Genomic DNA, 46418 nt, shown 5'->3' on the forward strand with positions numbered 1-46418 from the left:
GCTTAAGGGGGGCCGCCCGGCGTCGTTCTTTATGGGTGCAGGCAGGGCAGGCGCAACGAAAACCGGGCGGCCCCGGAAGGGGCCGCCCGGCGTCGAGCTTTAGCCGCTGAGCGGCTGCACGGGTCCGATTAGGCAGGAAGCTGCAGAACCTGGCCCACGAACACGAGGTTCGGGTTGCTGATGGTGTCAGCGTTGGCATCGGCGAGGTGCTGCCAGCCGCCGTGGATGCCGAGCTTGTCGGCAATCTTGCTCAGGGTGTCGCCTTCCTGGACCGTGTAGGTCTCGCCGCTCACCGCGATGGCGGCAGCGTGGCGGGCCTGGACCGGGGCCTCGGCTGCGGCAGTCTGGGCTACCGGAGCCTGGGCGACGGGAGCGGTCTGGACCGGGGCCTGGGCGGGGGCTGCCTGGACGGGTGCGCTCTGCGGCAGGATCTGCGGTGCCGGAGCGCCGCCGCCGCCGGTCAGGCCGAGCTTGGCGGAGCAGGCGGGCCATGCGCCCCAGCCCTGGCTGGCCTGGACCTTTTCGGCCACGGCGATTTGCTGGGCACGGGAAGCGTCCTGCGGCGCGCCGGTTCCACCGAAAGCCGCCCAGGTCTGCGGGGTGAACTGCAGGCCGCCGGAGAAGCCGTTGCCGGTGTTGGTGGACCAGTTGCCGCCGCTCTCGCACTGGGCGAGGGCGTCCCAGGTGGAAGCGCTCGTGGCGGTGGGCGTTGCAGCGTTGGCCGCAGTGGCGGAGAGGGCCAGGGTTGCGGCGGAAACAGCGGCCAGGGTGACACCACGGCGCGCGGCAGTGCTGAGGGTTGCTTTCTTCATTTGGGATGCTCCTGAGGCCACCCGCGCTCGGCCCGTCCCCGGACGTTGTCGCGCTACTGCCCGCCCCTGACGAACTAGAGGTCATTTCGGTATCCGCCGGCCGGGCAGTAACTGGTGGTGGCGGCACCGGGCATTCATGGGCCCGCATCGCGCGGGCATGTGCCCCAGCCTAGAGGGGTTGCGCGCCGTTATCAAATCGAGATCTTTATTGACAGTAAAGCTCTTTAATGGGCGTCCCCGCCGAGCGAAGCAGCGAGGTACCGGGCGGTCCGGCTGTCGGGCGAAACCGCAACGTCTGCGGGCGTTCCGGAGGCCACGATCTGTCCGCCCGCGTCTCCACCGGATGGTCCGAGGTCGATCACCCAGTCGGCTTCGGCCACCACGTCCATCTCGTGTTCCACCACAACCACGGTGTTGCCCGCGTCCACAAGGCGCTGCAGCTGCGCCATGAGGAGCCGCACATCGGAGGGGTGGAGCCCGGTGGTGGGCTCGTCCAGCAGGTAGAGCGTGTGGCCGCGGCGCGCCCGCTGCAGTTCGGTGGCGAGCTTGATGCGCTGGGCCTCGCCGCCGGACAGTTCAGTGGCGGGCTGGCCAAGCCGCAGGTAGCCCAGCCCCACGTCCCGGAGCGTCTCCAGGCTGCGGGCCGCCGCGGGAACGTCGGCCAGGAACTCGGCTGCGGCGTCCACGGTCATGCCCAGGACCTCGGCCACGTTCTTGCCGCGGTAGGTGACTTCCAGCGTTTCGGTGTTATAGCGCGACCCGTCGCATTCCGGGCAGGGGCCGTAGCTGCCGGGCAGGAACAGCAGCTCGACGGCGACAAACCCCTCGCCCTGGCAGGTCTCGCAGCGCCCGCCGGCCACGTTGAAGGAGAATCGCCCGGCCCCATAGCCCCGGCCCCGGGCTTCGTCCGTGGCCGCGAACTCCTTGCGCACGGCGTCGAAGAGCCCGGTGTAGGTGGCCAGGTTGGACCGCGGCGTGCGGCCGATCGGCTTCTGGTCCACCGTCACCAGCCGGTCCACGTGATCCAGTCCGGTCACGGTTCCCACGCTCAGCGGCGTGCCAGGGTCGACGGCGTCCGCGGGCTGGTCCTCGTCGATGCCGGCGGCTCCTGTGACCGCGGCATCAGTGCCCGCGTCTCCGTGCAGCTCTGATCCAACCACCTCGGCCAGGACGTGGCTGACCAGAGTCGACTTGCCCGAGCCCGATACTCCGGTGACCGCTGTCAGCACCTGCAGCGGGAAGGAGGCGTCAAGGCCGCGGAGGTTGTGGCGGGTGATGTCGTTCAGTTCCAGCCACGCAGCAGGCTCCCGACGGCGGGTGGTCCGGGCGCTGCTGTCGGGCTCGCCGCCGGCCGGCGAACGGCTGTCGGGGGCACCGCCGTCGGAAGGGCCGCCCGCAACGAGGAACGGGCGCGTCACGGAGGCCGCTACGTCGGCGAGGCCCGCCACGGGCCCGCTGTACAGGACCTCACCGCCGGCCTCGCCAGCGCGCGGACCCACGTCCACGAGCCAGTCGGCGCGGCGCACAATGTCCATGTTGTGCTCCACCACGAACACGGAGTTGCCCGACGACTTGAGCTGTTCCAGCACCGCCAGGAGGGGCTCGGCGTCGGCGGGGTGCAGCCCGGCGGACGGCTCGTCCAGCACATAGACCACGCCGAACAGTCCCGAGCGGAGCTGGGTGGCGATCCGGAGGCGCTGCATCTCTCCCGGGGAGAGGGTGGGCGTCGGCCGGCCCAGGGCAAGGTAACCGAGCCCCAGATCCAGCAGGACGGTGATCCGCTGGAGGAGGTCGCGGGTTATGGCTACGGCCACCTCGTTGGTTTCAGCGGAGGACTGCATGCCCGCGGGCAGTTTGCGGGAAGCGGTTCCGGCGTCCGTCAGCTCGGTGGTCGGGCGGATGATGTCCGCAAGCTCGGCCATCGGGACTGCGTTGAGCTCGGCGATGGTCCTGCCGGCGAACGTGACCGCCAGCGCCTCGGGCGTGAGTCCGCTGCCGCTGCACCGCCGGCAGGGCCCGGTTTCCATGAAGCGCAGGACCCGCTCGCGCATGGTGTTGCTCTTTGAATCGGCGAGGGTGTGGAGCACGTGGCTCTTGGCGCTCCAGAATTTGCCCTTGTACGGCTTGGCCACGCGGTCGCGCTGGGGCGTGATTTCCACGACCGGCTGCTCGTCCGTGAACAGGATCCAGTCGCGGTCCTTCCGTGGCAGGTCCTGCCAGGGGGTGTCGACGTCGTAGCCCAGGTGCGTGAGGATGTCCCGCAGGTTTTTGCCCTGCCATGCGGTGGGCCACGCTGCGATGGCCCCCTCCCGGATGGTCAGTGAGGGGTCGGGGACCATGGACGCCTCGGTCACTGTGTGCGCAACGCCCAGTCCGTGGCAGTCGGGGCATGCGCCTGCGGCCGTGTTGGGCGAGAAGGCATCCGAGTCCAGCGGGCTGGCGCCGGCCGGGTAGCTGCCCGCGCGTGAGAACAGCATGCGCAGCGAGTTGGACAGCGTGGTCACCGTTCCCACCGTGGAACGGCTGCTCGGCGTTCCCCGCCGCTGTTGAAGCGCGACGGCGGGCGGCAGCCCGGTGATCATCTCCACCTTGGGATTGTGCCCCTGCTGGATCAGGCGGCGGGCGTAGGGCGCGACAGATTCGAAGTACCGGCGCTGGGCCTCCGCGTAGATTGTCCCGAACGCCAGGGATGACTTGCCCGAGCCGGAGACGCCCGTGAAGGCAACGATGGCGTCCCGCGGAACGGCGACGTCCACATTGCGGAGGTTGTTCTCGCGGGCACCGCGCACCCGGACGAAGCCGTCGATGGAGTGGTCGGCACTGCCTTGGTCGCTCCTCGTGCCGGCATCCACCTGCCAGTCCAGATCGGCCAAGGGGTCAGCATACTCTTCAGTCCGCATCTGATCGACTCTAGCGGTTGTGCCCGTTCCGGGGACTATTCTGTCGGGGTGAATACTTACGACGGCGCCGCCGAACCGACCGATCCCACTGCACTTTCTGCCGGAACCCCGCCCTCGGAGGGAACCGCGGCTGCGACGGAAACTGCGCCATCGGACGAAGCCGCGCTGGCGGTGCCACCGGCGCCGATGCCCTTGGCTGAGCTGCATCTGCACATCGAAGGGACGCTGGAACCGGAGCTGATTTTCGCGCTCGCGGAGCGGAACGGGATCGAGCTGCCATATGCCAGCCTGGACGAGCTGAGGAGCCGTTACGAGTTCACCGATCTGCAGTCGTTCCTCGACCTGTACTACGCGAACATGGCGGTCCTCAGGACGGAGCAGGACTTCGCGGACATGACCCGGGCGTACCTGGCACGGGCAGCGGACGCCGGGGTGCGGCACGCGGAAATCATGATGGACCCGCAGGCGCACCTTTCACGGGGCGTTTCCCTGGAAACCTGCGTGAACGGCGTGGCCTCTGTCCTCGCCACCTCAGAAGAAGAATTCGGCATCTCCACGCTGCTGATTGCCGCCTTCCTCCGGGACCTCTCAGAGGACTCGGCGCTGGAGGTCCTGGACGGGCTGCTCGCGATGAACGCACCGATCGCCGGAATCGGCCTGGACTCCGCAGAGGTGGGCAATCCGCCGTCGAAATTCACGCGGCTGTTTGCCCGGGCCGGCGAAGCCGGCCTGCGGAAGATTGCGCACGCCGGCGAGGAGGGCCCGCCGTCGTACATTCTGGAGGCGCTGGACGTGCTGGGCGTGGAGCGGATTGACCACGGGATCCGGTGCATAGAGGACCCGGATCTGGTGGAGCGGCTGGTCACCGAGCGGGTGCCGCTGACGGTATGTCCGTTGTCGAACGTCCGGCTGCGTGCCGTGGACATGCTGGCCGCCCACCCGCTGCCGGCGATGCTGGCCGCCGGCCTCAACGTCAGTGTGAACTCGGATGATCCGGCGTACTTCGGCGGATACGTGGACACCAACTTTGCCCAGCTGGAGTCGGTTCTCGGGCTCTCGGAATTCGACCGGATCAGGCTCGCGGCGAACTCCATCAGGTCCTCGTTTGCAAGCGAGGAACGGAAGCAGGAACTGCTGGCCGAGCTGTCCGGGTGACGCCGCGGACCGGCGGAGGCCCGGGAAATCCGCTGATCGACGCGGATTTCCCGGGCGCCCGCGATGGAGCCCGCTCCCGAAGTGGAACGTGAATGCGGTGCCGGCCGGCGTTTCCGGGCTGCGCCGGCCGGCGGAAGCCGCAGCTACGGCGTCGGGCTGCCGCCGTTGACGTTCAGGGTCTCGCCAACCACAAAGCTCGACTCCGCCGACGCCAGGAACACGTACGCCGGGGCGAGCTCTGCGGGCTGGCCCGCGCGGCCCAGGGGAGTGTCCTTGCCGAACTCCGGCAGGGCCTCCTTGGGCTGGCCGCTGCTGACCTGCAGGGGCGTCCAGATCGGCCCCGGAGCCACCGCGTTCACCCGGATGCCCTTTGGTGCCAGCTGCTGTGCCAGTCCCTTGGTGAAGTTGTTGATGCTTGCCTTCGTGGTGGCGTAATCCAGCAGCGTCGGTGACGGGTTGTACGCCTGGATGGATGTGGTGTTGATGATCGTGGAGCCGGCAGGGAGATGCGGCACTGCCGCCCTGGTGAGCCAGAACATGGCGTACACGTTGGTCTTCTGGGTGTGGTCGAACTGCTCGTCGGTGATCTGGCCGATGTCCTCCTGCGCCACCTGCTTGCCGGCGTTGTTCACGAGGATGTCCAGGCCGCCGAGTTCCTGCAGCGCGGTGTCCACCAGCTTCTGGCAGGTCGCGGCGTCCTTGAGGTCGCCGGGCACCTTGACGGCTTTGCGGCCGGCTTTCTCGATCAGGTTGGCAATCCTCGCCGCATCCTCTTCCTCCTCGGGGAGGTAGGAAAGCACGACGTCGGCCCCCTCCCGGGCGAAAGCGATCGCCGTCGCTGCACCGATGCCGGAGTCCGCGCCGGTGACAATAGCCTTCCGGCCATCGAGGCGTCCGGTGCCGCGGTACGTGTCCTCGCCCAGGTCGGCCTTGGGTTCCAGCTTCGCGTCCAGGCCGGGTTCGGGCTGGTGCTGCTTGGGCGGCTCGATGTGCTCGTAAGCGGTAACGGGATTCTTAAAGGTGTACTGGTCGGTCATGGTTCTCCTCCGTTGCGGTGTTGAACGCGGACAGGAACGTCGGGCTCCGTGCAGGGCCTGACATTGAGGCAATGCTAAGCATGCTTATCGTCTACCCTAGCGAGAGTACGGCGGTGCCGCCAGTGCCGGCGCATCCGGATTGCGGGCGGTGGACCTTGGGGCCGAACGGTGACGGCAACCCCCTTTCCCTGGCCGCGGCCCAAAGTTAGGCTGGCAGTCCCGGGCAGGCGGGCCACCGTTGCCGGCGGCTGCTTTTCGAAGATGATCCGGCACGCGCTAACCAAGGAGTGAAGGCGATGGACAACCAGGACATTCTGCAGCGCATCCAGGCGCTGGTTGACGAGGAGCATCAGCTCCGCGAGCCAGCGGGGGCAGGCTCGGCCGGTTCAGAGGACGTCGGCGGCGGCGAGGCGGGTAATCAGGAGGAGCGCCTGGCCCGGTTGGCCCAGGTGGAGGCGGCCCTGGACCAGTGCTGGGACCTGTTGCGTCAGCGCCGGGCGAAGGCAAAGGCCGGTGAGGATCCCGATGCGGCGGACGTCCGGCCCCCAAGTGAAGTAGAGGGCTACGCCCAATAGGTTGGCGTAGGAGCCTCGTCATGTCACCGGCGCGCAAGGGCGGCCCCGGGGGGGCCGCCCTTGCCGTTAAGGCGTTTCTTGAGAGGCTACTGTTCCTGGCCGCTGTGCAGGCCGTCGTCGCTGCTGTCTCCGGCTGCCGCGTCGCGAGCGTCGTCGGAAAGGTCCATGTTGCCGCGGGCTTCCTCCATGGTGGGGCCGCCCGAGGGAACGCTGTAGCGCTCCGGGCGGATGCCGTGCGACTGTTCCTCGATCAGGGCCTGCTCCTCGCTGAAGCGGATGGCGTTGGCGTCGTCGCCCGCGTCGCCGGGAACATCGTCACGGAGCTTCGAAGGGTCCGGAACGATAAAGCCGTCTGCGTTGCTGCTGTGTTCACTCACTGAATTCATCCCTTCGTTTTGGTGCCTCGCTCTATATGGTAAGCCTACTTTCTATCGTTGCCCGCGGGAAATGAACCCCGCATCTGGTGGGGAAGTGAAGGCGGGAAGGGCTCGCGGCGGCGCCAAAGAACCGAGATCCCCGGCTCAGTTCGGGTGTAATCCCCGTCATAGTCGGTCACGACACACAATGTTTACCTACTAAAGTCGCCAGATTCGCCCAGCGCTTGGCAAACTACTGTGGGAACAATCGCTCTGTAAGGGGAACCATGCGCAAGACTGCCGCCGAAAACACCAACATCCGCCTTAAGGCCGTGCTGGACGTTCTGGCAGAGGGGGTGTTGTCGGGTGAGTCGCAGAACGCCGGCGCCGTGCTGGCTGAAGCCCTCGTCCGGGTTCCGCTGAACGCCTACGAAGCTGAACTGCTCAGCGGCGGCATTCCCCGTGGCCACAAGTCGCTGACCACGGCCACGGCCAAGCTGGTCAAGGCCGGCTGGCTGGTTAAGGGACGCTCCGGCTGGACCATCACCGAGGACGGCCAGCGCGCCACCGTCGCTTTCCCGGACGCTGCCAGCTTCTCGGCAGCGCTCGAGGCCGGCACCCCGGTCCCTGCCGATACTCCGCTTCCGGTGGCCGCACCGGCCAAGGCGGCGCCCGCCAAGGCCGCGGCCAAGGCAGAGAAGGCTCCGTCCAAGGCCGCGAAGGTGGCGGACAAGGCAGCCAAGCTGATTGAAAACGCAGTGGCTCCCGTGGCAAAGGCTGTGCAGAAGAAGACCGAGGCCGACGCCGAAGCCCAGGCTCCCGCTGTCGAAAACTCCGTGGAAACCATCGACCAGCCCGGTGCTGTGGCAGTGGCCGGCGACTTCAACACCCTTCTGGGTGCCCCGGAGAACTGGGCACCGCAGTACGACGAAGCACAGATGAAGCTCGACGAACTGGACCAGCTGTGGAAGCTCTCGGCAGAAATCCCGGCCGGGTACTACAACTTCAAGATCGCCCTCAACCGGTCCTGGGATGAGAACTACGGCGCGTTCGGCGCATTCGATGGCGCCAACCACGAACTGCACCACGCCGGCGGCCAGCTCACCATCCGTTACGACCACCGGACGCGGGACATCACCGTCAACTGATTTCCTCCGGTCCGAAGCCCCGCTGCAGCATGCTGCAGCGGGGCTTCGCCGTTCCCGGTCCGCTGGTCGAGCCGGTCGGGACCAACCGAATCTCACTGCTTTTCAAGCGGCGAGGCTTTCAGACACAGGGTCCGTTCGTTACCGATGGCAACACTTTGGCGGCGATAGTCTCCGATCACTTCCCGGGCCGAGGAATGCAAGCCCAGAATGGGGAGCACACTCGCAACCGAAGGAGGGGCTTTGCGCTATTCAGGGACTTTGTCCGGGGCGGCCATCTTCGCCGCCGTCGTTGCCCTCAGCGCGTGCGGGGCTCCGGCCGCGCCGGGCGGGGGTGGGTCTGCGGCGCCGGCAACCTCAGCCTCCCCGGAGACGGCCCCACCGACGGCAAGCGGAACTCCAACGGCAACCGGAACAGCCACGGCTACCGACAACCCGGCGTCGGCCACCGCCACGCCGTCCGCTACCTTGCCGGAAGGCTGGAAAACGTTCACGACGTCGGACGGCAAGCTGGCGTTCGATCTCCCGGCCGGGTGGGTCATCAAGGATCCCGCCGGAGAGCCGGCGCAAGACGGCGTGTTCGTGGAGGTCCGGAACCCTGCGGGCAAGTCGATGGCTACCCTGCGGACCAACATGGTGGTCGGCGCGGAATGCACCAGGAAGCAGCCCTATGCCATGTACGATTCGGAACCGCTTCCGGCGCTGAAGCAGCCAGGCGGCACACCGCGCTTCACGTTTGAGTCGCGGCAGGACGACACCGCGACCGACCCTGCGAAGATGACGATCCTCGCCTACGGCATCACCTCGGCACCCGAGCCGGCCGGTTCCATGGCTTGCCCCATAGCCCACTTCTTCAGCTGGCCGCCAAGCGGCGCAATGTTCGGCGGCATCTACGACCCGTTCGACACGACCCCGGGGAACCCGCCGAACGTGGACACGCCCCAGGCCTACATGGAGACCCCTGAATACAAGAACATCCGGGCCATGATCACCTCGCTCCGCCCTGCCGGATAGGTTTCCTGCCCGGACGTCCGCCGCCTGGCAGAACCTGTCGGGACCGTGACCGCCGGGGCTACATTGGTTCCATGACTGACTCGAAGGCAGCAGATCCGGACAGCGTCCGCCTCACCGCACGGGTTACCGGGATGGTCCAGGGTGTCGGCTTCCGGTACTGGACCGCGCGCAAAGCTGACGAGCTGGGGCTGACAGGTTCGGTCAGGAACGACGACGACGGTTCGGTTGCCGTCGTCGCGGAGGGCCCGCAGCCGGACATCGTTGAGTTCAGACGCTGGCTTGGCTCATCCCGCGCTCCGGGCAGGGTGGCACACGTCGACGAGAAAGTCTCCCCGGCCGAGGGCGGATTCAGCAGCTTTCAGGTGGTCAGCTGAGCTCACGGCTGCCACCGCCCGGGCTGAGGCCCAGGAAGGCCCCGAGTTCCTCCAGCGCAGACGGCCGGGACGGCATATAGTTCGTGAGCTCGGGGGAGCGGACGATCACAGCCCGCCACTGCCCGCGGGACACCGCGACGTTGATGCGGTTGCGGTTGAGGAGGAACTCGGCTCCGCGCGGTGCCTCGGCAATCGCCGAGCACGCCATGGACACGAGCACCACGGGAGCCTCCTGGCCCTGGAACTTGTCCACCGTTCCCACCCGCACGTCGGGCAGGCCCGCCCGGTCCAGGGCGTGCCGGACGGCCTGCACCTGGGCGTTGTAGGCAGCCACCACCAGGATGTCCTTGGCTTCCAGCCGCCGGACGGGCTCGTCCTTTCCCGGCGTCCATTTGATCCCGATATGTTCATGGGCCAGCCCGACCACCACTGCCGCCTCCTCCGGAGAGCTCGTGGTGTTGCCGGAATGCCGCACCAGGACGGTCTCCACGCCCGGGGGCACGCCGTCGAGTTGGCGCCGGGACGCCGCAGGTGCGGACTCCAGCCTGCCGTCGTAGCTGAGGACCGAGACCTTGCGGCACAGCTCGGGGTGCATCCGCCAGGAATCGGCGAGGAAGTAGCCGAGCTCGGCAGGCATGGTGGCATGTCCGGCGGACAGCCAGCCGAGGGCGGACTCGTCGACGGGCTCCGGATGGGAGCCCTGGGTGACCTGCGGAAGCTGCTGTGGGTCACCGAGTAGAAGGAGCCGCTTGGCGGACCTGGCCACGGCCAGGGTGTTGGCCAGCGAATACTGGCCGGCCTCGTCGATGACCAGCAGGTCCAGAGACGCGGCGGGAACATGTCTGCCGGTCATGGTCCAGGCAGTTCCGCCGATCAGGCACCCGCCTGGCCTATCCAGGAGCCGGGCGACGTCCTCGTCGGCGACGCAGGTCCAGGGCACGTCGTGGGGCTGGGACAGTTTTTTGGCCACCACTGCGCGGTCCACGCCTGCCTTTTCGATGGCGGTGCAGAGCATGTTCTCGACGACGGCGTGGGACTGGGCGACCACGCCCACTTTCCAGCCCGCTTCCACGAGCCGGGCGACGACGTGGGAGCCGACGAACGTTTTGCCGGTTCCCGGAGGCCCCTGCACCGCAAGGTAGGACCGGTCCAGGTGCTGCAGCGCGGCGGTTATGGCCGACACGTAGTCGGCGTTGCCATTGGCATCGTTGCCGACGTCGGGCAGGCCCGGGAGCCCGGCCAGCCGAGGTGCCGACCGGCGGAGGATGTCCACGCCGGGATGCCCAGGAAGCTCCGGCAGGGAGGAGCCGACCTGCTGCGCGAGTTCTGCCAGCGCGGCCTCGATGCTTGTGGTGGGAATGGGGCGGTCGTCCGTCAGGGCCATGGGCAGCTGGAAGTACGGGGGCACCTTTCCCGTGGACTTCTCCGTGATGGTGATGACGGTGCGGCCAGGCTGCTGGGGGTGGTCCTCGACGGCTTCCACCAGTGTGCCGAAGATGCCGTCCCGGGAGGGCGGCGTGGCCACTTCAACAGCGCCTCCGGCGGTGCCTGCCTGCCGGCCCGCCGGGCGGTGCGGGGTCCGGCTGCCGTCGACCTCGCCGAGCCCGTCCGGCAGCGGATCCTCAAACATCCGGAACCAGGTGGATCCGGGCTTGAATTCCGAGCCTTCACTCATGATTCCGGTGAGCCGCAGGGTGCGGGACTCGGTCCGTGCCCGGGCGGTGGGCGGCGCCCAGTCGGAGACCACCTCCGCCGCTTCGACGATGAACACGTTCCGCTGGTCCCGCCACGCGTCGAGCTCGGCTTCGAGGCGGTCGAAGTGCTCCCACCAGAACTGTTTGCGCTCCCGGCGGTGATAGCCGGTTGCCGCCGCAACCATGGCCACTGCCTGCTCGTCGGGCGTCAGTTCCCGGTGGTCCGGAATGGCGTCCAGGAAAGCGCGCAGGCCTTCTTCCTCGGGTGAGGGTTCCCCGTCCGTTACGGCGTCTGACGGCGTTGGGGAACCGTCCGCGGTCGGGGAACCGTCCGCCGCCGCCGCACTGTCCGGCGTCGCCGCACTGTCCGGCGTCGCCGCACTGTCCGCCGTCGTCCCGCCTTCCGTTGCCGTGACCGGGCCAGCGGGGTCAGGGGCGGCAGGCACACCGCCACGCAGCTGCAGCAGCCAGTCCCGGAGGCGGAGCGTGGAGAGGCAGTCGTACTGGTTGTAGTCGGAAATGGAGGCCAGGATGGCGGCAGCCTCGGCTTGCGTTTCCGGGCCGCCATCCCGGGCTTCGCAGTAGGCGGCGTAGGCCACCACGGAAGCGCCGGCGTCCTTGACGTCCCCGGACCGCAGGTGGTCACCCATGTACAGGGGCTCGAGTTTCTTGATGGAGTACGAGGCTTCGGAAATCCGGAGTGAGTGCCGGACAGTGGCGTAGAGGTCCACCAGGAGCCCGTCGCGCAGCCACGAGTCCACCACATCCTCGCCGGCCACATGGTTGAGCGACAGGTTGCGCAGTGCTGTCTTTTCGTAGGGCGCGTAGTGGTAGACGTGCATGTCCGGATACCGGGCCCTGCGTTCCTCCACGTAGGCGAGGAAGTCCAGGAAGGCCTGCCGTTCGCCGGCGCGGGAGTGGGCCCAGAACGGCCGAAAGACCGGTTCCTGGCCCGGCGGATCAGCGGCCCGGGGTGCCTCGATCACGCCGAAGAGATATTCCAGGCCCCACTGGCCCGATGGGTCCTGCCAGAGGGGATCGCCTTCGAAATCGAAGAAGATGTCGCCCTCGCTGGGTACGGGGATGCTGCCCAGCGCGTTGTCTGCCAGCACCTTATACGTCACGGTGTGCTGCCGGCCGTCCTTCACGAAGGTCCTTGAACCGTCAGCAGGCTCCAGCCCTGTCTGCATCCTGGCCTGGTCGCGCAGGCGCCGGCGTGAGCCGGTGGCCAGGTGGAGCGGCAATTCGGCGAGGGCATCGATGGTGGTGATGCCGTCTGCGACGAGCTTCTTGCGCTGGATGGACCTCATGCCGGCCACCATCAGAAGGTCGCGGTGCAGGGCCACCTGTTCGGCGCAGTAGTCGCACCTGCCGCAGTAGGCGACGCCCGGCTGTTGCCACGCGACGGCGGCATCCGAGTCCCGGTGGGCCACGGTGAGCTCACGGAACCTCGCGCGGCGCTCGCGGTACACGGGCAGAAGATCGGTCAGCGAGTGGGAGCTTCGCTCCAGGTTGCCGAGGACCAACGTGACGCGCGGGGCAGGGTCGAGTCCGAGCGCGATCAGCTGATCGCCGTAAGCCGCAAGCTGCAGCAGGGCACCCACTTTGGCGTGCCGCGCCAGCTTGGTGTCCCAGACCGCGTACCTCTGGGCAGGGTTTCCGGAAACATGTTCCTCTTTCACCAGGAAGTCCGCGTAGCCGAGGAATTCGCCGTCAAAGAACGTTGCCTGGAAGACGACGTCGGCGCCGGCGCGAAGGGCAGCTTCTGTTTCCCGGGCCTTCTCCGCGAGGTCGGCACGGTCCGTGGTTCCACGGTCGACGCAGTAAACCCCTTTGCCGAACGAGTCATCCCAGGTGCCGTGCGTGCCGATCAGGGCGGCAAGCACCTTGTGCTCGTGGAGGTCGCCGAGCTTGCCGGCCCGTGCCTGCATCTCATCGGCGGGGAAACCGGCCTTGGGGGAGCGGCCCAGCTTCTCGTCAAGGGTCCTGAGCGTGCGGTATTCGCACTCGCTCGCGGCCACGAGGTCACTGGCTGAGAACACCAGGTCAGCGGGTGCTCCCGGCGTGGTTGGGTCGAGCAGGAACATGGGGCCTCCCCATTGGCAGCCTCGCTCCGGGACGGTTCCCGGTGCACTGATTTGAATCTAGCAAGAGGCTGTGACATCCAAGGCTGCACCGCCCCCAACCCGGTCAGTGCCGGAGCGGCGCCAATGGGGGACCCTATCTGCCTGCGCGGATTAGTGGGTGACTTTCCGTCCGTTGTGGGAGTAGGTGAGGCAGTCGGCGTTGTCCGGGCCGGGGCCGACGTGGACTTCCGGCGCCTTGCACATCAGGTGGTCGTTGTGGATGCATTCTGCCCGCTGGCAGGCTCCGACGCCGGCGAGGACCTTGGGCAGGCCGCCGTGCGTGCCGGTGTCGATGAACGTGGCGCACGACGCGTGGTCTGTGGTTCCGGCGACCGTGATGGCCTCGGCGTTGCATTCGGAATGGTCGTTGAAGGAGCAGTTGGTCACACTGCAATCAGCTACATGCGTGCTCATGGGATTCCTCCAGGTTCCGGACGCCCCGGCTGGGCGACTCGCTGTTCCCAACGTAGGCCCGACCGGCCGGATCAAAAAGACCCAAATGTGTTGCGTAATTACCCTGAGTGTCTGCTCTCAAATTCCGGCCGGGGACCCATGGACCCTTGGGCGGGACCGTCCTAGACTGGCGTCACCCTCCACCTTTTCAGGCCCGACGGCGTCGTCCGGCCTGTCAGCGGAATGCCCTGGAGGGTGCATCACAACACTCATGAATTCACCGCCGACCTTTCAAGGGGAAGGGTCTGTGACGCCAGGAGGAAAGAGATGGAAGGGAACAAAGCCGTTGCCTACAAGGGACCCGGCAAGGTGGAAGTCATCGATATCGACTACCCCACCTTTGAACTTAAGGACGGTCCGGGCGTAAATCCGGCCAACGTGGGGCGCCAGGTTCCCCACGGCGCCATCATCAGGACAGTAGCCACCAACATTTGCGGGTCGGACCAGCACATGGTGAGGGGGCGGACCACAGCGCCGCCGGACCTGGTGCTGGGCCACGAAATTACCGGCGAGGTGGTGGAGGTGGGGCCCGGCGTCGAATTCATTAAGGTCGGCGACATCTGCTCGGTGCCGTTCAATATCTCCTGCGGCCGCTGCCGGAACTGCAAGGAACGCAAGACCGGCATCTGCCTGAACGTAAACCCGGACCGGCCGGGCAGCGCGTACGGCTACGTGGACATGGGCGGCTGGGTGGGCGGCCAGGCCAACTACGTGCTGGTGCCGTACGCCGATTGGAACCTGCTCAAGTTCCCGGACAAGGACAGGGCCATGGAGAAGATCCTGGACCTGGCCATGCTCTCTGACATCTTCCCCACGGGTTTCCACGGTGCGGTGACGGCTGGGGTCGGAGTGGGCTCCACCGTATACGTCGCGGGAGCGGGTCCTGTTGGCCTGGCAGCGGCGACGAGCGCACATCTGCTGGGTGCCGCCGTCGTAATAGTTGGCGACATGAACAGTGACCGGCTGGCCCAGGCGAGCAGCTTCGGCTGCGAGACCGTTGACCTGACCAAGGGCGGGCCGGTGGAGCAGATTGAACAGATCCTGGGTGTGCCGGAGGTGGACTGCGCGGTGGACGCCGTCGGCTTCGAGGCGAAGGGCCACGGCCAGGGTGCGAAGGAGGCACCGGCCACCGTGCTGAATTCGCTGATGGACATCACTGCCGCGGGCGGCGCACTGGGTATTCCCGGCCTGTATGTGACGGGGGACCCGGGCGGCATTGACGAGGCTGCCAAGAAGGGTGCGCTGAGCCTGAGCCTCGGTACGGGCTGGGCGAAGTCGCTGAGCTTCACCACGGGCCAGTGTCCGGTGATGAGGTACAACCGGCAGCTGATGATGGCCATCCTGAACGACCGCGTGAGCATCGCCAAGAACGTCAACGCCAAGCCGATTCCGCTGGAGGAGGCACCGAAGGGGTACGCCGAGTTCGACGCCGGTGCAGCCACCAAGTACGTGCTGAACCCGAACGGGTACCTCAGCTGACACGGAGAGGGAGCTGACACGGGGAAGGGGCTGATGCAGGGCCAAAACTGACGGGGGAAGCGGCGCGGGGCCGCCGGTGGTTCCGGCCTGCTGGCCGGGCAGCAGGCGGCCCCCATTGCCGTCGCCGCAGAGTAGGGCCAGACTCGTGGAACGACCCATGCAGCCGCAGGAGGAGATCCATGAACAGCCAGCCTGACGAAACACCGCTCGAAGTGCCGGACGTTGATGCGTTCGAACAGCGCCAGGCAGCGGGCGGGGAGTTCGGGGACGAGGAACAGCGGCCCCTGCCGGAAGACGTTCCCGAAGCCGACGCCCTGGAACAGCGGACTCCGCTGACGTCCGATGGCCCAGCCGCCGCCCCCGATCTCTCGGCGGAGGAGGCAGCCGAGGCGGACGCGATCGAGCAGGCAGCCGGGACGCCCGGCAGCGACGATGATGACTACCCGTTCGCTGGCCAGGAGCCGGAGCAGGACTGAGCGGAGCCGGCCGGCCGCTTACCTGCTGGCGGGCTGGCTCCTTGCTGCCGGCTGCTTATTTGCTTCCGGCTACAGTGCCGCCGCACTGCGCCAGTACTGACGCCATGGCGGTGCGTTCGGCCTGGGTCACCCACAGCTTGTACTTGGCCTTGACCGAAATCTGCCGCGCCACATACGGGCAGCGGTAGGCCCTGCTGGCGGGCAGCCAGGTGGCGGCGTCGCCGTCGGACTTTTGCTGGTTGGCGGGGCCGGAAACTGCCAGCAGGTTCAATGGATCGTTGGCGAAGGCCGTCCGCTGCGCCTTGCTGAGGCGCTGGGCGCCCTTCTGCCAGGAGTCGCTGAGGGCGACGACGTGGTCGATCTGGATCGCGCTGCTGGTTTTGCTGCCGCGGGTGAAGGCGATGGTGGTTGCCGTGTAGGGGTCCGCGAGGGAGCCGGTCAGGACAATGCAGTCCTTCGTCCCGGGCTTGAAGGTGGTGCTTTTGAGGTCGCGGGCCAGGATGTCGTTGCGGGTGTCGCAGCCGTTGTGGTCGGTGTCCGACCAGGCCGGGCCGAATTCCTCCCGGTCATAGCCGGTTTTCGGTGCGCGGCCCTTGACCGGCAGCGTGGCGAGGAGGTCGGCCGCCTTGACGGCGTAGCCGGGGGCGGTGCCGGCTGATCCGCCGGGAACAGCGTCCGACGACGGCTGCCGGGTTGCGCTGATGGCCCCGCCGCAGGCGGTGGTGGCGAAAAGGACGGCGGCAAGGGCGCCGGCTGCAAACCAGTTCCTTCCGCGGGACGGTGCATGGTGCAAGGCGGTTAACTCCCGTGGCGCTGGTGCTCGATTCAACGACCGATCGTACTGGCCGGCGGGGAGGAGCTGGCGGTGCCACGCGGGCGGCTGCCCAAAAATCGGAGTGCCAAAACGCGGAGAGCCCCGCACTACCTGACGGCTCTGCGGGGCTGCTCCTAGCGGCAGGACCACCTCGGATGGGGGATACGCGGTGGGCCTGCACCTAGGCTAGAAAAGTTTCCTGAAAATTGGCTAGGAATGTGCGGGTATCGCGCTGGGTGCGCCGGAAGCGACTCGTCCTTGACTTCACCGCCGGGCTAAACCAGTGTTGAAATCGCACTGACCAGCAGGTTTTTCCTTCAAAGGAGATGCGCCATGACTCTTCCCGCAGGCCTGACCCCCGGCATCTGGACACTCGATATGTCCCACAGTGAGATCGGCTTCAGCGTACGCCACGCCGGGATCAGCAAGGTCCGGGGCCGGTTCCGGGAAGCGACCGGCGAAGCCCATGTGCGCGACTCCCTGGCAGATTCGTCGCTGCACGCCACCGTGAGCACCGCCAGCTTCGACTCCGGCGACGCCAACCGCGACGCGCACGTGAAGAACGAGGATTTCTTCGACGTCGCGAAGTTTCCAGAGATGACCTTCAAGGGAACGCACATCGAGGGCGATGGCGAGGACTACACGCTCACGGGCGATCTCACCATCAAGGGCATCACCAAGCCCATCGAGCTTGAGGTTGAGTTCACCGGCGTCGCCGTCGACCCGTTCGGCGCCACCCGCGCAGGCTTCTCGGCCGAAGCAGACATCAGCCGCAAGGAGTTCGGCCTCACCTGGAACGCCGCGCTCGAAGCCGGAGGGCTCCTGGTGAGCGACAAGGTGAAGATCAACCTGGAAGCCGCCCTGGTGAAGCAGCAGTAGGCGAGGCCGGGAAGGGCAACGCGGGGTCACTTCGCGCCCAATAAATCGGCGGAATTGGGCTGTAAGTGACCTCGCGTTGCTGTTCCAGCAGCGCTCCGCGGCTAATACTCAGTGGTAGCCATGCCCGGGGGGCGGGCGTAGAGTCGGGAAAGACCGGACCTCAAACCGGTCGCAGCCTGAACAGACGCACAACCAAAGGAGTTCATCATGAACTTGGGCAACATGATCAGGAATGCCGCGGGCCGACTCTCCGGACGGACCACGCACGGAACAACCGGCGGCTACACGCGCGGCTACACGCGGGGAACTCGGCCCTACACCGCCGGACGGACCTCTGCCATGGGGCGCGGCCGCACTGCTGAGGGAATCGGGGACAAGATCCGCCACTTCCTCCACAGGCACTGACACTGGGCCTGCCGGCTCCTGACGTCCACGGCGACGCAGGACTGTCCGAACAACTGGAACAAGCTCTTGGCCGCAGCCACCCCGTGGTGGCTGCGGCCACTGTCTCCGCAGGGGAGGTTGCCGTGGCGAGCCGCGGCGCCTACCTCGCCGCTGACTTCGAGATCGGCTCCGTCTCCAAGGGGATCACGGGGCTGCTCTATGCCGACGCCTTGGGCCGCGGCGAGATCAGCCCGGACACCACGCTGGGGGAGCGGCTGCCGCTCGGTGACTGCCCGGCGGCGGCACTGACCCTGGCCGCCCTGAGCCGGCATTCCTCCGGCCTTCCGCGACTGCCCCGGCGGTCAGGAAGCCTGCGCCGCACGCTTGCCCTGATGGTGCGGGGCAGCAATCCCTACGGCGAGACGCTGGCCGAGCTGCTCGCCCAGGCACGGTCGGCGGTTCCCGGAGCCGCCCGCCCGCGCTACTCCAACTTCGGCTTCGAGCTACTGGGCCACGCCATCGCCGCCGGGGCCGGTCTGAGCTTTCAGGACCTTCTGCGCGACCGGCTCGCCGTTCCGCTGGGGCTGGGTTCCGTTTACGCGCCGTCCACTCCCGCTGAAGTGCGTCCGACGGCGGTCACCGGCCGGAGCCGCAGGGGCCGGGTGATGCAGCCCTGGACAGGGGAGGCGCTTGCCCCGGCAGGCGGCATCCGTGCTTCCATCAGCGACATGGCGGGGCTCGTGTCCGCCCTGCTGGACGGAATTGGGCCAGGGGGTGGAGCGCCAGGCCTGGCCGCACTGGACCCGGTCGCGGACTTCGCCGGCCCGGCCGCCCGCATCGGTGCCGGCTGGATGACCCTGGAAACCAAGGGCCGCACGGTCACCTGGCACAACGGCGGCACCGGCGGTTTCCGCGCCTGGGTGGGACTGGACCGGAAGGCGGGGACCGGCGTCGTGCTTCTGGCCGCGACGGCGGTACCCGTGGACCGCCAGGGCTTCCGGCTCCTGGCGGAACTGACCGCCCCAAACTAAAAAGCAACGCGAGGTCACTTACTGCCCAATAAACCCACCGGATTGGGCCGTAAGTGACCCCGCGTTGCTGTTGCTGGCTTACTTCTCGCCGGCGCGCTCGAGTGCCTGGTCGTGCTCGGTGTGGGCCTGGCGGATGAGGTTCATGAACTCGGTCTCATTGCGGATGAGCTTCTTGTACTTCTCCGGCAGTTTCTTGAGCTCCTGCTCTTCACGGACCAGCTTGTCGAAGATGCGCTCGCGTTCGGCGATGTCCGTCTCGTAGTTGAGGTCCACGTACGTGGTGGCGTGCCGGCGGGCGCCGGAGACCATGGTCTTGGCTTTGCCCTTGGGGCTCAGGAGCGAGCCGGCGATGGTGATGACCAGGACACCGAGGATCACGCTGAGCGAGGTGGCGGTACTGATCTCGACGACGTTGACATGTTCGCCGTCGTTGATGAACGGCAGGTTGTTCTCGTGCAGGGCGTGCAGGATGAGCTTGACGCCGATGAAGCCAAGGATCGCGGCGAGCCCGTACGAGAGGTAGATGAGTCGGTCGAGGAGCTCGTCGATCAGGAAGAATAGCTGCCGCAGCCCCATGAGCGAGAACGCCGTGGCCGTGAAGACGATGAACACGTTCTGCGTCAGGCCGAAGATGGCCGGGATGGAGTCCAGCGCGAAGAGAATGTCCGTGGCGCCGATGGCCACCATCACCAGGAGCATCGGCGTGAGGACCTTCTTGCCGTCCACCATGGTGAAGAGCTTGTCGCCGTCGAAATGCTCGGACGCCGGAAGGAACTTCTTGGCGAGCCGGACCACGAGGGTTTCGCTGTCGTCGTCGTGGCTGTCCGGCTTGAGCAGGTTGCCGGCAGTGACCAGCAGGATCAGCCCGAAGATGTAGAACACCCAGGCGAAGCTGTTGATCAGCGCGGCGCCAAGGAAGATGAACCCGGTCCGGGCGAGCAGCGAGAAGACGATGCCGAACAGGAGCACTTTCTGCTGGTCGGCGCGCGGGACCTTGAAGCTGGACATGATGATCAGGAAGACGAAGAGGTTGTCCACGGACAGCGCCTTCTCGGTCACATACCCGGCGAAATATTCGGTGCCCATCCTGGAGCCGCCGAAGAACCAGACGCCGAGGCCGAACGCGAGGGCCAGTCCCACGTAGATGGCGGACCACGTGGCTGATTCCTTCAAAGACGGGGTGTGCGCCTTGCGGACGTGGAAGAAGAAGTCGAACGCCAGGAGCGCGACAATCCCGGCGATCGTGAGGATCCAGACGATAGGGGGAACTTCCATGCTGCCTCTTTCCTGAAGGTCATTCGGGTGGAGCGCTTGGAATCAACCCTACCCAGCCCTGCCCAACTGACTGGCAGTTGTTGCCGTTCTGGGGGCTCAAAACGGCAACTATTGCCAGTCAGTTGGGGGCGGCGGAGCCTGACCCGGCCCTAGCCGTACATCAGCGAGCCGGGCGTGGTGAGCTTTTCGCCGGTCTCGAGCCAGGTCTTCAGTCCGGAGAGGATCATCGGCCAGCCGCCGTAGAGCTGCTCGTTGGCGCCTTCGCGGAGCTGGTCGTGCGTGACGGTGAGGTGGCAGGAGTCGTCGCCCACCTGCTCGATCTCCCAGGTGACGCGGGAGGTGCCCTCGGCCTTGACGTCCTCGCCCCAGAGCGCGCGCATGGTTTGCACCAGCCGACGCGGGGGATCGATCTCCAGGTTCTCGCCCTCACCCAGCAGCGCCCCGGCCTTGGGGTTGCCCATCTCGAACCGTGAGCCCGGCGTCCAGTCCGATTTCAGCGTGTTCCCGAACTGGTACTTGCTGCGGATGTCGCTGTCCGTGATGGCTTCCCAGAGCCGTTCCGGGGTGGTCTTGATGTAGATTTCGAAGATCTTTTCCATGGGACTTTCCAATCGGGTTTTGAGGTCGCTGAGCGCAGCGGCCCATGGTTCTGCGTATTTGCTCACCCAGCGGTCGTGGACGAGCCTGATGGGCACCGGATTGAGGAAGTGCAGCTTCTCGCGGCCGCGGCGCCGGGTAACCACGAGGCCGGCCTCCTCCAGGATCTTCAGGTGCTTCATGACGCCGAACCTAGTGATCTCAAACCGGGCCTCCAGCGCGCCGAGCGTCTGGCCGTCCTCGCGGAAGAGTGCGTCCAGGAGGTCCCTGCGGATGGGGTCGGCGAGAGCCTTGAATACGGCGTCCACAGGGCCAGAATAGGTGACCTTTTGGTCACATGTCAACGGTTCCCGAAATAGGCGCCGCGTCCCCAAGTAACTCGCAATAGTTGTCGTTTTGACGGCTCCAAACGACAACTACTGCCAGTCAGTTGGGTGGGGCGGGCGGCAGTTGGGTGACCAGGGAAAGAACGGACGGCGTCACGTCGCCAGGGTCAGCAGCTTCCCGTCGGTCACGGCCCGGCGGGAGAGGGTCTTGTAGCCCTCCTGCTCGAAAAGCACGGTGATCACGTCCTCTTCATGCCGCATCACGATGCCTGCGCCCCACTCCTTGTGCACGACGGCGGCCTGGAGTGGGAACGCCTCGCCGCCCGCGGCGGCGGCAGCACCGTCGTCGTAATCCTCCTCGTACGCGGAGCCGTCGGCGCAGTTGTCGCAGTTGCCGCACGGCTCCGGCAGGTCCTCGCCGAAGTAGCCCAGCAGGAACTGGCGCCGGCAGGCGTCCGTCTCGGCGTAGCCGCGCGCCATCTCGATCCGGGAGCGGTCCACGCGCTGGCGTGCTTCGGCGAGTTCGACGGCGTGCTCCACCACCCTGGGCAGCTTGGCGTCGGTTTCCAGCCGGATGCCGCGCTTGAGGGTTTTCACGGAGCGGGTCTCCTGCAATTGGTTAAGCAGGCCGGTGAGCCGGCGCGCGGGGATGCCGGTCTCCTCGGCGAGCGCCTTCTGCGTGATGGGGCCGTCGGCGGCACGCAGGGCGGTGAGGACCGAGAGCAGCGACTCCTCGTCCGGCTTGTGCGTGCCGAAGAACTTGCGCAGGCCCAGGTCCTCGGGCCGGTAGTGCAGGACCGCCGAGGCGGGTTGGCCGTCGCGGCCGGAGCGTCCGATCTCCTGGTAGTAGGCGTCGAGGGACTCGGGAATGTCGGCGTGAATCACGAAGCGGACGTTGGGCTTGTCGATGCCCATGCCGAATGCGGTGGTCGCCACCACCACGTCGAGTTCATCGTCGAGGAACTGCTCGTGCACCTCGTCCCGCTCGCTCTGTTTCCGGCCTGCGTGGTAGGCCGCGGCACGCAGCCCCTGGTCGGCGAGCTCCGCGGCGTAGGTTTCGGTGTCCTTGCGGGTGGCGGCGTAGAGCAGGCCAGGCCCGTTCAGCGAGGCGTGAAGCTCGGCCGCCTGCCCCACCACCGCGCGCTGCTTGTCCCTGTCCTCAAGGTGCCGGATCACATCGAGCCTGATGTTGGGCCGGTCGAAGCCATGGACCAGCACCAGCGGGTCCTTCATCCGCAGGCGCTGCTGGATCTCGTCGCGCACCGGGGGTGAGGCGGTGGCGGTGAGCGCGGCGACGGTCGGGTTGCCGAGTTGCGCCCGGACCTCGCCCAGGCGCAGGTAATCGGGGCGGAAGTCGTGCCCCCATGAGGAGACGCAGTGGGCCTCGTCCACCACGAACAGCGGGACATCCAGCGCGGCAAGCCGTTCCACCGTCTCCGGCTTGGCCAGCTGCTCCGGGGCAAGGAAGAGGAACGCGGCGTCTCCCCGCTTGGCCGCCTCCCAGGCGTCCTCCACCTCGGAGTCCCTGCGGCCCGAATTGATGGCCACGGCGGACTCGCCGCCCAGGTCCTCCAGCAGGCCATCCAGCTGGTCCTCCTGCAGCGCGATCAACGGGGAAACCACGACGGCGGGACCCCGCTTTGCGCTGCCAGCTTCCGGTCCGCTGTGGCCGCCGTTGTTCGGGGCGCCGTGGATGAACAGTGCGGCCACCTGGTAGATGGCCGACTTGCCGTAGCCCGTGGGCATCACGGCGAGCACATCCCTGCCGGCAACAAGCGCCCCCATTCCGGCCAGTTGGCCCTCGCGGAGGCGGGGGAGGCCGAGCCTGTCGGCGGCGAGGCGCTGCAAAGCAGCGGCTGTGCCTGTGTCGGCTGTGCCTTCGGCGCTGGAACTTCCGGCGGTGGAAGTATCGGCGGTGGAAGTTCCGGTGGCGGAAGTATCGGCGGAAGTTCCGGTGGCGGGGGCGAGGGCTTCGGTCATGGCGGCAGCTCCATAGGGGCGTTCCAGGGGGCCGGGTGTCTTCAGCCGTGAATCCACCCTAGTCCCCGGGCCGCCTCAACGTCATGCCTCCCGGCAGCGAGGCTGGCCGGGCCAACGTCATGCCTCCCGGCAGCGAGGCAGGCCGGCAGCGAGGCTGGCCGGGCCATGCCCGAAAGGGGCAGTCCCGAAAGGGGCAGTCCCGAACGGTCAGTACGGCCGCACCCCTCGGAAGGAGGATCCTCGGACCGCTTCCGCGTGGTCCGCGGCCGGGAACCGCGTGTGGGAGTGGAGCCTTACGGTTGCATGGCCCACCCGGGACTTGGGGATGATGACTTCACCGTGGCCGCCACGGCTCATGTCGCGGATGAGGCCGGTTCCGGCGACCTCCCGCGTTGCGGAAATCCCCGCAACGGCAGCCTGCTTGGTGGGGTATTTGACCGAGGTCGCCACCAGTTTTCCTGTGCCGTCCATAAGCCTGACCGTGAAGCCGCCGTCGGAAGCATCGATGATTTCGAAGTGTCCGGCCATGACAGTTCCCTCCGTTCGCGCTGCGTCTACTGGCATGTCCCCTAAGCCTATTTTGGACCTTTCCCGCCCAGAAGGCCCCCGGGAGCGGCCAACAAATCCCGCAAGCAACCGGCCATTGAAGCTGCACCGGGGCGGGAGGACAATGCAACTGCCATAGACAGCCACAACCCCAAAGGAGCCGGAAATGGCTGGCGGAAACGGACTGATTCAGCGGTTTTACAACGAGGTGCTGACGGGCGGGAACCTGTCGCTCATCGACGAGATGGTGGCGGACGACGTCGTCGACCATGAGGAGGGCTTTCCCGGGCAGCCGCCGGGCAAGGAAGGCGTGAAGTTCTATGTCAATGCGGTGCGGGCCGCGTTCCCCGACCTTTCGGTCAAGACCTCCGAGCCGGCGCTCGCGGAAGGCAACCTCGAGGCCGCCCACGTGACACTCAGGGGAACGCACCAGGGCGACTTCGCCGGCGTGCCGGCCACGGGCAAATCGGTGGAGTTCTCGGGCATCGACATCATCCGCGTGGCGGACGGCAAGGTGGCTGAACACTGGGGATCGACGGACACCCTGAGCCTTATGCAGCAGATCGGAGCCGTGCCGAAGTAGGCGTGTCATTGGACACTTTCTAAGGCCCAAAAGTACGACGACGGCGGGCGGCTGCCGTCGTCGTCGTGCCTCTTTGCGGCGCGCCGTCCGGGACGCGCCGTGGCGTCCCCGCCTGCCCTCCGGAGGGCCTGTATTATCGCTTGAGGGGGCGGTGACGCCAAAGCGTCAAACTGGGGGACAGCAGCAGATGTGCAAGCCATAAAGCCTTAAGCAAACAGGCCTTTGAAGCCATGTGCCCCTCCCAGCCTTTCCGCACCGCTCCCTCCGCACTGCCCACCCTTCTTCCTCCGCCACCCCGGTGACCCCTGCCGTCGCCTGCCCTGAAAGGACTGCAATGAGCCTCCCCGGCCCAACCCCACCGCCCTCCGACTACACCACCTATGGCGCGCCGCAGTATGCGAACGGGCAGTTGTTGGACGGACTCGGCGCTGGGCAGGCGTACCCGGGACAGCACGGGGCTTTCCCCGGTCAGTACGGGGCGGAGCCGCAGAAATCCTTCGTGGCCACCTGGCTCTTCTCCCTGCTGTTGGGCGGGCTCGGCGTGGACCGCTTCTACCTCGGCAAGGTCGGCACCGGCGTTGTCAAGCTGCTGACGCTGGGCGGCCTGGGCATCTGGTCGCTCGTGGACCTGATCACCACGCTTGCCGGGCGGCAGACTGACAAGAGCGGCCGGCCGCTGGCAGGGTATGTGCAGTACAGGAAGGTGGCCGTTCTGGTGACGGTTGTCCTGCTGGTGGTCAGCCTGGTGATCGGCGTGGTCAGCGGCATTGTTGCGGGCGCCCTCGTCCGCCAGGCAACCACGCCGCCGATCGTTTCCGCGGCCCCCGTCACCCAGGAAAGCGCCGGTTCCTCCGCGGAGCCAACCACCACCGGCGAGACGGCGCCGGGGGAGCGCCCGCACCTCGAGGCGCAGACGCTGACAGGCACAGGTGACGCGGCCAAGACGGTAGACCTCCAGGGCCTGCCGGCCGTGGTGACATTCACCTGCGAAGCCTGCACCGGGGACACGGCACTGGAGACCAACGGCGCGGAGATTCTGCTGGTCAACACCACCGGCGCCTACACCGGCTCGCACCTCGTGGACACCAGCGCCGGCGTGCCCACCACCGAGTTCAACATCAGCGCCGACTCTGAGTGGACGCTCAAAATCGAAGACATTGACAGCATTGCGCCCTCGACGGGCAAGGTCAGCGGGCACGGGGACCGGGTCCTGCTCTGGGACGTCGCCACCGATAAGGCTGCGATCACCAACAAGGGCGAAAGCGCCTTCGTGGTGCTGGGGTTCGGCAGCGAGGTTCCCGAGGAAGCCGTCAATAAGGTCGGCGACTTCAGCGGCACCGTGACGCTCACCCCGGGCTACGTCCAGGTCAACTCCGACGGTGACTGGACCATCACACCGAAGTAGTGCGGTGAAGTCCGCCGATGCAGTAACGGCAGTGGCCGTGCCTTCTCAGATGGCGTCCAGGGCGAAACCCTTCGGAGGGAAGTCGTGGCGGGGAGCCTGAGCCCGCTGGGGATGGCATACTGCCAGCTTCCAGGCCGCCGGGCTTCCGCCGACCGAAGGCATGATGCTCCCTTCGGTGATGAACTGCGGCTTTTCCTCGCCGTTGAGGGCGGCCCACCATCCGGTGGCCGGGCAGTGATCTCCGGTTCGGGGGCTCTGTGGCTGTCCGGCAGGGCTGACCCGGGAGTGCTGGAGCAGGATGCGCTTCTTCATGTCTCGTTCCTTGAGAGGCCTTCTGTTGATGAAATGACGGGGAGATCCGGCGGTGCCCGCTCTTAGGCGGTGACCAGACTGTCCCAGTCGGCGGCAAGGGGCAGGTTGTGTGCTTCGGAGACGGAGTGGTGCGCGACGTGGCCTGCCGCGATGTTGAGGCCTGCGGCGAGGGCGGGGTCCTTTTCGAAGGCGGCCTTGACGCCGAGGTTTGCCAGGGCCACGCCGTAGCGGAGCGTGACGTTGGTCAGCGCGTAGGTGGAGGTGTTCGGGACAGCGCCGGGCATGTTGGCAACGCAGTAGAAGATCGTGTTGTGGACCTTGTACGTGGGTTCCTGGTGCGTGGTGGGGTGGGTGTCCTCGAAGCAGCCGCCCTGGTCCACGGCGATGTCCACGAGCACCGAGCCGGGCTTCATCCGGGCCACGAGTTCGTTGGTCACCAGCTTGGGGGCCTTGGCGCCGGGGATCAGGACGGATCCGATCACGAGGTCGGCGTCCACCACGGACTTCTCGATCTCGTACTTGTTGGAGGCCACGGTCTTGAGCCGTCCCTGGTACTGGGCGTCGAGCTCGCGCAGCCGGTTGATGTTGATGTCCAGGATGGTGACGTCGGCGCCGAGACCCAGCGCCATGGCGGCGGCGTTGGTGCCCGCGACGCCTGCGCCCAGGACCACGACCTTGGCCGGACGGACGCCCGGAACGCCGCCGAGCAGCACGCCCTTGCCGCCGGCAGGTGCCATCAGGGATGTTGCACCCACTTGGACGGACAGCCGGCCGGCCACCTCGGACATCGGGGCGAGCAGGGGCAGAGTGCGGCCTTCCTGGACGGTCTCGTAGGCGATGGCCGTGACGCCGGAGTTGATGAGCTCCTGGGTCAGTTCCGGCTCGGCGGCCAGGTGCAGGTAGGTGAAGAGGATCAGGCCCTTGCGGAAGCGGTGGTACTCGGCCTTGATGGGTTCCTTGACCTTCATCACCATGTCCGCGCGGGACCAGACCTCGTCGGCGTCGGCGATGATTTCGGCGCCCGCGATGGCGTATTCCTCGTCGGTGATGCCCGAGCCCAGGCCCGCGCCGCGCTCCACGAGGACCGAGTGGCCGTGGGTGCGGAATTCATGAACGCCCGCGGCGGTGATGGCGACGCGGAATTCATTGTTCTTGATCTCTTTGGGGATACCGATGATCATTTTGGGGCTCCATTCAGGGGATGCGCTGTTGGCCGTGGACGGCAGACCGGATGTTGAGCTTTATTGCGGGCCGAAACGCCTTTGAATCAGGTCCGCAATCAGCAATTTACATTCGGATTGTTGACAATAGTACACCCACCTCGTAGCTTTTGTGTAACACACGTCACACCGTGTGGTCACCTCGGCGAATCCTGGCAAAGTCCGGGCGAAGGAGAACATATGAATGGCAATATCTCGCGGCGGAATGTCCTGCGCGGAGCAGGGGTCGCAGTACTTGGGGCAACAGTGGCGGGCTGGGCAACGGGCTGCTCCAGCGTGGCCGCCGGCGGTCCTGCTTCCGGTGCCGCCGCCAACCTGCTGGAAACGGCGAAGTCGCAGGGCTTCCTCCGCGTCGGCATCGCCAACGAGCCGCCGTACACGCAGGTCAGCGCCGACGGAAAGGTGACCGGCTGCGAGCCGGACGTGCTCCGGGCCGTCTGCAAACGCCTGGGCATCGACGATGTCCAGGGCATCGTCACGCCCTACGAATCCATGATTCCCGGGCTGAACGCGAACCGCTGGGACGTCATTGCGGCCGGCCTCTTCATGAAGCAGTCCCGCTGCGGGCAGGTCCTGTACTCCGAACCCGTGATCGTATCCACGGAGTCCTTCGCAATCCCCAAGGGAAATCCGAAAGGCATTACGTCCGTGGCAAACGTCCTGGCGGACAAGTCCCTGCGGATCGCCGTGCTGCCCGGCGGCTTCGAGGAGGGGGTGCTCAAGTCGGCCAATGTCCCTGCCTCGCAGCAGGTCAAGATCAATGACGGCCGCAGCGGACTCGAGGCGCTCAAAGCCAACCGTGCCGATGCGTTCATGCTGCCCACGCTGTCGCTTCAGGCCCTCGCCAAGGACGACGCCAGCTTTGACATCAGCAAGCCGGTGGACGATGCGCCCCGCACCGGGTCCGGAGCCGCCTTCCGCAAGGCCGATGCCGCCTTCCATGAGGCGTACAACAAGGAACTTGCAGCCTTCAAGAAGACCCCCGAATTCGCTGAGATCCTCACGAAATGGGGCTTTGACCCGACCGTGGTGGAAGGCGTCACCACCGAGGAGCTATGCAAGACCGCCGGGTGATCCGGGTCGCCCGGAAGGAGGGGGCCGGATGTTCGCGGTAGTCGAATATGCGCCGCTGCTCTGGCAGGGATTGCTGACCACCGTCCTGGTGACGGTGCTTAGCGGGGCCCTTTGTTTGGTGGTGGCTTTCGCAGCGGGACTGGCGCGGCTATCCAGCCACCGCTTCCTGCGCTGGCCGGCCGGGGTGTTCATCGAAGTCTTTCGCGGCACATCCCTGCTGGTGCAGATGTTCTGGCTGTTCTTTGCGCTGCCGTTCTTCGGCATCCAGCTTCATCCGCTGACCGCCGCGGTCCTGGCGCTCGGGCTCAATGAGGGCGCCTACGCCGCGGAGGTGGTGCGCGGCGCCATTGCCAGCCGGGCCAAGGGGCAGACGGAGGCCTGCATCGCCCTGGGCATGGAGCCTGCGCTGCGGCTGCGCCGGATCATCATTCCGCAGTCCATACCAGCCATGCTGCCGCCGTTCGGCAACGTCATGGTGGACCTGCTGAAGAACACCTCGCTCGTCTCACTCGTCACCGTGGCGGACCTGACGTTCCGCGCCCAGATGATTCGCAGCACCACCGGGCAGACGACGGCGATATTCCTCACCATCCTGGTGATGTACTTCGTCCTCTCCTGCCTGCTGACCCTGCTCACCGGCTGGCTGGAACGCCGTTTCGCCCTGGACCGGAAGGCGCTCGCCGCCCAGCGCAAGGAAAGCCGTCTCATGAAGGTGGGTGCCCCATGATCTGGGACAACGATTTTGCCATCTCAGTGTTCCCGTTACTCCTGGAGGGGCTGTGGGTCACCGTCCAGATCACGCTGCTGGGCACCCTCCTCGCAGCCGTCCTGGGCCTGGTCTTCGCCGTGCTGAGAAGGCTCGCCATCCCGGTACTGTCACCGGCGGTGTCCTTCTTTGTGGTGTTTGTCCGCGGCACGCCGCTGCTGGTGCAGGCGTACTGCGCGTTCTTCGTGCTGCCCGCATACGGCATCAGTTTTGACGCCTTCACCACGGGACTGGTGGTGATCGGCATCAACTACAGCGCCTACATGGCAGAGGTCTACCGCAGCGGAATCCAGGGTGTGCCCAAGGGCCAGTGGGAGGCGGCAACGGCGCTGAGCCTCCCCGGCGTGCGCACCTGGGGGAGGATCATCCTTCCGCAGGCAGTGCGCACTGTGGTCCCCATGCTCGGCAACTACCTCATCCAGATGTTCAAGGACTCCGCCGTGCTGTCAGCCATCACGGTGGTGGAGCTGATGGCAACGGCCCAGGCAATCGGAACCTCGAACTTCCGTTATCTGGAACCGCTCACCCTGGCCGCCCTGCTCTTCCTGGCCATCAGTTACCCGGCCTCACGGCTCGTCAACAGATTGGAGCGGCGCTATGCGCCCCAGCACTGAACCCCAGCCCCTGCCCGCCGGCGTCGGCCTCGCCCCGAGCCCGATTGTCCGGTTCCAGAACGTCAGCAAGAACTGGGGGTCCAACCAGGTCCTGAAGTCCCTCAACTTCGAAGTCGCGGCGGGGGAGAAGGTGTCCATCATCGGCCCGTCCGGTTCCGGCAAGACGACGATCCTGCGCATCCTCATGACGCTGGAGACTCCCAGCGAGGGCCTCGTCACCGTGGACGGGGACACTCTGTGGGACGTCACAGCCGGCCAGAAAGTCCGGGAAACAAAGCAGCTGCGGGCCACGCGCCGGAAAATCGGCATGGTGTTCCAGCAGTTCAATCTGTTCCCGCACATGACCGCCATGGAGAACGTCATTGAGGCGCCCATCCACGTGCTCGGAATGGACAAGGCTGAGGCCCGCGAGCGGGCAGCTGAGCTCCTCAACCTCGTGGGGCTGGGCAAGCACATGAACCACACCCCGCCGCAGATGTCCGGCGGCCAGCAGCAGCGCGTGGCCATCGCCCGGGCTTTGGCCATGCGGCCCAAGGTGCTGCTGTTCGACGAGCCGACGTCGGCCCTGGACCCGGAGCTGATCGGAGAAGTGCTGAACGTGATCCGCAACCTGGCCCACACCACGGACATGACCATGCTGATGGTCACGCACGAAATGCGGTTCGCGGAGGAGATCTCCGACCGTGTGGTGATGTTCGACAACGGCGCAGCCGTGGAGAGCGGGCCGCCGTCGCAGATCTTCAAGGATCCTCAGCAGGAGCGGACCCGGACCTTCCTCAGGGCCGTGCTGCAGCACTGAGGTGTGGCTGCAGCACCGCTGCAGCTACACCTCCACAATCAGTGAAATCTCGACGGGCGCGTGCCCGGGCAGCTCAGCCACCCCAAGGGCTGCCCGGGCATGGCGCCCCTTGTCGCCGAAGGCCTTCTCCAGGAGCAGGGATGCGCCGTTGATCACGGCGGGCTGGTCCGTAAAGCCTTCGGCGGAGGCCACGTAGCCGGTGAGGCTGACCACAGAAACGATCCTGTCCAGCGATCCCAGGTGCTGGCGGAGCGCGGAGAGGCAGTTCATCACCGCCTCTGCGCTGGCCTGTTGGCCTTCTGCGATGCTGACTTCACGGCCCAGTTTGCCGCTCACGGCCAGCACGCCGTCCCGGTGCGGTGTCTGGCCGGAGGTGAACACGAGGTTCCCCACCTGCCTGACCGGCACGTAGTTGGCAACCGGAACCGGAGGTTCGGGCAATTCGCGCTCGACGGCGGCAAGGGGGCTTTCGTAACGGTCCATGGGAGCTCCTTCGGAATGGGCGGGTCTCCACGGACACTAGGCATGCATCACATAATTGTCAACAATCTACTATTTAAGGAGCTGGAATGGCGAGGATCGCACAGGAAGCGGTGGGGCCCGCGGCCCAAACGGGGATTGGGGTCGTCTGCCCGTTTGACATGGCCCTGGACCGGGAGCTGTGGCGCTGGATGCCGGAAGACGTGTCCCTCTACTTCACCCGGACACCGTTCGTCGATGAGCCCGTCAGCCTGGAACTGGCCGAGGATGTCAGCGACGACGGCGACATCCGGGACGCTGCCCGGAGCCTGGGCGCCGTGGGGCCGAAAGTTATGGCTTACGCCTGTACCTCCGGCAGCTTCATCAATGGCGTGGCCGGTGCCCGGCATATTTCCAAGGTGATGGAGGCTGCTAGCGGGGCACCGGGTGTCAGCACGTCGGAGGCGCTGCTGGAGGCCCTGGATTTCCTGCAAGTCTCACGCGTGGTGGTAGTAACGCCCTACGTTGCGGAGTTGACAGTCCGGCTGGGCGACTTTCTTCAGGAGGCGGGGCATTCCGTAGTGGCCCAGGCGGGACTGGGCCTTGACGGCGGCATCTGGGAGGTCCCATACCCGACCACCAGTGAGCTGATCAGGGCGGCGGACGTCCCGGAGGCTGACGCCATCTTCGTCAGCTGCACCAACCTGCCCACCTACGACATCATCGCCCCGCTGGAGCGCGAACTGGGCAAGCCGGTCCTGTCCGCCAACCAGGTCACGGCCTGGGCATCCCTTCGGCGGCTGGGCAAATCGGCGGTGGGTCCGGGGCAGCGGCTGCTGGCCCGGTAAAGCGTGCCGCTGCGGGCGGGGAACCTGCAGACAGAACTGGGGCCCCTTCGGCAACACTGCCGAAGGGGCCGCTTTCCTGCCGGGGTGCCGGCTGCTGACGTGTCAGGCGCCGACCGCCAGTTTGGCTGTCTGGCGGAACAGCTGGCCAAGGGCCTCGCAGGGGCGCAGCGCGCCAGCGAGGCGCAGGCCCTGCCATACGGTCACCTGGTTGGCCGTGAGCACGGGCTTGCCAAGTGCGGTCTCGAGCTCATTAATCCAGCGCGCGCTGTGCAGTGCGGTGTCCGGGATCAGGATGGCTTCCGCTTCCGGGCTGTCGTTGCTGCGCGCCAGCTCCAGCACTCCATTCCGGTCCAGCTCACCGGCCAGGGCCGCCGTCGGAATGTCGTGGCTGACCAGCTGGGTCACCTCAATGCCGCCGCGGCCGAGCAGGGTGACGAAGTGCCGGGACACGTCCTCGGGGTAGGTCGCGGCCACAGCCACGCGCTCCAGGCCCAGTGCGCGGGCGGCGTCGACGAACGCCAGTGACGTGGACGAGGCGGGGATGCCCAAAGCCTCCTGGACCTCGAGGGCCTGCCGGCGTGCGCCGTCCCAGCCGAAGACGAAGCTGCCGGACGTGCAGGCCCACATTACGGCGTCGGGCCGGGCGGCGCGCAGTGACTCGGCGCCCTCGAGCAGTCTCTCGCTCTTGCCAAGGTCCAGCAGCGCCTGCACTTCGTGCGCGTCCACACCGACGGAGGTGTGGACCAGTGGCAGGCTGACGCCGTCGCCCAGGAGTTCCTCCATGTAGGGGTAATCGTCTTCGGCCCCGAAGCCCGGATAGAGCATGCCAACGGTGGTTACCAATGATTCTCCTCTGAACAGCCGCGGGGCTCTTCCCCGTGGATTGTGGACAATCGTACGAAATGAAAATCGTAAAAGATAGGGAAGTAGGATTGTTGACAATCGTGACCGATGCCACATAGCCTGACCGCAGTGTTATCTGCACCACACGATGCACCAGACAAGGACAGGGAGATTTGCACGTGATCGATGCACTCGAATGGGCCACCGCCACGGACCTGGTGGCCGCCTACCGCTCCGGCGACGTCTCGCCCGTGGAGGCCACCCGCGCGGCGCTGGACGCGATCGACCGGCACGACAAGGACATCAATGCCTTCTGTCTCGTCGAACCTGAAGAAGCCCTGCAGGCGGCCCGGGAATCCGAGGCGCGATGGCGCGCCAAGGAGCCGCAGGGTCTCGCCGACGGCGTCCCCACTTCCATCAAGGACCTGCTGCTGACCAGGGGATGGCCCACCCTGCGCGGATCCCGGCTTACCTCCCCCGACGGCGAGTGGGCCGAAGACGCGCCCGCTGTCGCACGGTTGCGCGAGAACGGTGCCGTCCTGCTCGGCAAAGTCACCAGTCCCGAATTCGGCTGGAAGGGCGTCACCGACAGCCCGCGGTGCGGCGTCACCCGCAACCCCTGGGATCCCTCACGCACCTCGGGCGGTTCCAGCGGCGGCAGCGCCGCCGCGGTGGCGCAGGGGATGGGCCCGTGGTCTGTGGGGACCGACGGCGGCGGCTCCATCCGCATCCCCGCCGGCTTTACCGGCGTCGTCGGTTTCAAACCCACCTACGGGACCGTTCCGCTGTACCCGGCCAGCCCCTTCGGGACCCTCGCGCACGCAGGCCCCATCACGCGCAGCGTGGAAGACGCGGCGCTGATGATGGACATCCTGTCGCAGCCCGACGCCCGCGACTGGTCCGCGGGCCCTGCCCCCGCGGGGTCCTTCCTGGACAAGCTGGGGGAGGGGCTGCGCGGCCGGAGGATCGCCTTCAGCCCGGACCTTGGCTACGGCAGCAATGATCCCGACGTCGATGCCGCCGTCCGCAACGCGGTCCAGGTGTTGCGCGGGCTCGGCGCCGAGGTGGAGGAGATCGACCTCGGCTGGTCCGATCCCGTTGACGCATACCACGTGCTGTGGTTCAGCGGCGCCGCCAAAGTGGTCGAGGGCTACGGCCCGGGCGCCAGCGGCCAGATCGACCCGCTCCTCGCGGCGGCGCTGGAACGGCATGCAGGATTCAGCGCCGGCGATTTTCTGGATGCCACCGCCGTGCGGATGAAGCTGGGGCGGGAAATGGGGCTGCTGCACGAGCGCTACGACCTCCTGGTGACCCCCACCCTGCCCATCCCCGCCTTTGAGGCCGGCCGCGATGTGCCGGAGCACTCGGCGACGCAGGACTGGACATCGTGGACGCCGTACACCTACCCCTTCAACCTGACCCAGCAGCCCGCGGTCAGCGTGCCCTGCGGCTTCACAGCCGGGGGCTTGCCCGTTGGGCTGCAGATCGTGGGCCCGCGCCACGGCGATGCACGTGTGCTCTCCGCAGCAGCCGCCTACCAGAATGCCAGCGACTGGCATCACCACCGTCCGCCCAGCAAGGCGGAGTTGTCCGCTCCTACCAGCAGATAAGGAACAGCATGGCCCGGTACATCAACATCACCCTCGAAAAGCGCGGAGTGACCTGCAAGGCGCTCCTCCACGACGACGTCGCGCCACGGACGGCGAAGGCCGTCTGGGACGCCCTGCCGCTCAGCGGCCAGGTCTTCCACGGCAAATATGCCCGCAACGAGATCTACAACCTGGTGCCCGCCTTCGCCCCGGCAGAACCCGGAGCGGAAAACACCACCGTGACGCCGATCCCCGGCGACGTCTGCTACTTCACCTTCACGTCCAACGACCTGAAGACCCCGTCCCACGGCTACGAACAGGACTCCGAAACGGACTCGGTCCGGACCGTCGTGGACCTGGCTGTGTTCTACGGACGCAACAATCTGCTGCTGAACGGCGACTCGGGTTGGGTGCCTGGCAATGTCTTCGCCACGATTGTTGAAGGGCTCGACGAGATGGCGGCAGCGTGCCAGGACATCTGGATGGGCGGTGCGCGGGATGAAACCCTGACGTATTCGAGGGCCGTCGACACGGACGCCTGACGAGGGGCCGGGACCGGAGCTAAGAGTACGGATGCCCGGTGCAGGTTGCCGGGGCGCCGCCATTGCGGGCGGCCCCGGCGCCTGCCGAGCAGGGAGCGGGAGCGCCGTGTAGTTTTTTGAACCGCGCGGCGCACGCTCCTGTAGGATTGTAGACAGTTCTAGGCCGGTCTTCGGGCCGGACACGAAATAACGGGTCAGGCTGCGCGCCCGAGGGCCGCAGGCTGACCCCTGAGCGGAAAAGTGGTCCCCGATGCAAAGATTTGAGCCCGTGGTGCGCGAATCCACGCCATCAATCATTGCCGGCAAGTTGCGCACGGCAATCGGGCGCGGCCAGATACAGCCCGGCGCCCAACTCGGCGAGGCCGAGCTGGCCAAGGAGCTTGGCGTCAGCCGCGGACCGCTCCGCGAGGCGATGCAGCGACTCACCCAGGAGGGCCTGCTTATTAGCATCCGCAACCGCGGGCTCTTCGTCATCACCATGACCGATGAGGAAGTCCGCGACATGTATGTGGCGCGCACCGCCGTCGAGCGTGCTGCCGCCGAGCTGATCCTGCAGAACGACGGTAAGGACGTTGCCGTCCGGCTGCTGCAGGTGGTGAAGGCGATGAAAAAGGCCGCGGACAAGGGCGATCTCGACGCCATGTCAGAGGCCGACATGGAATACCATGCCACACTGGTCGCGGCAGCCGAGAGCACCAGGCTCACCCGCATGCACAACACCCTGCTGACCGAGACCCGCATGTGCCTCACAGCGCTGGAGAAGAAGTACCCGGACCCGCACACGCGTGTTGCCGAGCACCACGCCATCGCCGAAGCCCTCGCGGACGGGGACGTCGACCGGGTGGGAAAGCTGCTGATCAGCCACATGGAGGACGCCCTGGAACGCCTCACCGGCGCCAGCGAAGCCGAGCCGGCGTCGGCATAACGGCGGTCCTGCCACAACAGGCCCGCCGGCAGGGCTTCCGGCTCCCGACAGTTCAAGATAAAGAAAGGCTGGCTGCATCTGCAGCCAGCCTTTCGTTGTCAGCGGGAAACGCCGTCAGCCGTTGCCGTGGCGCAGGCACATGAGCGCATAGGCCCGTGCTGCGGCAACAATTTCGTCGATGCTGACGGACTCGTTGACCTGGTGGGCCTGGTCGTTGAGGCCGCCCGGTCCCATGACGATCGCCGGCACGCCGAGATCGCGGGCCACGAAGCCGCCGTCGCAGGCCGCGGTCCAGCCGGTGACGGCGCTGGTTACCCCGGCATCCGCCAGTGCGGCCACGGCGTTGGCCACGAGGGGATGTGACTGCGGTGTGCGGAACCCGGGCATCTCCATGGTCACTTCTGCCTCCACCGTGATGCCGTCGGAATCGATGCCGGCCTCGCTGATCTGCGCCCGGAGCTTATCCAGGATCAGGCTGGCATCGTCGTCGGGCATGAGCCGCCGGTCCAGGGAGACGGTGCATTCGGCCGCCACCATGGACGTGCCGGTGCCGCCGCGGATGAGGCCGATGTTCCAGGTGCCGGCGCCGAGCAGCGGATCCAGCTCGGACTGGAGCCGGCCATGGTCCTCACGGACCAGGGCCAGGATCTTCGCGGCGGCGTCGATCGCGTTGCGGCCGTCCGCGGGCCGGCCCGAGTGGGCCGACTTGCCGGTGACCTTCAGCTCGATGTAGCTGTCCCCGCGGCAGCCGATTACGGTCTCAAGGTCGGTGGGTTCGGCCACGACGCATGCCGAGTAGGAGAAATCCGGATCGGCCAGGGCGGCTGCTGTGTACGCCCTGATGCCGATGCCCAGATCCTCCTCGTCGACCGTGCAGGCCAGGGCGGCGTTGCCCGGCAACTGGGCGCCGGCATCCCGCAGGGCTTTCAGGGCGACCAGGACGGCGGCGAGGCCGCCCTTCATGTCTGTGGAGCCACGGCCGAAAAGCCGGCCGTCCCGGACGTAGGGCTCAAACGGGGGCCGTTCCCAGCCGGTGCCGGCGGGAACCACATCCGAATGGCCCAGGAAGAGGATGCCCGGCTGGACTCCGCCCTCTTGCGGCCGGCCGGGAAGGACGGCCGTGAAGTTCGGCCGCCCCGCCGCGACGGTGTCCGTGGACACCTCCAGTCCCGCCCCGACGGCGAATGCCTTCAGGACCTCTACGGTGGCCTCTTCGGTGCCGCCAGGGTTCTCGCCGCCGGCGGCCACGAGGGCTGCGGTCAATGCGACGAGTTCGTCCTCACTGATCAGGCCCAGGACCCTCTCTTCCAGGGCCTTCCCTGTCAGGGCGGGCGGCCGGTCAACAGAGTTGCTCAAGCCGGCTCCCCGCCCTTCAGCACGGCGAGCTCGCGGTCCATCGCCCGGCGGAGGCGGATGATGCCTTCCTCTGCCCGCTCCGGCGTGGTGGACGCGAAGCACAGCCGCAGGGCGTCGTCGAACTTTCCGCTGGCGGACAGCGCGGGGCCGGGGATGAAGGCCACGCCCTCGGCAAGGGCCGTCTCGAAGAGCTTCCGGGTGGAGATCCGCGCATCCTCGCCCTGCAGCGTGAGCCAAAGGAAGAAGCCGCCCTCGGGGTCGGTGGTGGTGATCCTGTCGCCGAGGTGGCGGCGCAGGTTCTCCTGCATGGCGTCCTTGCGGCGCTTGTATTCGGTGCGCAGTCCGGCGAGGTGGTTATCCAGTCCGCCGCGGCTGATGAACTCGGCCACGAGGTGCTGGGCGGGAACGTTGGTGCACGTGTCCATCGCCTGCTTGGCGTTGATGACCAGCTGGCGCAGAGCGGGGTCCGTGTCCACCCAGCCCACGCGCAGGCCAGGCGCCAGGATCTTGGAGAACGTGCGGACGGAGAACAGCAGCGGGTCGCCCGGGCTAAGGGCCTGCAGGGACGGGAGGTCCTCGCCCTCGAAACGGAGCAGCCCGTACGGGTCGTCGTCGATGATCACCGAGTTCCACTCGTGCGCCAGCTCCAGCAGCTGGTGGCGGCGGGGCAGCGAGAGGGTGACCCCGGCGGGGTTCTGGAAGTTGGGGATGGTGTAGATGGCCTTTGGCAGGCGGCCGGCGGCGGCAACCAGCTCGGGCAGGGCCTCCACGATGAGGCCGTGCTCATCGGTGGGCGCCTCGAGCAGCTCGGCGCCATAGCTCAGGGCCGTGGCGCTGCCGTTGGTGTAGGTGGGGCTTTCCACGATCACCAGGTCGCCGGGGTTGATGAAGATCTTGCATGCAAGGTCCAGGCCCTGCATGCCGCCGGCGGTGATGGTGACACGGTCCTCACTGGTGGGGTCCGAGGTTCCTGCCAGGTAATCCACCAGGGCCTTCAGCAGCACGGGTTCGCCCTCGGTGGCGCCGTACGTCAGGGAGCTGTGGTCCATGACCTTGGCGGCGATGTCGCGGAATTCTTCCAGCGGCACTGCCTCGTCCGCCGGGGATCCCATGGCAAAGCGGACAATGTCGTGGGTCTGCGCGGCCAGCAGGGACGTGCTGGAATCGATCACCGAACCTACGAGGTCAGCGGCGCGGTCAGCGAGGGGCAGGGTTGCGCGGGAGCGGGTGGCAAAGTGGTCAACAGTCACAGGCCTAGCTGCCTTTCTGGAGCAGTTCGCGGGGGAAGCTGGTGAAGGTTTCCACGCCGTCGGCGGTGACGCGGATGGATTCGGAGAGTTCGTAGCCGTAGTTGTCCATCCACATTCCGCCGATCACATGGAAGGTCATGTTTTCCGCGAGGACGGATTCTTCCTCGGAGCGGATGGAGATGGTGCGCTCGCCCCAGTCGGGCGGATAGCCGACGCCGATCGAGTAGCCGATGCGGGACGGCTTTTCCAGGCCGTACTTGGCCAGCGTCCAGTTCCAGGCCCGGGCCAGTTCCCGGACGGGAACGCCCGGCTGCACCTCAGTCAGCACGGCGTTGATCCCGTCGGCGACGGCGTCCGCGAGCTTCGCGAGCCGGTCCGGCTTCTTGCCCAGGGTCAGGGTGCGGGCCAGCGGAGTGTGGTACCGCTTGTACGCGCCAGCCAGTTCGATCACCACGGACTGCCCGGCCTGGAAGCGGTCCTCGCTCCAGGTCAGGTGCGGGGTGTCCGCCGCCTCTCCGGTGGGGAGCATCGGCACGATCGCCGGGTAGTCGCCGCCGATGCCGTCGGCGCCCTTGATCTGCGCCTGGCTGATCGCCGCCGCCGCATCGCACTGGCGCACGCCGACGTCAATGGTGTCCACAGCGGCCTGCATGGCTGCCATGCACACCTGCGCGGCGCCGCGCATCAGCTGGATTTCGGCGGGGGACTTTATGGAGCGGACCCAGTTGACCAGCTCGAAGCTGTCCACCATTGTCCATTCCGGAATGGCGTTGACCAGGGACCGGTAGGCCTTGGGGGAGAAAAAGTGCGAGTCCATTTCCAGGCCAACGCAGCCCTTGGCGGCCGGCGCGATGAGGTAGCGCTCGCGGAGGGCGAAGGCCACCCAGTCGAAGGGGTGGACGTGCGGACGGTGGACGTACTGCTCGGGGTATCCCACAATGCAGTCTTCAGGCAGCCAGGTGGTGCGGAAGGCGCCGCCCGCGTCCATGGCGCGGGTGAACAGCAGCATGGGACCGTCGGCCGGCACGAACACCAGCTGCGGCGTGTAGAAGGACCAGGCGTTGTACCCGGTCAAGTAGTAGATATTGGCCGGGTCGGTCACGAGCAGGGCAGACAGGCCCTGTTTGGCCATGCGCACGCGGACACCGGCGAGCCGGGCGTCGTACTCCTCTTGGCTGAACAGCAAAAAGACACCTCCGATGGGGGATAGTAGATTGTTTACAATTTAGCCCATGTGGCCTGCCTCACACAAAACTACTGCATGCCGGCGTTGCCGCACAGGGCCGGGCGTGTGGCTGGCGAGGTCAGCTGCCGCTGACGTAGCCGCGTTCCTTGTCCACCACATTGGCCAGCCGGCCGCCTGCGGTCCAGCGCTCGAGGTTGTCCAGGAACTGCCGGGCAAGGGCGTCGCGCCAGCCGATGACGTCACCGCACATGTGGGCGGACATGTGGACGTTCTCCATGCCCCAGAAGGGGTGCGACGCCGGGACGGGCTCTTCGCTGAACACGTCCAGTGATGCGGCGGCGATCTGCCCGTCCCGCAGGGCCTGGACCAGCGCCGGCTCGTCCACCAGGGCACCGCGGCCAACATTAATGAGGTGCGCGGAGGGCTTCATTGCGGCGAGGACGCGGGCATTCATCATGTGCCGGGTCTGTTCCGTGAGCGGGGCGATCAGCACCACATGGTCCGCCCAGCCGGCATGTTCGACCAGGTCGGCGCTCCGGTAAACGGTGCCGAAATCCGGGTCGTCCTCCCGGGCGGTGCGGCCCACGCCGCGGACCTCCAGGCCCGCTGCCCGCAGCAGCCGGGCGGTGGCGCGGCCAATGCCCCCGGTGCCCGCCACCAGGGCGCGCGAACCTTCCGTGCGGGTTACCTCGCGGTGCCGCCACACGGACTGCTGCTGCAGTTTCTTGCTCAGGTGCAGCTGCTTGTCGTGGGCCAGGATGGACGCCAGGACAAACTCCGCGATCGGCCGGTCGAACGTGCCGTGGGCGTTGGTGACCACCACATCGGAGGCGCGGAGCTCGTCGAACATCATGGCGTCCACCCCGGCGGCTGCCACGTGCACCCATTTGAGGGAGTCCGCATGCGTCCAGGCGTCCCGCAGGGCCGACGAGAAGAAGTCCCAGAGGAACAGGATGTCGGCGCCGCGGGCCGCGTCCGGAAGTCCGGCGGCGTCCGTCACGGTGACGTTGGCCAGGGCTTCCATGGCACCCAGGTTGTAGGGCCGGGCCTGACCTTCGGCAGCCAGGATCACCACGCGTGGCGTCCGCTGTTCCGCGGAAGGGCCGGGGGTGGGCTGGCTCGCGGCAGCGGATGCCTGGAGCAGTTGGGTGTTCTCAGTGTTATGCACGCCACAACCGTACCTCTATTGCAGGATTGTTGACAATAGACAGATGTGACGTGCATCATGGTGGGCATGACTTCCCTCAGCCCCGCACTCAAGCAAGCAACCCCCGTCGTTGTGGATCACGCCCTTGGCAGCTGGATCTACGGGACGGACGGCAACGACTACCTCGACTTCACCACCGGCATCGGCGTGACCAGCACCGGCCACTGCCACCCGAAGGTGGTGGCGGCCGCACGCGAGCAGGTGGGCAAGATCATCCACGCCCAGTACACCACCGTGATGCACCAGCCCCTGCTGGAGCTGACGGAAAAGTTCGGCGAAGTTCTTCCCTCCGGCCTGGACTCCGTGTTCTACGCCAACTCCGGGTCCGAGGCCGTCGAAGCCGCGATCCGGCTGGCCAGGATGGCCACCGGCCGCCCCAATATCGTCGTTTTCCAGGGCGGATTCCACGGCCGTACCGTGGCCGCTGCCTCCCTGACCACCGCCGGCACCAAGTTTTCGGCCGGCTTCGCCCCGCTGATGGCCGGCGTCCACATGTCCGCCTTCCCGTACGCCTACCGCTATGGCTGGGACGAGGCCGTGGCAGTGGAGTTTGCGCTGCAGGAACTCGACTACCTGCTGCAGACCCGCACGGCCCCCAACGACACTGCCGCGTTCCTGATCGAACCTGCACTGGGCGACGGCGGCTACCTGCCCACCCCGCCGGCCTTCATGGAAGGGCTGCGGGAACGTGCAGACAAATACGGCATCCAGCTGATCTTCGACGAGGTCCAGGCCGGTGTGGGCCGTACGGGCAAGTTCTGGGGCCACCAGTATTCCGCAGCAACGCCGGACATCCTCATCACGGCCAAGGGTATTGCCTCCGGTTTCCCGATTTCCGCCATCGCTGCCTCCACCGCGACCATGTCCAAAGCCTGGCCCGGATCGCAGGGCGGCACCTACGGCGGCAACGCCGTTTCCGCCGCCGCCGGCGTGGCCACCCTCGAGGTGGTCAAGGAGGAAGGCCTCGTGGAAAACTCCCGCGTCCGCGGCGAGCAGCTGCAGGCTGGCCTCAGGGAGATCCAGGAGCGCTTCCCGGTGATCGGCGACGTCCGCGGCCGCGGCCTCATGCAGGGCATTGAGTTCACCTCCGAGGACGGTAAGCCGGACGCCGCGACGGCCGCCGCCGTCCAGCAGGCCACCACGGAGCAGGGCCTGCTGACCCTGACCTGTGGTCCGGCCGGCAACGTTGTCCGCCTGATTCCGGCGCTGGTTGTTACCGCCGAGGAAATCGCCACCGGCCTGGAGCGCTTCGAGGCCGCCGTCGGGGCCGTCGTGGGAGCCGTCCCCGCCACCGCCGGAGCCTGAGCCGCACGATGACTGTTTCTTCCCTGTCCGACGCTCCGCGCGCCGCGGTACCGTCTGCCGTGCCGCAGGCCAGCCGGCAGACGGTCCTGGCCAGGCTGTCCGCAGCCGGGATCAGTGCCGACAGTTCGCCGCGGCGCCTGGCCGAATACGCGTATGACGCATCCAACTACCGGGTGCCGCCGCTGGCCGTGGTGTTCCCTCGGTCGGTTGAGGACGTGGTGGCAACGCTGGCGGTGTGCCGCGAAACCGGAACGCCGCTGATCAGCCGCGGCGGCGGAACGTCCATGGCGGGCAACGCCATCGGTCCCGGCGTGGTGCTGGACTTCTCCCGGCACATGAACCGGATTCACGGGATTGACGAGGCGGCTGGCACCGTGGCAGTGGAGCCGGGCGTGGTGCTCGCCGTGCTCTCCCGTGCGGTGGAGCAGGCCACCGGTAACCGGTTCACCTTCGCCCCTGACCCGTCGTCCAAGAACCGCGCGACCATTGGGGGGTCGCTCGGCAACGACGCGTGCGGTAACCACTCCGTCCGGTACGGCCGCACCTCCGATCATGTGGCAGAGCTCGACGTCGTAACCTCTGACGGGGCCCGTCTCACCGCGACCGCCACGGGGCTGCGTGCCACGCACCCGGATGACAAGGCGGCCGCAGCGCGCGCCGACGCCCTCACGGCAGAACTGAAGGACCTGGCCCGCAGCAACCTGGCCGACTTCCGCGTCGAACTGGGCCGGATCCAGCGGCAGGTGTCCGGGTACCACCTGGCCAACCTGCTCCCGGAGAAGGGCTTCAACGTGGCCCGGGCCCTGGTGGGTTCCGAGGGCACGTGCGTGATCATCACCGGCGCACGGATGAAGCTGGTGCCCCAACCGGCCAGCGCGCTGCTGGTGTGCCTTGGCTACGCGGATGTGGTGGATGCGGCGCGGGACATTGAAACCATCCTCGAATTCTCCCCGGCCGCTGTGGAAGGCATCGACGAGGCGATCGTGGACACCATGAGGTTCCGCCGCGGCGAAGGCGCGGTGCTGGGACTGCCCGAAGGCAAAGCCTGGCTGTACGTGGACCTCGACGGCGATGATCCCGCCGAAGTGCAGGCCGAGGCCGGCCGCCTTCTGGCCCGCCTCCAGGAGAACGGCCGGCTCGTGGCGGGCCGGCCGGTTCCCGACGCCGTGGAGCGGGCATCGCTGTGGCGCGTCCGCGAGGACGGCGCCGGGCTCTCGTCCCGGCTGTCCACCGGCGGGGAGTCCTGGCCCGGCTGGGAGGATTCCGCCGTCGCACCGGAAAACCTGGCCGATTACCTTGCGGACTTCCGCGGGCTGCTGGAAAGCCATGGCCTGCAGGGCGTCATGTACGGGCATTTCGGAGCCGGCTGCATGCACATCCGCATTACGTACGACCTGCGCACCGAAGAGGGCCGGAACGTCTTCCGGACGTTTTCTGCCGAGGCTGCCAAACTGGTGGTCCGGCACGGCGGCTCGCTCTCCGGCGAGCACGGCGACGGCCGGGCACGCTCCCAGCTGCTGCCGCTCATGTACTCCCCGCGCATGCTGGACGCGTTCGCCGCCTACCGCAGGCTGTGGGACCCCGCCGGCATCCTGAACCCGGGATCGCTCACGGATCCGGATCCGCTGGATGAGAACCTGGCGCTGGACGGCGTGCCGCAGCGCGAGTGGCGCACCAGCTTCGACCTCCGGCCGCTGCACTCCGGCGGCGGGTCCTCCGCGGAGACGGACAATCCGGCGCATGCGGCCGGAAGCGGCATCGACCCGTGGGTCCACGCCGTCCAGGGCTGCATCGGCGTGGGCCGTTGCCGCACCGACGCCGGCGGCGTGATGTGCCCCAGCTACCGGGCGACCCGGGATGAGAAGGACTCGACCCGCGGCCGTTCCCGCGTGCTCCAGGACATGGTCCGCGGTGCGCGCACTGTGGAGGAAGGGTGGAAGTCCGAGGAGGTCCGCGAGGCACTGGACCTTTGCCTCTCCTGCAAGGCCTGCTCCAGCGACTGCCCCACGGGCGTGGACATGGCCAGCTACAAGTCCGAGTTCTTCGACCACTACTACCGGGGCCGGATCCGGCCGCTCTCCCACTTCTCCCTCGGCTGGCTGCCGCGCTGGCTCAAGGTCACCGGCCGGGTGGCGCCGCTGGTCAACGCCGTGCTTGCCACGCCCTTGGCCAAGGTGGCGGCAGCACTCGGCGGGCTCACCACTGAACGCTCGATGCCGCGGTTCGCGGGCGGCAGCGAATGGCGCAAGGAGGTTGCCGCCGCCGGCGTCGCCATGCCGGGCAGGAACGGCAGGGAGCACGACGGCGGGAGCCGGCCCGGTGCCGAAGGCGCCGTTGCTTCCGGCACCCGGAAAGATGGCGTGGTGCTGTTCGTGGACACGTTCACCAAGGGCTTCCGGCCCGAGGTGGCCGGTGCAGCGGCCCGCGTCCTGGCCGGCGCGGGGGAGCGGACCGAGTGCTCGGCCGATGCCTGCTGCGGGCTGACCTGGACCTCCACCGGCCAGCTGGACACCGCCAAGAAGCTGCTCAGCAACGCCGCCGAAGTGCTCGATGACGGAACGGACCGCCCCATCGTGGTGGTCGAGCCCAGCTGCGCCGCCGCGCTTCGGAAGGACCTCCCGGAACTGGTCCACACGGACCAGGCCAAGCGGGTGGCGGCCCGGGTGCGCAGCTTCGCCTCGCACGTGGACCAGCTGGCACGCGCTGGCTGGTTGCCCGCCCCGGCCCGGCCGCTGCCGGAACAGGTGGTGCTGCAGACGCACTGCCACGAGTACTCCGTCTTTGGCGCCGGAACACAGAAAGCCGCGCTGGCCGCCGTCGGCATTAACGATGTGGTGGACGCTTCCGGCTGCTGCGGTGTGGCAGGCAACTTCGGCTTCGAGAAGGAGCACTACGAGGTGAGCATGCAGGTCGCCGAACAGGCGCTCGCCCCGGCGCTGCGCAGCACCGGCAGTGAATCCGTGGTGCTCACCGACGGCTTCTCCTGCGCGATGCAGGTCAAGCAGTTGGACGACGAGCGGCCCGGACGCCACCTCGCCCAGCTGCTCGATCCCGGCACTGCCGGCTGAACCTCTCCACGGCTGCGGCATAAGTACCTGTGCCCCAGTCCACGCAAGGCCCCGGAACTTCCCTAATACAAACCGAAAAGGATTCCTGACATGACAACCCAGACCTCCACCTCCCGCACCTCACAGAAGGCACTGGACGCCATCGCCAAGGTGAGCACCGGACTTTTCATCGACGGCGAGTGGGCGGAAGCCGCCTCCGGCAAGCGCTTCGACGTCGTCAATCCGGCCACCGAAGAGGTCATCGCCACGGTCGCCGACGGCGGCCCGGAAGACGCCCGGCGGGCTATCGAAACCGCCGGCCGCGTGCAGAAGGAGTGGGCAAAGACGGCGCCGCGCGAGCGCAGCGAAATCCTGCGCCGCGCCTACGACCTGATCATGGCCCGCCAGGACGAACTGGCCCTGATCATGACCACCGAGATGGGCAAGCCCTTCGCCGAGGCCAAGGGCGAGGTGGCCTACGCCGCCGAATTCTTCCGCTGGTTCTCCGAGGAAGCGGTGCGCATCGGCGGCGACCTCACCACCACCGGCGACGGCAAGAACCGGATCCTGGTGTCCAAGGAGCCTGTTGGCCCGTGCGTGCTGGTCACGCCGTGGAACTTCCCGCTCGCCATGGGCACCCGCAAGATCGGGCCGGCCATCGCGGCAGGCTGCACCATGGTGTTCAAACCGGCCAACCTCACCCCGCTGTCCTCCCTGGCGCTGGTGGACATCCTGGTGGAAGCAGGGCTGCCCCAGGGCGTGCTCAACGTCGTCTGCACCAGCAAGGCCTCCGACGTCGTGTCGCCGTGGATGTCCAGCGGCATCGCCCGCAAGGTCAGCTTCACCGGCTCGACCGGGGTGGGCGTGCGGCTGCTGGAGCAGGCCGCCGAGCATGTGATGCGCTCCTCAATGGAACTGGGCGGGAACGCGCCGTTCATCGTGTTCGAGGACGCTGACCTGGACCGGGCGGTGGAGGGTGCCGTGGCTGCCAAGATGCGCAACATGGGCGAGGCCTGCACCGCTGCCAACCGGCTCTTTGTCCAGCGCCCCGTAGCGGACGAGTTTGCGCAAAAGCTGGCCGCCCGCCTCGGTGCCTTGTCGGTGGGCGACGGCGCCGAGGCGGGGACCGACGTCGGGCCCCTCGTTGAGGAGAAGGCGCTGAACAAGGTCCAGGAGCTGGTGGATGACGCCGTGTCCAAGGGGGCCAGCGTGGTCTGCGGCGGCTCCCGTCCCGACCGCCCTGGCTACTTCTACGCGCCCACTGTCCTGTCCGGAGTGAACCCGGAGTCGGACCTGATGAGCCAGGAGATCTTCGGACCCGTGGCCCCGGTGATTCCGTTCGACACGGAGGAAGAGGTCATCCGGTTGGCCAACGACACTCCTTGGGGCCTGGTGGGCTACCTGTTCACGCAGGACGTGGACCGCGGCTTCCGCATGGGCGACGCCCTTGAGGTGGGTATGGTGGGCCTGAACACCGGCATCGTCTCCAACCCGGCGGCGCCCTTCGGCGGCATCAAGGCCTCGGGCCTGGGGCGTGAAGGCGGCCGGCTGGGCATCGAGGAATTCCTCGAGACCAAGTACATGGCAGTACCCCGAGGCTGAAAGTACCCAGCTGAAAAGCAGGCAGCTGTAAACCCGCAGCTGCGAAGGCGGCCGCGCC

42 protein-coding genes are annotated in these 46418 nt (G+C 67.2%); 23 read left to right on the forward strand and 19 right to left on the reverse strand.

From position 1 onward, the window contains the following. Positions 1 to 128 precede the first annotated feature (128 nt). Together ACFUTU_RS16140 and ACFUTU_RS16145 are read right to left on the reverse strand one after the other, a co-directional pair. A complete protein-coding gene (locus ACFUTU_RS16140; RefSeq protein WP_377966007.1) occupies positions 129 to 812 on the reverse strand; it encodes a transglycosylase family protein in 684 nt (227 codons plus the stop codon). Between the two features lie 224 nt (positions 813 to 1036). Next, a complete protein-coding gene (locus ACFUTU_RS16145) occupies positions 1037 to 3712 on the reverse strand; it encodes an ABC transporter (RefSeq protein WP_377966009.1) in 2676 nt (891 codons plus the stop codon). A gap of 186 nt (positions 3713 to 3898) precedes the next feature. Here ACFUTU_RS16145 and ACFUTU_RS16150 point away from each other — a divergent pair, with 186 nt between their 5' ends. Next, on the forward strand, positions 3899 to 4867 hold the full coding sequence (locus tag ACFUTU_RS16150; RefSeq protein WP_377966089.1) for an adenosine deaminase: 969 nt from the start codon (positions 3899 to 3901) through the stop codon (positions 4865 to 4867). A 143-nt stretch (positions 4868 to 5010) separates the two neighbouring features. On the opposite strand, the gene ACFUTU_RS16155 is transcribed toward ACFUTU_RS16150, so the two are convergent. Continuing rightward, positions 5011 to 5904 carry a glucose 1-dehydrogenase gene (locus tag ACFUTU_RS16155; protein ID WP_377966011.1) on the reverse strand — a complete coding sequence of 298 codons (894 nt, stop codon included), beginning with the start codon at positions 5902 to 5904 and terminating at the stop codon, positions 5011 to 5013. A gap of 296 nt (positions 5905 to 6200) precedes the next feature. Here ACFUTU_RS16155 and ACFUTU_RS16160 point away from each other — a divergent pair, with 296 nt between their 5' ends. After that, positions 6201 to 6479, forward strand: a complete 279-nt coding sequence (locus tag ACFUTU_RS16160) for a DUF2630 family protein (protein ID WP_377966013.1) — start codon at positions 6201 to 6203, stop codon at positions 6477 to 6479. A gap of 86 nt (positions 6480 to 6565) precedes the next feature. Here the strand turns inward: ACFUTU_RS16160 and ACFUTU_RS16165 are convergent, their stop codons facing one another. After that, the gene (locus tag ACFUTU_RS16165) at positions 6566 to 6865 is read right to left on the reverse strand and encodes a hypothetical protein (protein ID WP_377966015.1); all 300 of its coding nucleotides are present in this window, start codon (positions 6863 to 6865) and stop codon (positions 6566 to 6568) included. A 257-nt stretch (positions 6866 to 7122) separates the two neighbouring features. On the opposite strand from ACFUTU_RS16165, the gene ACFUTU_RS16170 reads away from it, so the two are divergent. From ACFUTU_RS16170 to ACFUTU_RS16180, 3 genes are all read left to right on the forward strand, one after another. Next, positions 7123 to 7983, forward strand: a complete 861-nt coding sequence (locus ACFUTU_RS16170; protein ID WP_377966017.1) for a glycosidase — start codon at positions 7123 to 7125, stop codon at positions 7981 to 7983. A gap of 240 nt (positions 7984 to 8223) precedes the next feature. Then, on the forward strand, positions 8224 to 8994 hold the full coding sequence (locus ACFUTU_RS16175) for a hypothetical protein (protein WP_377966019.1): 771 nt from the start codon (positions 8224 to 8226) through the stop codon (positions 8992 to 8994). Between the two features lie 71 nt (positions 8995 to 9065). Beyond that, the gene (locus ACFUTU_RS16180) at positions 9066 to 9368 is read left to right on the forward strand and encodes an acylphosphatase (protein ID WP_377966021.1); all 303 of its coding nucleotides are present in this window, start codon (positions 9066 to 9068) and stop codon (positions 9366 to 9368) included. On the opposite strand, the gene ACFUTU_RS16185 is transcribed toward ACFUTU_RS16180, so the two are convergent. After that, a complete protein-coding gene (locus tag ACFUTU_RS16185) occupies positions 9361 to 13149 on the reverse strand; it encodes a TM0106 family RecB-like putative nuclease (RefSeq protein ID WP_377966023.1) in 3789 nt (1262 codons plus the stop codon). The genes ACFUTU_RS16180 and ACFUTU_RS16185 overlap by 8 nt on opposite strands. Before the next feature lie 150 nt (positions 13150 to 13299). Next, positions 13300 to 13602, reverse strand: a complete 303-nt coding sequence (locus ACFUTU_RS16190; protein WP_377966025.1) for a DUF1540 domain-containing protein — start codon at positions 13600 to 13602, stop codon at positions 13300 to 13302. A gap of 306 nt (positions 13603 to 13908) precedes the next feature. Here ACFUTU_RS16190 and fdhA point away from each other — a divergent pair, with 306 nt between their 5' ends. Both fdhA and ACFUTU_RS16200 read left to right on the forward strand, forming a co-directional pair. Continuing rightward, complete coding sequence (gene fdhA / locus ACFUTU_RS16195; RefSeq protein WP_377966027.1) at positions 13909 to 15120, forward strand: formaldehyde dehydrogenase, glutathione-independent; 1212 nt, start codon at positions 13909 to 13911, stop codon at positions 15118 to 15120. A 179-nt stretch (positions 15121 to 15299) separates the two neighbouring features. Beyond that, positions 15300 to 15596 (forward strand): hypothetical protein, encoded by a 297-nt coding sequence (locus ACFUTU_RS16200; protein WP_377966029.1) that lies wholly within the window; start codon positions 15300 to 15302, stop codon positions 15594 to 15596. Positions 15597 to 15651: 55 nt separating this feature from the next. Here ACFUTU_RS16200 and ACFUTU_RS16205 read toward each other — a convergent pair whose 3' ends face one another. Next, positions 15652 to 16389, reverse strand: coding sequence for an HNH endonuclease family protein (locus tag ACFUTU_RS16205; protein WP_377966031.1), 738 nt, complete (start codon positions 16387 to 16389; stop codon positions 15652 to 15654). Positions 16390 to 16743: 354 nt separating this feature from the next. On the opposite strand from ACFUTU_RS16205, the gene ACFUTU_RS16210 reads away from it, so the two are divergent. The 3 genes from ACFUTU_RS16210 to ACFUTU_RS16220 all read left to right on the forward strand — a co-directional run bounded on the left by ACFUTU_RS16210 (position 16744) and on the right by ACFUTU_RS16220 (position 18704). After that, complete coding sequence (locus tag ACFUTU_RS16210; RefSeq protein ID WP_377966033.1) at positions 16744 to 17289, forward strand: YceI family protein; 546 nt, start codon at positions 16744 to 16746, stop codon at positions 17287 to 17289. 207 nt (positions 17290 to 17496) lie between these two features. Further along, the gene (locus ACFUTU_RS16215) at positions 17497 to 17694 is read left to right on the forward strand and encodes a hypothetical protein (protein ID WP_377966035.1); all 198 of its coding nucleotides are present in this window, start codon (positions 17497 to 17499) and stop codon (positions 17692 to 17694) included. A gap of 86 nt (positions 17695 to 17780) precedes the next feature. Further along, positions 17781 to 18704, forward strand: coding sequence for a serine hydrolase domain-containing protein (locus ACFUTU_RS16220; RefSeq protein WP_377966037.1), 924 nt, complete (start codon positions 17781 to 17783; stop codon positions 18702 to 18704). Positions 18705 to 18782: 78 nt separating this feature from the next. On the opposite strand, the gene ACFUTU_RS16225 is transcribed toward ACFUTU_RS16220, so the two are convergent. The 4 genes from ACFUTU_RS16225 to ACFUTU_RS16240 all read right to left on the reverse strand — a co-directional run bounded on the left by ACFUTU_RS16225 (position 18783) and on the right by ACFUTU_RS16240 (position 23446). Next, positions 18783 to 19979: a TerC family protein gene (locus ACFUTU_RS16225; protein ID WP_377966039.1), complete on the reverse strand. Its 1197-nt coding sequence runs from the start codon at positions 19977 to 19979 to the stop codon at positions 18783 to 18785. Between the two features lie 149 nt (positions 19980 to 20128). After that, positions 20129 to 20884, reverse strand: a complete 756-nt coding sequence (locus tag ACFUTU_RS16230) for an ArsR/SmtB family transcription factor (RefSeq protein ID WP_377966041.1) — start codon at positions 20882 to 20884, stop codon at positions 20129 to 20131. 171 nt (positions 20885 to 21055) lie between these two features. Next, positions 21056 to 22882 carry a RecQ family ATP-dependent DNA helicase gene (locus tag ACFUTU_RS16235; protein WP_377966043.1) on the reverse strand — a complete coding sequence of 609 codons (1827 nt, stop codon included), beginning with the start codon at positions 22880 to 22882 and terminating at the stop codon, positions 21056 to 21058. A 207-nt stretch (positions 22883 to 23089) separates the two neighbouring features. Then, positions 23090 to 23446 (reverse strand): YegP family protein, encoded by a 357-nt coding sequence (locus ACFUTU_RS16240; RefSeq protein ID WP_377966045.1) that lies wholly within the window; start codon positions 23444 to 23446, stop codon positions 23090 to 23092. A 148-nt stretch (positions 23447 to 23594) separates the two neighbouring features. Here ACFUTU_RS16240 and ACFUTU_RS16245 point away from each other — a divergent pair, with 148 nt between their 5' ends. Both ACFUTU_RS16245 and ACFUTU_RS16250 read left to right on the forward strand, forming a co-directional pair. Then, entirely contained in the window at positions 23595 to 24011 is a 417-nt protein-coding gene (locus ACFUTU_RS16245; RefSeq protein ID WP_377966047.1) for an ester cyclase, read from the forward strand. A 334-nt stretch (positions 24012 to 24345) separates the two neighbouring features. After that, positions 24346 to 25416: a TM2 domain-containing protein gene (locus ACFUTU_RS16250; protein ID WP_377966049.1), complete on the forward strand. Its 1071-nt coding sequence runs from the start codon at positions 24346 to 24348 to the stop codon at positions 25414 to 25416. Positions 25417 to 25461: 45 nt separating this feature from the next. Here ACFUTU_RS16250 and ACFUTU_RS16255 read toward each other — a convergent pair whose 3' ends face one another. Next, on the reverse strand, positions 25462 to 25728 hold the full coding sequence (locus ACFUTU_RS16255; RefSeq protein WP_377966051.1) for a hypothetical protein: 267 nt from the start codon (positions 25726 to 25728) through the stop codon (positions 25462 to 25464). A gap of 62 nt (positions 25729 to 25790) precedes the next feature. Beyond that, on the reverse strand, positions 25791 to 26909 hold the full coding sequence (gene ald / locus ACFUTU_RS16260; RefSeq protein WP_377966053.1) for an alanine dehydrogenase: 1119 nt from the start codon (positions 26907 to 26909) through the stop codon (positions 25791 to 25793). Positions 26910 to 27128: 219 nt separating this feature from the next. Between ald and ehuB the strand changes: the two genes are divergently transcribed. From ehuB to ehuA, 4 genes are read left to right on the forward strand one after another with little or no spacing between them, the layout of a single operon-like run. Next, positions 27129 to 28022 carry an ectoine/hydroxyectoine ABC transporter substrate-binding protein EhuB gene (gene ehuB / locus ACFUTU_RS16265; protein WP_377966055.1) on the forward strand — a complete coding sequence of 298 codons (894 nt, stop codon included), beginning with the start codon at positions 27129 to 27131 and terminating at the stop codon, positions 28020 to 28022. A gap of 28 nt (positions 28023 to 28050) precedes the next feature. Next, positions 28051 to 28749, forward strand: coding sequence for an ectoine/hydroxyectoine ABC transporter permease subunit EhuC (gene ehuC / locus ACFUTU_RS16270; RefSeq protein ID WP_377966057.1), 699 nt, complete (start codon positions 28051 to 28053; stop codon positions 28747 to 28749). After that, entirely contained in the window at positions 28746 to 29402 is a 657-nt protein-coding gene (ehuD, locus tag ACFUTU_RS16275) for an ectoine/hydroxyectoine ABC transporter permease subunit EhuD (RefSeq protein ID WP_377966059.1), read from the forward strand. Before ehuC ends, ehuD begins: the two co-directional genes overlap by 4 nt. Then, a complete protein-coding gene (gene ehuA / locus ACFUTU_RS16280) occupies positions 29386 to 30201 on the forward strand; it encodes an ectoine/hydroxyectoine ABC transporter ATP-binding protein EhuA (protein WP_377966061.1) in 816 nt (271 codons plus the stop codon). The genes ehuD and ehuA overlap by 17 nt, the downstream gene beginning before the upstream one ends. A gap of 24 nt (positions 30202 to 30225) precedes the next feature. On the opposite strand, the gene ACFUTU_RS16285 is transcribed toward ehuA, so the two are convergent. After that, positions 30226 to 30684 carry a RidA family protein gene (locus ACFUTU_RS16285; RefSeq protein WP_377966063.1) on the reverse strand — a complete coding sequence of 153 codons (459 nt, stop codon included), beginning with the start codon at positions 30682 to 30684 and terminating at the stop codon, positions 30226 to 30228. An 86-nt stretch (positions 30685 to 30770) separates the two neighbouring features. Here ACFUTU_RS16285 and ACFUTU_RS16290 point away from each other — a divergent pair, with 86 nt between their 5' ends. Beyond that, positions 30771 to 31508 (forward strand): Asp/Glu/hydantoin racemase, encoded by a 738-nt coding sequence (locus ACFUTU_RS16290; protein WP_377966065.1) that lies wholly within the window; start codon positions 30771 to 30773, stop codon positions 31506 to 31508. Between the two features lie 102 nt (positions 31509 to 31610). Here the strand turns inward: ACFUTU_RS16290 and ACFUTU_RS16295 are convergent, their stop codons facing one another. Continuing rightward, the gene (locus tag ACFUTU_RS16295) at positions 31611 to 32351 is read right to left on the reverse strand and encodes a maleate cis-trans isomerase (RefSeq protein WP_377966067.1); all 741 of its coding nucleotides are present in this window, start codon (positions 32349 to 32351) and stop codon (positions 31611 to 31613) included. A gap of 179 nt (positions 32352 to 32530) precedes the next feature. Between ACFUTU_RS16295 and ACFUTU_RS16300 the strand changes: the two genes are divergently transcribed. The 3 genes from ACFUTU_RS16300 (at position 32531) to ACFUTU_RS16310 (ending at position 35407) form a co-directional block, all read left to right on the forward strand. Then, a complete protein-coding gene (locus ACFUTU_RS16300; protein WP_377966069.1) occupies positions 32531 to 33961 on the forward strand; it encodes an amidase in 1431 nt (476 codons plus the stop codon). An 8-nt stretch (positions 33962 to 33969) separates the two neighbouring features. Beyond that, positions 33970 to 34482, forward strand: coding sequence for a DUF3830 family protein (locus ACFUTU_RS16305; RefSeq protein WP_377966071.1), 513 nt, complete (start codon positions 33970 to 33972; stop codon positions 34480 to 34482). Between the two features lie 268 nt (positions 34483 to 34750). Further along, positions 34751 to 35407, forward strand: a complete 657-nt coding sequence (locus ACFUTU_RS16310) for a GntR family transcriptional regulator (RefSeq protein WP_377966073.1) — start codon at positions 34751 to 34753, stop codon at positions 35405 to 35407. Between the two features lie 114 nt (positions 35408 to 35521). Here ACFUTU_RS16310 and ACFUTU_RS16315 read toward each other — a convergent pair whose 3' ends face one another. The 4 genes from ACFUTU_RS16315 to ACFUTU_RS16330 all read right to left on the reverse strand — a co-directional run bounded on the left by ACFUTU_RS16315 (position 35522) and on the right by ACFUTU_RS16330 (position 40367). Further along, positions 35522 to 36763: a M20 family metallopeptidase gene (locus ACFUTU_RS16315; RefSeq protein ID WP_377966075.1), complete on the reverse strand. Its 1242-nt coding sequence runs from the start codon at positions 36761 to 36763 to the stop codon at positions 35522 to 35524. Next, the gene (locus ACFUTU_RS16320) at positions 36760 to 38013 is read right to left on the reverse strand and encodes a PLP-dependent aminotransferase family protein (RefSeq protein ID WP_377966077.1); all 1254 of its coding nucleotides are present in this window, start codon (positions 38011 to 38013) and stop codon (positions 36760 to 36762) included. The genes ACFUTU_RS16315 and ACFUTU_RS16320 overlap by 4 nt, the downstream gene beginning before the upstream one ends. A 4-nt stretch (positions 38014 to 38017) precedes the next feature. Then, positions 38018 to 39199, reverse strand: a complete 1182-nt coding sequence (locus ACFUTU_RS16325) for a M24 family metallopeptidase (protein WP_377966079.1) — start codon at positions 39197 to 39199, stop codon at positions 38018 to 38020. A 118-nt stretch (positions 39200 to 39317) separates the two neighbouring features. Then, the gene (locus ACFUTU_RS16330; RefSeq protein WP_377966081.1) at positions 39318 to 40367 is read right to left on the reverse strand and encodes a D-2-hydroxyacid dehydrogenase; all 1050 of its coding nucleotides are present in this window, start codon (positions 40365 to 40367) and stop codon (positions 39318 to 39320) included. Positions 40368 to 40433: 66 nt separating this feature from the next. On the opposite strand from ACFUTU_RS16330, the gene ACFUTU_RS16335 reads away from it, so the two are divergent. The 3 genes from ACFUTU_RS16335 (at position 40434) to ACFUTU_RS16345 (ending at position 46360) form a co-directional block, all read left to right on the forward strand. Beyond that, complete coding sequence (locus ACFUTU_RS16335; protein ID WP_377966083.1) at positions 40434 to 41711, forward strand: aspartate aminotransferase family protein; 1278 nt, start codon at positions 40434 to 40436, stop codon at positions 41709 to 41711. An 8-nt stretch (positions 41712 to 41719) separates the two neighbouring features. Next, positions 41720 to 44779: an FAD-binding and (Fe-S)-binding domain-containing protein gene (locus tag ACFUTU_RS16340; RefSeq protein WP_377966085.1), complete on the forward strand. Its 3060-nt coding sequence runs from the start codon at positions 41720 to 41722 to the stop codon at positions 44777 to 44779. A 90-nt stretch (positions 44780 to 44869) separates the two neighbouring features. Beyond that, positions 44870 to 46360, forward strand: coding sequence for an NAD-dependent succinate-semialdehyde dehydrogenase (locus ACFUTU_RS16345; RefSeq protein ID WP_377966087.1), 1491 nt, complete (start codon positions 44870 to 44872; stop codon positions 46358 to 46360). The last annotated feature ends 58 nt before the right edge of the window (positions 46361 to 46418 follow it).

It is taken from the genome of Arthrobacter sp. NPDC057388 (genome assembly GCF_042668165.1).
In the GTDB taxonomy this organism is placed as follows: Bacteria; Actinomycetota; Actinomycetes; order Actinomycetales; family Micrococcaceae; genus Arthrobacter.

What these genes read in the sequence shown, in the direction of transcription:
- ACFUTU_RS16140 (WP_377966007.1), bottom strand. Translation starts at nt 812, where the DNA reads ATGAAGAAAGCAACCCTCAGCACTGCCGCGCGCCGTGGTGTCACCCTG.
- ACFUTU_RS16145 (WP_377966009.1), bottom strand. Translation starts at nt 3,712, where the DNA reads ATGCGGACTGAAGAGTATGCTGACCCCTTGGCCGATCTGGACTGGCAG.
- ACFUTU_RS16150 (WP_377966089.1), top strand. Translation starts at nt 3,899, where the DNA reads ATGCCCTTGGCTGAGCTGCATCTGCACATCGAAGGGACGCTGGAACCG.
- ACFUTU_RS16155 (WP_377966011.1), bottom strand. Translation starts at nt 5,904, where the DNA reads ATGACCGACCAGTACACCTTTAAGAATCCCGTTACCGCTTACGAGCAC.
- ACFUTU_RS16160 (WP_377966013.1), top strand. Translation starts at nt 6,201, where the DNA reads ATGGACAACCAGGACATTCTGCAGCGCATCCAGGCGCTGGTTGACGAG.
- ACFUTU_RS16165 (WP_377966015.1), bottom strand. Translation starts at nt 6,865, where the DNA reads ATGAATTCAGTGAGTGAACACAGCAGCAACGCAGACGGCTTTATCGTT.
- ACFUTU_RS16170 (WP_377966017.1), top strand. Translation starts at nt 7,123, where the DNA reads ATGCGCAAGACTGCCGCCGAAAACACCAACATCCGCCTTAAGGCCGTG.
- ACFUTU_RS16180 (WP_377966021.1), top strand. Translation starts at nt 9,066, where the DNA reads ATGACTGACTCGAAGGCAGCAGATCCGGACAGCGTCCGCCTCACCGCA.
- ACFUTU_RS16185 (WP_377966023.1), bottom strand. Translation starts at nt 13,149, where the DNA reads ATGTTCCTGCTCGACCCAACCACGCCGGGAGCACCCGCTGACCTGGTG.
- ACFUTU_RS16190 (WP_377966025.1), bottom strand. Translation starts at nt 13,602, where the DNA reads ATGAGCACGCATGTAGCTGATTGCAGTGTGACCAACTGCTCCTTCAAC.
- fdhA (WP_377966027.1), top strand. Translation starts at nt 13,909, where the DNA reads ATGGAAGGGAACAAAGCCGTTGCCTACAAGGGACCCGGCAAGGTGGAA.
- ACFUTU_RS16200 (WP_377966029.1), top strand. Translation starts at nt 15,300, where the DNA reads ATGAACAGCCAGCCTGACGAAACACCGCTCGAAGTGCCGGACGTTGAT.
- ACFUTU_RS16210 (WP_377966033.1), top strand. Translation starts at nt 16,744, where the DNA reads ATGACTCTTCCCGCAGGCCTGACCCCCGGCATCTGGACACTCGATATG.
- ACFUTU_RS16215 (WP_377966035.1), top strand. Translation starts at nt 17,497, where the DNA reads ATGAACTTGGGCAACATGATCAGGAATGCCGCGGGCCGACTCTCCGGA.
- ACFUTU_RS16225 (WP_377966039.1), bottom strand. Translation starts at nt 19,979, where the DNA reads ATGGAAGTTCCCCCTATCGTCTGGATCCTCACGATCGCCGGGATTGTC.
- ACFUTU_RS16235 (WP_377966043.1), bottom strand. Translation starts at nt 22,882, where the DNA reads ATGACCGAAGCCCTCGCCCCCGCCACCGGAACTTCCGCCGATACTTCC.
- ACFUTU_RS16240 (WP_377966045.1), bottom strand. Translation starts at nt 23,446, where the DNA reads ATGCCAGTAGACGCAGCGCGAACGGAGGGAACTGTCATGGCCGGACAC.
- ACFUTU_RS16245 (WP_377966047.1), top strand. Translation starts at nt 23,595, where the DNA reads ATGGCTGGCGGAAACGGACTGATTCAGCGGTTTTACAACGAGGTGCTG.
- ACFUTU_RS16250 (WP_377966049.1), top strand. Translation starts at nt 24,346, where the DNA reads ATGAGCCTCCCCGGCCCAACCCCACCGCCCTCCGACTACACCACCTAT.
- ACFUTU_RS16255 (WP_377966051.1), bottom strand. Translation starts at nt 25,728, where the DNA reads ATGAAGAAGCGCATCCTGCTCCAGCACTCCCGGGTCAGCCCTGCCGGA.
- ald (WP_377966053.1), bottom strand. Translation starts at nt 26,909, where the DNA reads ATGATCATCGGTATCCCCAAAGAGATCAAGAACAATGAATTCCGCGTC.
- ehuB (WP_377966055.1), top strand. Translation starts at nt 27,129, where the DNA reads ATGAATGGCAATATCTCGCGGCGGAATGTCCTGCGCGGAGCAGGGGTC.
- ehuC (WP_377966057.1), top strand. Translation starts at nt 28,051, where the DNA reads ATGTTCGCGGTAGTCGAATATGCGCCGCTGCTCTGGCAGGGATTGCTG.
- ehuD (WP_377966059.1), top strand. Translation starts at nt 28,746, where the DNA reads ATGATCTGGGACAACGATTTTGCCATCTCAGTGTTCCCGTTACTCCTG.
- ehuA (WP_377966061.1), top strand. Translation starts at nt 29,386, where the DNA reads ATGCGCCCCAGCACTGAACCCCAGCCCCTGCCCGCCGGCGTCGGCCTC.
- ACFUTU_RS16285 (WP_377966063.1), bottom strand. Translation starts at nt 30,684, where the DNA reads ATGGACCGTTACGAAAGCCCCCTTGCCGCCGTCGAGCGCGAATTGCCC.
- ACFUTU_RS16290 (WP_377966065.1), top strand. Translation starts at nt 30,771, where the DNA reads ATGGCGAGGATCGCACAGGAAGCGGTGGGGCCCGCGGCCCAAACGGGG.
- ACFUTU_RS16305 (WP_377966071.1), top strand. Translation starts at nt 33,970, where the DNA reads ATGGCCCGGTACATCAACATCACCCTCGAAAAGCGCGGAGTGACCTGC.
- ACFUTU_RS16335 (WP_377966083.1), top strand. Translation starts at nt 40,434, where the DNA reads ATGACTTCCCTCAGCCCCGCACTCAAGCAAGCAACCCCCGTCGTTGTG.
- ACFUTU_RS16340 (WP_377966085.1), top strand. Translation starts at nt 41,720, where the DNA reads ATGACTGTTTCTTCCCTGTCCGACGCTCCGCGCGCCGCGGTACCGTCT.
- ACFUTU_RS16345 (WP_377966087.1), top strand. Translation starts at nt 44,870, where the DNA reads ATGACAACCCAGACCTCCACCTCCCGCACCTCACAGAAGGCACTGGAC.